This is a genomic window from Alcanivorax sp. DSM 26293, assembly GCF_900107995.1.
In the GTDB taxonomy this organism is placed as follows: Bacteria; Pseudomonadota; Gammaproteobacteria; order Pseudomonadales; family Alcanivoracaceae; genus Alcanivorax.
Genome location: NZ_FNUM01000002.1, coordinates 1 through 57,671, shown reverse-complemented (window position 1 = coordinate 57,671; position 57,671 = coordinate 1). Strand labels below are relative to the sequence as shown.

Sequence of the window (57,671 nt, the reverse complement as noted above, 5' to 3'; positions counted from 1 at the left end):
ATGTGGCTGCATGAAATTCCGGTTGGCGGACTGCTGATCAGCCCCATGGTGCTGTTCGTGCTGCTGGGCATGGTGCTTACCCTGTTGACCTTCCTGCTGCTGCGCAAACTGGGCTGGCATCAGCAACTCTGGAAGAGTGCCTGGGTCTATCTGTCACTGTTTATCTGCTTTGTAGCCCTTTTCCTGAGAGCGCTGAGCTAGGGACAATTCATGCAACAACCGCTACGCATTCTGCTCACCGTAGTGCTGGTGATTCTGGCCCTGCTGGCCGGCAACTGGGTGTGGAATTATTACCTCTATGCCCCCTGGACCCGCGACGGCAAGGTGCGCGCCGAGATCATTACACTCTCTCCGGATGTGTCCGGCTGGGTACGGGAACTGCATATTCGAGACGATCAGACCGTACAACAGGGAGACCCCCTGTTCCGTATCGATGACATCCGCTACCGGGCCACCCTGGCACGGGCGGAAGCCCAGCTGCTTCACGAGCAGGAATCCCTGCGCCTGGCCGAGCACCAGTACGAACGGCGCAAGCAGCTGCACGCCAGCAACAGCATCAGCCCTGAAGAGCTGGATAGTGCGCGTATTGAGGCCCAGTTAGCCGCCGCCAATGTGGCGCTGGCCCAAGCCGAAGTGGCCAGCGCCCGAATCAACCTGGAGCGGACACAGGTGGAAGCTCCCGCAGACGGCACCATCGTCAACCTGACCCTGCAACAGGGTAACTTCGTCAAACAGGGCACCCCGGTGGTTTCCATGGTCAAAGCCGGCAGCTTCTATGTCACCGGCTACTTCGAAGAAACCAAGCTACCCATGGTGGAAGTGGGCCAGCGAGCCACGGTGGTGCTCATGAACGGCGCCCGCAAACTGCGCGGCAAGGTCACCAGCGTGGGACAGGCCATCGCCAACGCCAACACCCAGACCGACGGCCAGTTACTGCCCCAGGTCCAGCAGACCTTCAATTGGGTGCGGCTGGCCCAGCGCATTCCCGTCCATATCGAACTGGACCACATCCCCGACGACATCCTGCTGGCCGCCGGCATGACCGCCACCGTGCGACTCCACGAGCGGGAAAACCAGAGCGACCAATGACACTGGATCCGCGACTGGCCGTCCTGCTCACTCCAGACCGCCAGTCTGTCCTGTTCGCCACCAAGGGTGTCATTGCCATGGCGCTGGCACTCTATCTGTCCATGCTGTTACAGCTGGACCGGCCCTATTGGGCGCTGATTTCCGCCGTCTTCCTGCAAGTTCGTCCGGAGACCGGGCTGGTCATTGAAAAAGGCTTCTGCCAGATCGGCGGGACCCTGGTGGGCGGCGCCGTGGGGCTGCTGATTCTGGCCTGGTTGCTGCCCTACCCGGCCCTCGCCATTGGCGCACTGACCCTGTGGATCGGGCTTAACGCTGGCGCCTCCGCCTGGGTACGCCAGGCCAATTTTATCTACGGATTTGCCATGGCGGGGATCACCGCCACCCTCATTGTGGTGCTGGCGATTGTCGACCCGGCCAACACCTCCAGTCTGGGCATCTTCCACATTGCCAACGCCCGGGTCAGCGAAATCATTCTTGGCGCCCTCTGCGCCACCCTGGTCAGCAGCCTGCTATGGCCGGTGCGGGTCAGCAGCCTGCTCAAGGAGCATGCCCGTACCGCCCTCAACCAGACACTGGCCTATCTGGAACTGGAACTGGACCCGGCGGGCACCCACGCCAAACGGCACCATCAGGTGGATACCCTGCTGCAGGGTATTTTTGCCCTCAGTGATGACAGCAGCGCGGTTCACTACGAAGGCAGCCATGGGCCGGGGCGAGCCCGCGCAGCCACGGTAATCTGCCACAAGACCCTGTCGCTGGTCGCTCGCATTCGCGTGATCGGGCGCCTGATGCGCAACCACGACGATCTGCTGACCCCGGCCCTGCGCGACCTGCTGGATGCCTTGCGGACCGCCTTCCAGCGCATGCGCGAAACCCCTTCCGCCGAACAGGCCATGAAAGAGGCCCAGGCCCTGCGCCAGCAATTGCGAGAGGCCCGGGGAGACCAGGCCGATGATGCGCCGCCATTGCAGCGTCGCTTCTTCCAGGTCGCCCAGAACCTGACCGCTGATCTGATCCTGGCGCTGGAAGCCAACCGGGCCCTGCATATGAGCCACGAGGTACAGCTGCGGCCCCAGGGCCTGAAACCCTATCGGGATCTGCAAATCGCCGCCGCCGTGGGCCTGCGCAGTGCGCTGGTATTTGCCCTTGCAGCGGGCCTCTGGGTCGGTACGGCCAGCCCCATGGCGATCATGCTGATGATCATGCCGGTCATGTTCACGATCCTCTTTGCACGACTGCCCGAACCGGATCAGGTACTGAAGCGGGCCACGTTCAGTTCCGTGCTGGCCACACCGGTGGCACTGTTCTTCACCCTGCCCCTGCTGGCGATCAATAACGGCAACTTTCCCCTGCTCATCCTGATTCTCGGCGCGCCCCTGTTTATCGGCCTGCTGGCGATCAGCAAACGACTGACCCTGCCGTTGGGACTGGGATTCTGCACGCCCTATATCATTCTGGTGCAGCCGGGTAACGCCATGGATTTTGACGTGGCCAGAGTGGCCAGTAACGGGCTGGCGATCAGTACGGGAATTGCCATCGCCTTCCTCATGTTCCGGCTGATTACCCCACCCAATGGCCCCAACCTGCGACGACGTTTGATCCGCCAGACCGCTGCGGATCTGACGCTTCTGGGAGTTCCGTCCCAGGCTTCCGGCGGCAACGCCAACGTTAACGAGGAATGGTTCAATGCGCGCATGGCCGACCGCCTGCGCTGGCTGACCATCTGTGACAAGGCGCTGCCAGAGGCACACCGCCACTTCACTGACCTGGGGCTCACCGGGCTGAACCTGGGCCAGGTCTCCCTGTGGATTCAAAGCCGGCTGCGCAGTAATGCCCCTGCTTCCCTGGCAGACAGCGCCAACCGGTGGCAACTGGCACTGTCGGCCGCCTATCAGGCCTGCTCCCAGGGCAAAGTCGACGAGGGCTTTCGCCAACAGTCGGAAAAGCTCAAACTGGACATGGAAGACGCTGGCAACCTGGCCCAGCGCGACCGGGAGCTGATTGCCGGTGCCCTTGAGCGAATTGCCCTGACTTTCGAGCGCATGGCGTATCGCCTGGCACAAACGCAACAAAACCGGGGCGTCACCGCCTGAAATCGGCCCGAACAGCACTAGCCAGGATGTCTACTCTGTGTTTACCTATGCGCCTTTCCCGGCGCCAGACACTGGCCCCCTCTGAACTGCCCACAGGCCGCCCTGGCGGCCTGTCGTGATGGAGACGTCCTCACATGACCGCGCAAGAAAAACTCGACAGCAAGACCGTACTGGATACCAACCCGGCCACCGGCACCGCCGTGGCGGAGCTGAATGAAACCGATCTGGCCAAACTGCCGGAGATCATGAGCAAAGCCCGAGAAGCCCAGGCCATCTGGGCGGCCAAATCGTTCAAGGAACGGGCTCGCCATATCACCATGATGCGCAGCTACATCGTGGATCGGGCTGACGACCTGGCTCGCACTGTCAGCGAGAGCAACGGCAAGACCCTGACCGACGCCCTGGCCACGGAAGTCCTGCCCTGCGCCCTGGCCTGCAAGTGGTATGCGAACAACGCTGAAAAAACGCTGAAAGAAAAGAGCCGCCCCGGCGGCAGCATCCTGTTCTTCAACAAGAAGACCCACATGCTCCGTGTTCCCCTGGGTGTGGTGGGTATCATCAGCCCCTGGAACTACCCGCTATCCATTCCCTTCGGCGAAATTGTCATGGGCCTGATGGCCGGCAACGCCGTGCTGCTGAAAGTGGCTGCCGCCACGCCGGCCGTGGGCCGTGCTATCGAGCAGATCATCGCTGCCGGTGAGTTACCCGAAGGCCTGTTCCATCATATCGTCGGCTCCGGTTCCAAAGTGGCCACCGGCTTTTTCGAGAATGGCGTGGACAAACTGTTCTTCACCGGCAGCGTCCCCGCCGGCAAGACCCTGATGGCCCAGGCCGCCGAAACCCTCACCCCGGTGTCCCTGGAGCTGGGCGGCAATGATCCCATGCTGGTGCTGGAAGACGCGGATCTGGAACGTGCCACCAACGGCGCCGCCTGGGCCGGCTACCAGAATGCCGGACAAAGCTGTGGCGGCGTGGAACGGGTGTATGTGGTAGATGCGGTCTACGACCAGTTTGTGGATCTGCTTGCCAAAAAGACCCGCCAGCTGCGTCACGGAGTCGGCTGCAAGGATTTCGATGTGGATATCGGCAGTCTGACCACCGCCGGCCAGCTGCGCACCGTGCAGCAACATCTGGAAGATGCCCTGGCCAAGGGCGCCCGGATCGAAGCCCAGTCCCGCCCGGTGGGCGATGTGGAAAACGGCTTCTTCCACCCGGCCACGCTGCTCACCAATGTCACCGACGACATGCTCACCATGTGCGACGAGACCTTCGGGCCCTTGATAGCCGTGCAGCGTGTGGCCAACGAAGAAGAAGCCATTCGCAAGGCCAACGAATCCAAACTGGCACTGACCTCCTCGGTATGGACCAAAGACAACAAGCGCGGCCGCGCCATTGCCGCCCGCCTGCAGTCCGGGGTCACCACCATCAACGACCACCTCTACAGCCACGGCCTGTCCGAAACCCCCTGGGGTGGCTGGAAGGAGTCCGGCATTGGCCGCACCCATGGCCCGGAAGGTCTGGAAGAAATGACCCAGGCCAAAGTGGTCAACTGGGACATCCTGCCCTCCAAGCGCAACATCTTCTGGTACCCCTTCGACGAAGCCACCTACAACGGCATCAAGAATGCTCTGCACTTCGTCTTCCCCAGGGGCATCGGCCAGATGCTCAGTGCCTCACTGAAACTCACACCGTTCCTGGTGAAGAAGATGTTTACCAAATGGAAAACGGACTAAATAAGTTGACAGTTAGCAGTTGAAAGTTGACAGCTGCGCGATCCAGATTGTCTGTTACTGAAACGCAAGAGGCCGCGCCCGGTATACGGGCGCGGCCTCTTGCGTTTCAGGTCAAAACAGTTGTTCCTCGCGACGCTGTCAACTGTCCACTATCAACTGTCAACTGATCTTATCAAGCCACTCCTGATCCGGCGCGTACCACCATGAGCCCATTACCGGGCGGGTATAGTTCAGCAGGCGGTCTTTGACGGTGTCGTCGGCGATGCCATACATCCGGCGTAGCAGATAGTCATAGCGGTCCAGTTCGCAGCAGAACGCCAGGAAATACAGGCCGTGTTCGGTGCTGTCACCGTAGGGGACAGAACGGCGCCACATTTTCTGGGGAACGCCATCCCGATCCACGTCGGTGCGGCCCACATGAGAATCCGGCGGCATACGCTCTTCATCGAACTCCACCGCATCTTCCTTGGTACGGCCAAACACGTTTTCCTGCTCGTTCACCGGCAGCTGATTGAATGATTTCAGATCATGGACCCATTTCTGGCTCAGCACCCAGCTGCCGCCTGCGCCAGGATGGGGCTCAGCAATGAAGGCGGCCTTTTCTGCCTTGTCTCCGGTGGGATTGCCAATGCCATCCACAAACCCGGTCAGATCACGCATGTCGTGATAGACAAAACTGTTTAATTCCAGTTGCGTGGAGAACAACTCCCCCACCGCATCCCGGACCTGCATGCCGGTGTCGAACAGGTCTCCCCGCTCTTTCGCCTGAACCCAGATCCACAGATCGCCCTGGGTGGCCGGCACATGCCCCTCCAGGGAAAACGGCGGGAAGGTGAACCGGCTATCCAGCTGCTCCCAGAGGGCCGGGCCAAACGCCATCAACACCGGCGTCTTCCCGCTTTTGAGCGCATTAAGCTGGCCCAGTGCGGCTTTCACCGCCTGTATGTCCTGGCCACTGCTGAGGCAAAATTCGAAGAACAGATGATGCTGATAACTACGATCAAAAATCCCCGTTTGCGGTGTCGACACCTGTCACTCCTTAGTCCTGGTCATCTCTCACACCCAGTGTAGCAGGGCTCAAAGGCGGGTTCCCGTGAATATCAGGAACATACGTACAAGATTTCGGACGCAATTCTGAAACAAATTGAAATATGCGCTGGTGTTCCCTGCCCGGGCCTTTCGCTACACTTGGTCCACATTGGTTAACTGAATCCGACTATGACACCTTGGCTTGGCCTGGATCGCCTGGGCTTTTTCCTGATCCGCATTTTTCTGCGTTTGTGCACACGTGCTAACGCATTGCCTTCCAACCCCGACGAACTGCAGCTTGCCCCGAATACTCCGGTGGTCTATGTGCTGCGCGATCGCTCTGCCGCCGACGCCGCCGCAGCCGATCAATCCGCTCGACAGCTGGGCCTGGCTTCCGCCCTGCATGGCCTGACGCTGGGCAAGAGCCACCTGAGCCACAGTTACTTCCAGCTTTACCGTCGCAAATTCAGCAATGGCCGGCAGCGCACCCCGGTCTCACCGCCCCGGCTGGAAAAACTGGTCAGCGCACTGCGCGCCAACCCGGAAGCCGATGTGCAGCTGGTCCCGGTCTCCGTGTTCTGGGGTCGTCGTCCGGAAAAGGAAAGCTCCATGTGGCGCATCCTGTTTTCCGACAACTGGTCGCCGGCAGGTTTTATCAAGAAGTTCTTTATTATCGTCACCCAGGGCCGACAGCTGTACGTCCATTTCAGCAAGCCCATGTCCCTGCGCACCCTGGTAGACCAGTGCCCCACGGATGAACAGACCGTCCGCAAGGCTTCCCGTATCCTGCGCGTGCATTTCCGCCGACAGCAGGAGGCCGCCATTGGGCCGGACCTGTCACACCGGCGCACTCTCACCAATACCGTGGTGGAATCCATTCCGGTACAGGAAGCTATCCGTGCCGAGGCTGAGCGTCAGGAAACCAGCGTCGAGAAGGTGGAAGCCAAAGCCCGGCGCTATGCCATGGAAATCGCGGCAGATTACTCCCATACCGTCATCCGGTTCCTTGAGCTGTTCCTGAACTGGGTCTGGAACCGGCTGTATGGCGGGGTCAGGCTGTACAATATGGACAACCTGACCAAGGTCGCCGGGGATCATGAAGTGATCTATGTGCCCTGCCACCGCAGCCACATTGACTACCTTTTGTTATCCTTCGTGGTGTTCCGGAACGGCCTGGTGCCGCCACACATTGCCGCTGGCATCAATCTGAACATGCCCATTGTTGGCACCATTCTCCGCCGTGGCGGCGCCTTTTTCATGCGCCGCAGCTTCCGGGACAACCCCCTTTACGCCACGGTGTTCAGCGAATACCTGCATACCATCACCGTGCGCGGCTACTCCATTGAGTACTTCGTGGAGGGCGGTCGCAGTCGCAGCGGCCGGATGCTCAAACCCCGCACCGGCATGCTGGCCATGACCCTGCGCAGCTTCCTGCGCGATGCACGCAAACCCATTGCCTTTGTTCCCGTCTATGTGGGCTACGAAAAAGTTATCGAGTCCGGCTCCTATATCGGCGAGCTGCATGGCAAGAAAAAGCAGAAGGAATCCGTTGGCGGGCTGATGAAGTCCCTGTCGGTGCTGCGCAGTCATTTCGGCCAGGTGCATGTGAATTTCGGCGAACCCATCAAGCTGGTGGATTTTCTGGATCAACACCATGGTGCCTGGCGTAGCGAGGATCTGGCCGCCAGTGAAAACCCCGCCTGGTTCAAGCATGTGGTCAATGAGCTGGGGCAGGAAGTGGTGGAATCCATCAATGCGGCGGCAGTGGCCAACCCGATCAACCTGCTCAGCCTGGCCCTGCTGGCGTCCCCCAAGCACACCATGGATGTGGCCCAGTTACGCCAGCAGCTGAATCTGTACATCGCCCTGCTGAAGCAGGCGCCCTACAGCGACAGCGCCTCCATCGCCACGGACGATGCCTCTGCCATCATCCAGTATGGTCTCGACAACGAATTCCTGGAGCGCATCGAGCACAAGCTGGGAGACGTGGTCACCACCGATGAAAAAACGGCCCTGCAGATGGCCTATGTGCGCAACAACAGCCTGCACCTGTTCATTCTTCCCGGTCTGATTTGTTCCCTGGTGATGAACGCCCGCTCCATCAGCATGGACACCCTGCAAAGCATGGTCCACCTGCTCTACCCCTTCCTGCGCAATGAATACTATCTCCATTGGCAGGATGGCGATGACCTGTCCCAGGCAGTCAGCAAGACTGTGGATGTGCTGGAAGCCGAGCAATTGATCAGCCGTGAGGATAACTGTCTGCACGGTGCCCCTATCCACACCCACGAATCCGACATGCTGGATCATCTCGGCCAGACGGTAATGCCATCACTGGAGCGTTACTACCTGACCATTCGCCTGCTGGTCCAATACGGGTCAGGCATGCTCACTGCCGAGCAGCTGGGGGAACTGGCGCACCAGACCGCGCAACGACTGTCGCTGCTCTACGAATTCAACTCTCCGGAATTCTTCGACAAGGTAGTGCTGAAAAACTTCATCAGCCAGCTGTACGGCACCGGACTGGTCACCACGGACGGTGCCGGTGCGCTGGTCTTTGATGACAAGCTGGAATCCCTCGACGATGAAGCCCGCCGTATCCTCAGCCCGGATATCAGCGATGCCATTCAACGGGTGACGCGGGTTACCGACATTGAGCACCTGGTGGAGGAAAAACCGGCAAGCGCCTGACGGGGTTGGCTACCGTAGGAGCCAGCCTGCTGGCGGCAATCTTTCGATCAACGCCGTTTCGCTTGCAGGCAAGCTCCTACCTCTCCCCTTTTGACCAGCGCTCTGCTCGTAGGGTGCACTGAGCGTAGCGAACTGCACCCGCTAACCGCTCAATCAAGATGACTCGTCTGACTATCGCACCTTGCGCACCTGTGTTGTCAGGCGAGATTTTACTCATAAACATCAAAACGAATAGCCTTACCGGCAATCTGGTGGTGAGGGCGGCGTTTTGCCAGCGGCTCTGCCTTGCCGGGTCGTTTGACCACGACCCGTTGCGGGTCAAGCCCTAGCGCCCACTCCAATAAAGCCGTTTCTTCCTGCTGATCCGGGTACGCTGCCAACTGCTGCAGCCATTGCAGGTCTTTTTTAACGGCGGCACTTTTGTCCCGGGACGGGAACATGGGATCCAGATAGACCGCATGGAGTGGCGGCAAGGTGTGCGTGTCAGCATCAGCGCAGGGCAACAATTGCATGGCTTCAGCCAGCTCCCCGGGCGCCCGCTGCAAACCGTCCGCCAGCATGGCATGGAGTATCGGCGAGCGCTCAGCCAACAGCACGGGAAAACCCGCCATGGCAATCAGGGCTGCATCCCGACCCAGACCGGCAGTGGCATCCAGCACGGTGAGAGTCTCTTGCCGGGGTTTGCCCAGTGCCTTGATCAACCGTTCGTGTCGAACCCGCTCCGGCGTCAGCCGGTAGCCCTGTTTGCCATCATTGAAACTGACACTCAAGGGAGTTTCCCGGCCTTCCGGTCGCCACAGGCTCAGGCGCTCTTCGTGCCAGCCCAGCACCAGCGACAAACCCAATTCCTCTGCCCTGCCAGCCTCCTCGACCGGGGTACCGGGAAGCCCTTCGGGGCACCCGGGCAACAGGCCCAGCATCGATCCGGGCATGGATCAGGCCAGCCACGCCAGCAGCGCAACGCCAAGGATCAGGCGATACACCACAAACGGCAGCATACCGATACGCTCAAGCAGGCGAATGAAAAACACGATGGTCAGGTAGGCGGTCACCGCACTGACTACCACGCCCAGGGCCATCATTCCCCAGTCCACCGCCAGCTGCTGTTCGATCAGATCCTTTGTCTTCAATAGGCCAGCGCCAAGAATCACCGGAATGGACAGCAGGAAGGAGAAACGGGCGGCATCCTCGCGCCGGTAACCCAGTGCCAGCGCCGCGGTAATGGTAATGCCGCTGCGCGAGGTGCCGGGAATCAGCGCCAAGGCCTGGGCCAGACCGATAAAGATCGCCCCCAAGACGCCCAGGCGCACCAGGCTGAACTGGCGCTTGCCAAACGCATCCGCTGCCCACAGCAAGGCACCGAATACCAGGGTGGTGATGGCGATGACCAGCGCGGAACGCAACTCCTGTTCGATCCAGTCGCCACCAAGAAAACCGAATACCACTGCCGGGATGGTAGCCAGCACCACCAGTAGACCCAGCTTCAGATCCTCATTCATGGTGCGCTGTGTCACAGCCACGCCGGCACCGCCGATCATGGCAAACAGATCCCGGCGATAGTAGGCCATCACCGCCATCAAGGTGCCCAGGTGGACTGCCACATCGAATGCCAGCCCCTGATCGGGCCACCCCAAAACCTGAGACGGCAGAATCAGGTGGGCAGAACTGGAAATGGGAAGAAATTCGGTAAGGCCTTGTATCAGGGCCAGCACCAGGGCCTGGAACCAATCCATGGAATGTCCTTGTTAATGAAACTTCAGTGACGAGTTGCGAGTTGCGAAAATCAAAACCGGTTTGCTTTTCGCGACTGGTACCTCGCTCCTCGTGACTCGTAACGTTTTTCTATTCGCTGGCGGTAATCTGGTAGCCCTGCAGGAATTCCGGGGGCATGCGACGGGGCTTGCCGGAATCCAGTGCCACGCACACCCAACGGGTGCGACCGCGCAGCAAGGTCCGCCCGTCTGATTCGCGAACGATCTGGTAACGACGGGTGATGCTGATACGCTGGTCGTTTTCCACGATCCAGGTGCCGATTTTCAGGTGCTCACCTTCGAAAGCCGGGGCCAGATAATCCACTTCCGTGTGCCGGGCCACCATGCCCCGGTTGAGCTTCTGATACAGGTCCCAGCCCAGCCCCAGGGACGCGGTATGGTCCCAGGCAATTTTTTCCATGAAACGCAGGTATTCGGTGTTGTTCACATGCCCCATCACGTCAATGGCTTCGGCTGGCACGGTTACCGCCAGTTCATGCACATTGGGAAGGTCCCAATTGATCATCGTACTGCTCCCTGAATTACCTGATCGCGAAGATAAACCGGTTGTGCCTGTTCCGCACTCACCCCTTCCCCGCGCTGGAAACCCGATAATGCCAGCTGTGCTACCGCTTTCGCATGGGGATGCACGTCAGCCTCACAGCGACTTGCGCCATAGGCCTTGCGCAGCGCCTCACCATAGACCAGACCGGAACCAACGATCATCCAGTCTTTTTCCGGCAAGGCCGGCAAGGTATCCGGGTGAAACAGGCCGTCATCGGCCAAGGCACGGGCACCCGCTTCCTCACAGGCATAGGCACCCAGATAAATTTCTCCCATACGCGCGTCAAATACTGCAATCACATCCCGATGGGGGGAAATGTCCTGAGCACTGAGGGCACAGGCGGCCAGGGTTGAAATGCCGATCACCGGCAAGTCTGCCGCAAAAGCCAGCCCCTGGGTCACCGCCGCCGCCACCCGCACGCCGGTGAAGGCACCGGGACCATGGCCAAAGGCAATGCCGTCCAGTTGGCGCAGTGTCAGTTGCGATTCCGCCAGTAGCGCCTCCACCATGGGCAGCACTTTTTCGGTCTGACGACGGGGGGCCTGCTCAAAATGCTCGAGCACCTCGTCACCGTCCATGATGGCCACCGAGCAGGTCTCGCCGGCGGTTTCCAGAGCCAGAATTCGTGTCATGATTCCATCTGTTCCGTTGCCTGCCCTTGCTGTTGCCGGGCCAGGTAATCAAAAAACCGTTGTACCACGTCCAGCTTCCGGGTGCGGGTCATGTTTGGCAGGCTGTTAACAAATAATTTTCCGTAGCTGCGCGTCAGCAGTCGGGGATCCGCAACGACCAGCAGACCGGTATCTTTCGGATCACGGATCAGGCGCCCGGCGCCCTGGCGCAAGGCCAGTACCGCCTGGGGCAGCTGATAATCGCGGAAGGCATTACCGCCATTGCGATTGATATGTTCGATACGCGCCGCCGCCACCGGATCCCCCGGGGAACCGAAAGGCAGTTTATCAATAATCACGCAGCTGAGGGCCTCGCCGCGGACATCAATGCCTTCCCAGAAACTGCTGGTGCCCAGCAGCACCGCGTTGCCTTTTTCCCGGAAGCTGTCCAGCAACTCCCGCCGCCCGGACTCCCCCTGCACCAGCAACGGGTAGTCCAGGCGCGGACGCAGTAACTGGGCAGCCTCGCGCAGCGCCCGGTGACTGGTGAAAAGGAAAAAAGTGCGCCCCTTTGCCGCATTGATCACCGGTACCATGGCGTCACAGAGAGCTGCGGTATAACCGGGATCATTCGGCGCCGGCAGCCCCTCCGGGGCGTAAAAGACCGCCTGACGCTTGAAATCAAACGGGCTTTCCAGCCGCAGGGTGGTCGCCGCGTCCATGCCAAGGCGTTTCTGGATGTGTTCAAAACGACCGCCCACGGAGAGCGTTGCCGAGGTCAAAACCCAGCTACATGGCTGGCGCTCACGCTGGGCCCGCAGCTGGGCAGCCACAGACAGGGGCGTACTGTGCAACACCACCGTGCGTTTGAAGGTTTCAAACCAGTACACCCGGTTGGGCTGTTCCCCTTTCAGGTACGCCGCCAGGCAGTCCACCTGCTCACTGGCCCGGCGGGCACAGGCTTCCATGCCACGGCTGGCCTTGGCCAGGGGCCCCAGAAACATTTCCAGATCCCGCAGGGCCGCCAGCAGGGTTTCGCCCCCTTCAATGACCGCGTCCTTTTCCGCCACTTCCGACCAGGGCTCACGACGTTCGCCGTCCCCCAGACTCAGACGCAGATCCAGGCAGCCCTTCTCCACCGCCGCGATCAACTGGTTGAGCCGCGCCAGGTCGGCGGCGGTGTGTCCGGCTTCGGACAGGCTGTCACGACCCAGTTCCTGAACCTGACGGGTACTCAGTGTGTCACCGAAAAAGGCGGCGGCGATTTCCGGCAGTTGATGGGCTTCGTCAAAGATCACCGTATTGGCGCTGGGTAACAGCTCCGAGGCCGAACCATTCCCGCGCAGGGCCGCATCGGCAAAGAACAGGTGATGATTGACCACCACCAGGTCCGCCTCCTGGGCTTCCTTGCGGGCCTTCATCAACGGGCATTCCTGATAATTGGGGCAGTCCGTCCCCAGACAGTTATCGGCGGTGCTGGTGACCCAGGGCCATACCGGGGCGTCTTCAGGAATCTGTTGCAGCTCGGCAATGTCACCGGTTTGGGTGCGCCCGGCCCAATGGGCCACGATTTGCAATTGCTCGGCGGTTTCCCGGGTCAGAAAGCGCGCCTCCTCCTGATGCAGGGTCATCCGATAGGGGCACAGATAATTGGCGCGCCCTTTCAACAGCGCCACCTTGCGCGGCAGGCCCAGGGCTTTCTTGACCAGCGGCACATCCTTGAAGAAAAGCTGATCCTGGAGACTCTTGGTGCCGGTGGAAACCAGCGTTGGCCCCTCCGACAACAGGGCCGGCACCAGGTAGGCCAGGGTTTTACCGGTGCCGGTTTCCGCCTCGACCATCAGGGTTCCACCGGTACCGATGACCGCATCCACGGCGTCCGCCATGGCCAGCTGCGCCTCACGGGGCTGATAGCCCGGCAAAAGCGGCGCAAAGCGCGTCAGATCGGTAAGATGGTTACGGGCGCTGGTCACACGATGTCCTGAGGATGTCGGAAGGGAAGCAAGCGACAGAGCATACCATTCACCTGCGGAACCCCAAAGGAGTTGGGCGTGGAAAACTATACCCTGATCATCCTGGCGGGCGGCCAGGGAAAACGAATGGGCGGCGCCGACAAGGGATTACTGGAACTGGACGGCAAACCGCTGATTGCCCACCTGCTGGATCACCTGACACCCTCCCCCGCCCGCATCGTGATCAGCGCCAATCGCAACCAGACCACCTACCGGCACTGGGCGGATCAGGTGGTCAGCGATGAACGGGACGGATTCCAGGGGCCCATGGCCGGGCTGGAAGCGGCACTGGATGCCAGCCAGGGACTCTGTCTGTGCCTGCCCTGCGACCTGGTACAACCCCCCGGCCCCATGCCCGGCGACCTGCTGAAAAAGGCCGGGCCGGATCACGTCTGTGTGGCCCAGGACCCGATACGCCGCCAGCCCCTTTGCCTGGCGCTGTACGCGGAACCCTGGCGTGCGTCCCTGCATGGCTATCTGGATAACGGGGGTCGTAGCGCCTACGGCTGGCTGGAGCAGGTCCCTGTGCACCCGGTGGCCGTGGCCACGCCGCTACAGAATCTGAATCACAAAGAGATATAAGAACGCGTTACGAGGAGCGAGGAGCGAAAGCACTAACCCAAACAACCCGTCGCGGCTCTGCTTTTCGTCACTCGTGACTCGCTCCTCGTAACTGATTCCCCTAGAAACAACAATGCCCGCACAAGGCGGGCATTGGGGAAAGACTCCGGATAAACGACAGCGTCGTTATATCAGGCAGTCACTTCCTGGATCTGCTTCATCAGGGCAACCTGGTCAGCAGAAGGCTGTGCAGTTTGCAGCGCCATCAGCTTGCTCATGTCCCCTTCGATGCGGATCTGGCCGCTCATGAAGCCTTGCATGCCGGCGGACTGGTCACCTTCGATGAAGATGCGCTTGGCCAGGTCGGCGGGCAGAATCATGGTGGTCGGCGCATCCGCGTGGTGACCTTCTTCAATCATGCCGCCTACCAGCGCCATTTCCTTGTCACCGTTATCACCGGATACGGTGATGTTGATTACCAGGTCTGCCAGGGCAGCCGGAGTTTCCACATCGCCGGCACCGTCACGGATCTCTTTTACCTTCGCAAACCACTCGTCAGACAAAAATTCCAGGCTCATTCTTATATCTCCTTGACCTATCGTTGTGGCTTCGACACCCCGCATAAACCGGCATCGCCATTCAAACGAGCGTTCGAAACTTACCCGTACCTTATAGAAAGCCCCAGGGGGTGGCAATAGCACAATCCACGTCTATCCGGGACAAAAAACCCGGCACTGGGCCGGGCTTTTCGATGACGGTCATAACACAGTAATCAAAGGTCGTAACCGCGCTCTTCATGAAGGGCAATATCCAGCCCCTGGGTTTCTTCGTCGCTTTCCACCCGCAGTTCCGCGAACAGACCAACCAGCTTCAGCAACACCCAGGTCACCACGGCGGTGTAGACAAACGTGGCGACCACACCCAGTGCCTGAACACCGAACTGATCCAGCATGGTGAACTCCGGCTTGGCAAACCCGTAACCGGAGAACAGACCCAGCTCGGTGGAGGCAAAGATACCGGCAAACAGGGTACCGAGAATGCCACCCACCCCGTGCACCGGGAAGACATCCAGGGAGTCGTCGATCTTCAACTTGTGCTTGATGAAAATCACCGCGTAGAAGCAGATCACGCCCGCGGAAAGACCGATCACCAGCGCCGCCGCCGGACCGACAAAACCGGATGCCGGGGTAATGGTACCCAGGCCAGCCACCATACCGGTGGCAATACCCAGCGCCGAGGGCTTGCCGAATTTCTTCCACTCCATGGTGATCCAGGCCAGCGAGCCTGCTGCCGCAGAAATATGCGTCACCAGCATGGCCATGGCCGCATCGCCGCCAGCAGCCAGTGCCGAGCCACCGTTGAAGCCGAACCAGCCTACCCACAGCATGCCGGCACCGGTCACGGTCATGGTCATGTTGTGCGGCAGCATGCCCTGCCCCGGGAAGCCCTTGCGCCCCCCCAGGACCAGTGCCGCCACCAGGGCTGCCACACCGGCCGTGATATGCACCACGGTGCCGCCGGCGAAGTCATACAGGCCCAGATCAGCCAACCAGCCGCCGCCCCATACCCAGTGGCAGACAGGCACGTAGACACCCAGCAGCCAGAGCACGGAGAACGCCAGCATGGGGCCGAAACGCATACGCTCGGCAAAGGCACCCACAATCAACGCCGGGGTAATAATGGCGAAGGTCATCTGGAACAAGCCGTGCAGGCTTTTCGGCAGCGTGCCTTCCAGCGTGTCCTTGCCGATGCCGGCAAAGAAAGCGTGGTCCAGACCGCCAATCCAGGCATTCATGCTGCCGCCATCGGAAAACGCCAGCGAGTAACCGCAGATCAGCCACACCAGCGATACCGCACAGGTAATGGCAAAACATTGCATCAGGACGGACAGCACGTTTTTGCTACGCACCAGACCGCCATAGAACAGGCTCAGACCCGGAATGGTCATGAACAGCACCAGGGCGGTGGCAGTCAGAATCCAGGCGGTGTCACCGGTATCCAGGCCATCGGCCAGGGCCAGTGAGGGCAGCATCAACAGGACAGCAAGTAATGATTTCATCGTGGCCCCCTTAAATGGCTTCGTTGCCGGTTTCACCGGTACGAATGCGGATAACCTGTTCCAGGTCGGAAACGAAGATCTTGCCGTCACCGATCTTGCCGGTTCCCGCTGCCTTCATGATCGCTTCAATGGCCTGGTCCACATCCTCTTCGCGGACCGCCAGCTCCAGCTTTACCTTGGGCACGAAATCGACCACGTACTCCGCTCCCCGGTACAGCTCCGTATGGCCCTTCTGGCGACCGAAACCTTTGACTTCCGTAATGGTCATGCCCTGGACCCCAACCTGGGCCAGTGCATCGCGGACTTCATCCGCTTTGAACGGCTTGATCACCGCAGTCAGCATTTTCATGATTGTCTCCTGATCCTCGTGCACCCCGGCAGGCTGCCAGCAATGCACCAACACAATACGTGCCGAAAAGTTTGCACCGGCATAGCGCATACAAGAATCAGGCCAGCATTATTATGTTTTATTTTCAGTAACTTGGACGCAAAACGCCCCAAAAGTGCACCATAATAGAACTCATGCATCACGGTTACGCACCCATTTAATGCACTACGGCATTCCGAAATGAGGCAGAAAGGGAGATTCAGGAAAGAGAAAGCCCACAGGGCGCACCAGTAAGGCGCGATGGGTGAGAAGAAGACAAGCGGCAAGGGGATTCGCCCCTCTGCCAGCCACGGCAAAGGGGCGCGAAGCGAGGATCAGTAAAGGTAGTTGAACATCTTGCGCCGGTATTCGCTGGCCAGGGGATCGCCCTTGGGCAGGCACTCGAACACTTCCAGCAGCGCGCTGCGGGCAATGCCGTCACGGAAATCCCGGTGATCCCGCAACAACTGTAGCAAGGCCTCCAGCCCTGGCTGGAACTGGCCGGCGGCGGCGGCCTGCAGGCCGAAGGCATGGAGATCCTCCGGTGTGGCCTGATCATTGATTCGCTGGCGCAGTTCGGCCAGGGACACACTCTCCCCTTCCAGCTTTTCCAGCAACGCAAAGCGGGCCCGGAACGGGCGAAGCGGCTCCGCATCTTCCGTCACTTCCGCCAATATCGACTGCGCATCGTCCAGCCGCCCCTCGCCGAGCAGGTATTCCACCAGCATGGCGCGGATGGCGTGCTTGTCCGGGCTCTGCTGCAGGGTCTGTCGCAGGGCGGCTTCCGCTTGCTCACCATGGCCGGCGTCGATGGCCATGCGGATCTGCTCGATAAAGCCCTCTTCCTGCTGCTGTTCAGCAGCCTCGGGATCGACCACCGGTGCCAGCCACTGCCGCAGCGCCCCCTCCGTCTGGGCACCATCCAGCTCACTGACCAATTGCCCTTGATAGACCAGCTTCAAGCTGGGCAGACTGCGCACGCCGAACTGGCTGGCCAGCATCTGTTGCTCATCCGCGTTGACCTTGGCCAGGATCACCTTGCCCTGGTACTCATTGACAAGGCGCTCCAGTATCGGCGCCATCTGCTGACAGGGTTGGCACCAGCTGGCCCAGAAATCCACAATCACCGGCACCTGCCGGGACTGCTCAAGAATTTGCTGAATGTTCTGTTCAGTTGCTTCAATGATGTAGTTGTTCGCTTGCAACGCCTTGCTCCTGAAAGCTTTGAATCTGCACGTAATTGTAAGGGATGGCTGCCATTAAATCCGGTTAAATCCTGTGCAACTGATCACTTTCACGGGTTAGACTCAAGACAGTAAGGTCTGTAAGGCTTCACGCCATGTACATGACCTTTGAGTACGCTGGATTGTATTCAAAACAACCTGGGCCCCTGTTTGCCCGGGTTCACGGCAAAGGAGATCACCATGCTTAGCCTGTTGGCTATTGTAGTGTTAATTGCCACGCTGATGACCCTGTTCTACCAGCGAATCAGTCGCGGCATAGGCAGCACTGTCTTTGTAGTAGTCTGGCTGTTGAGCGCTTTCCTGGCCCCCTGGCTGGTTCACCCGATTTCCCTGATTCTGCTGGCGGCCGGTGTCGCTCTGCTCAATCATGTGGATCTGCGGCAAAAATTCATTACCAAGCCGGTCTACAACGCGCTGGGAAAAGTTATGCCGGCCATTGGCGACACCGAGCGTGAAGCCATTGAAGCGGGCACCACCTGGTTCGAGACCGACCTGTTCTCCGGCCGACCGGATTGGGAAAAATTTGCCCATATCCAGTTTTCTACCCTCACTGACGAAGAGCAGGCGTTTCTGGACAACGAGGTCCAGGAACTGTGCGACATGCTGGATGAGTGGAAAATTTTCCACGAGTTGAAGGATCTGCCCGAAGAAGTCTGGGATTTCCTCAAGCACAAAGGCTTTTTCAGTCTGATCATCCCCAAGGAATACGGTGGTAAAGCGTTCTCTCCCTATGCGCAAAGCCGCATCATGAGCAAGATCGCCACCCGCTCCCTGACCGCTGCAGTCACCGCCATGGTCCCCAATTCCCTGGGACCCGGTGAATTGCTGGCCGAATACGGCACCCAGGAACAGAAGGACCGCTGGCTGCCGGGCCTGGCCAAGGGTGACGAGATCCCCTGCTTCGGCCTGACCGGTCCGGAAGCGGGCTCTGACGCCGGCGCCATTCCGGACACCGGGGTGATCTGTAAAGGCGAGATTGACGGCAAGGAAGTGCTGGGCATGCGCCTGAATTTTGCCAAGCGCTGGATCACTCTGGCCCCGGTGGCCACCGTGGTGGGTCTGGCCTTCAAGCTCTACGACCCGGAAAAACTGCTCGGCGACAAGGAAGAGCTGGGTATTACCTGTGCGCTGATTCCTGCCGACACTCCCGGAGTGGAAATCGGCCGCCGCCATTACCCGGGCTCCCCGTTCATGAACGGCCCCATTAACGGCAAGGACGTGTTCGTTCCGCTGGATGTGATCATTGGCGGGCCGGAGATGGCCGGCCGCGGTTGGCGCATGCTGATCGAATGTCTGGGCGCCGGTCGCGGTGTCTCCCTGCCTGCCCTGGCCACCGCCAGCGGCGAAATCGGCTACCGGATGACCGGTGCCTTCGGCCGGATTCGTCGCCAGTTCAATACCGCTGTGGGGCAATTTGAAGGGGTACAGGAAGCGTCCGCGGAAGTGGCCGCCATCGGCTACACCCTGGAAGCCTACCGCCACCTGGTCACCCGTTCGCTGGAAGACGGTGCACCGTCGGTGGTCACCGCCATGGCCAAATACCATGCCACGGAAATGATGCGTGAGCTGATCAACCACGGCATGGACATCGCCGGCGGTCGCGGTATCCAGTTGGGGCCGCGTAACTTCCTGGCCCTGCCCTACCAGTCCACACCGATCGCCATTACCGTGGAAGGGGCCAACATCCTCACCCGCTCCCTGATGATCTTTGGTCAGGGCGCCATGCGCTGCCACCCGTACCTGTACGATGAATTGCAGGCCATTCAGGCGGAAGACAAGAAACAGGGGCTGCAGGATTTCGATGCCCTGTTCTTCTCCCACGCCGGGCATACCCTGGGCAATATCAGCAGCGGCATTATCCAGGCATTGGCCGGGCCCTATCTGTCCGATGCGCCGGGCAACGCGGACGCCTTCAGCGCGCCCTGGTATCGACTGGTGAACCGCTACAGCGCGGTGCTCTCCAGCACGGCCGACATGGCACTGGCCCTGCTGGGTGGCGACCTCAAGCGCCGCGAGCTGCTCTCGGCTCGACTGGGGGATGTGCACAGCCAGCTGCTGATTGCCTGCTCCATTCTCAAGTACCACGCTACCCTGCCACGGGACGAGGCCAATGACGCCCATGCCAGCTATGCGCTGCGCCGGTCCTTCAGCAAGGCCCACGACGCTCTGGAAGCCTTCTACCGCAACTTCGGCTTCTTTGGTGTCGGCTACCTGCTGAAAGGGTTGTTCTTCCCGTTCGGTCGTCCCTGCAAGGCCCAGGCCCCCAGCGACGACCAGATCCGTACTCTGGGTGACATGATCATGGCGCCCAGCTCGGTACGCGATGCCCTGGCGGAGCCGGCCTATATCTCCCAGGACCCGGAGGATTCCATCGGTCGCGTGGAGGCAACCTTCAACAAACTGCTGGAAGTCGAGCCGGCCTATCTGGCGTTCCTGAAAGCCGATGGCAAGGGCCAACTGGAAGGCAAGACCATGCTGGAGAAGCTGCAGGATGCCGCCAGCAAGGGCATCATCGACGCCGATCAGGTAGAGGCGGTGAACGAGTACGATGCCATGCGCTACGACTGCCTGCTCACCGACGCCTTCGATATGGAGCTGAAGGACGTCAACGTGCACGCAGAGCGGCCGATGATGTGACCCACCAGGCGGAGGTGGCCGCAAAGCCCCTCCGCTTTTTCCTTTCCCCTATACTCCGAAGCCCCCCCCCGTAGGAGCTATGCTTGTCCCCCCAGGGGGATCTGCGACATGCGAACCGAGCGTAGCGAGGCGGCAGAAGTCAACATTTATCCGCCATCGTTTCTGGAGACACCTGTCGAGCTCTGAGATTCCTGATCGCCCTCGGGCGATTTCCGCGCAAGCGCGGTTCGCCATGCAAGCATAGCTCCTACAGCGGCTTCGTCGCAGCAGCCTCCTACTGGAGATTTTTGGCAAGGTCGCCAACTCGTCCACAGTTTCACAAAAAGCCACAAGGCCACGTCGACAGGGAAAGTGCTGCTTTTTCCACCAGTTATTACGCTGTCACCGGGATATCACGCAGATTTAACATTCATATCACCCTTTTGGCGCTTTTACGGCTCGCCGCTTTCGTCTAGGCTTTGCCAAAATTACGCCCCACCGGGCCAGACGTGCTCCGGAGAGCCTCCGCCTGGAGACTGTCCCGCGTCCTTTGCCCCTCGGACAACAGGTCAGGAATGACAGCAGTCGTCGAAGAAAATACCGTTCTCGAATTCAAGGGCCGCATGCTGATGATGACGGTCCTGCAACTGAAAAATCTGGATGCCAACCTGTTGCACCAGGAAGTCAGCCAACGGCTGGAAGATGCCGCCCAGTGGCTGCAGGAAGCCCCGGTTGTCATTGACGTGAGCAAGGACCTGGAGGTGGAGCCGGTGGCCCTGATGGCCGCAGTGGACACCCTGCGCAGCCTGGGCGTGAATCTGGTGGCCCTGGCCCGCACCACCGGCATCGATAGCGATACCGCCGCCATGTTGGGCCTGGGTACCCTGAGCCTGTCTGGCGGCCGCGATGTGCCGCGCCGCAGTGAGCCGGCCCCGCAGGTGGAAGAAGAGAAAGTCCCCACCGCCACCCAGCGCATCGAGACACTGGTGGTGGATCAGCCGGTCCGTTCCGGGCAGCAGGTCTACAGCCGTGGCGATCTGATCGTGCTGGCGCCCGTGAGCACCGGTGCCGAGTTGATGGCGGAAGGCAATATCCATGTCTACAGCAAACTGCGTGGCCGCGCCCTGGCAGGCGTCCGCGGCGACGGCAGTGCCCGTATTTTCTGCCAGCAACTGAATGCCGAGCTGGTGTCCATTGCCGGCCATTACCGGGTAGCCGAAGATCTGCCCGAGGCGCACCGAAACCGGGCGGTGTATCTGTCCCTGGACGGTGACGCCATGCAATTTACCGCGCTGAGCTAGAGTAGCTGGCGCCACGGAAAGACGAAGGTAAGGAGAAGAGCGTGACGAAGATTGTGGTCGTGACATCCGGCAAGGGTGGCGTCGGCAAAACCACCACCAGTGCAGCGCTGGCCACAGGCCTTGCCCTGCGCGGTTTCAAAACCACCGTGATTGATTTTGATGTGGGCCTGCGCAATCTGGACCTGATCATGGGCTGTGAGCGCCGAGTGGTCTATGACCTGGTCAATGTGATCAGTGGCGATGCAAACATCAAGCAAGCGCTGATCAAGGACAAGAAGGTGGACAATCTGTTCATCCTTCCCGCATCCCAGACCCGCGACAAGGACGCCCTGACCACCGAAGGTGTGGAAGGCGTACTCAACGCCCTGCGCGATGACATGAAGATGGACTACATCATCTGCGACAGCCCGGCCGGTATCGAGAAAGGTGCCCTGATGGCCGCGTATTTCGCGGACGAGGCGGTCGTCGTGACCAACCCGGAAGTCTCCAGTGTGCGGGACTCCGATCGCATCATCGGTATTCTGGCCAGCAAGACACGCCGTGCCGAACAGGGTGAAGGGGATATCCCGGCTCGCCTGCTGCTGACCCGCTACTCACCGGAACGGGTGGAGAACGGCCAGATGCTGTCCGTAGAGGATGTGCAGGAAATTCTCGCCATTGAACTGCTCGGCGTGATTCCTGAATCCCAGGCGGTGCTGAACGCCAGTAACGCCGGTAGCCCGGTGATTCTGGATATCGATTCCGATGCCGGTCAGGCTTACAGCGATGCGGTTGCCCGCTTCCTCGGCGACCAACTGCCCCATCGGTTCGTCAATGTGAACAAGAAAGGTCTGTTCGGCCGTCTGTTTGGAGGCTAAGGGATGAGCATCTTCAGTTACCTGCTTCCCAAGAAGCAGAGCTCCGCATCGGTGGCCAAGGAACGCCTGCAGATTATTGTGGCCCGGGAACGTTCCACCCGCGGTGGACCGGATTACTTGCCGCAACTGCAGGAAGAATTGCTGCAGGTGGTTCGCAAGTATGTTCCTGTGGATCAGGATGCGGTCAATATTCAGCTCGACCGGGAATCCGGCTGCGAAATTCTCGAGTTGAACATCACCCTGCCCGAAGAAGCCGCCCAGCAATCCTGAGTCGGCTTCAGGAGCCGCCGCAAGGCGGCTCTTTTGTTTCAAATCCCCGAACGCCCTGTTGTAGGAGTTCCTCTTGAGGGACGAATCCGCGCCTTGGCGAAGAAACAGTCGATGCGGGCGTCACCTGATCACTCTAGAGAGCCGGTTGCTCTGCTGCTGCGGACCGAAGCCCGGGTAGACTCTGCGCCTGATTTCCACGCTGACGCGTGGTTCGTCCCCCAAGCGGAACTCCTACAGCGGCTTCGTGATAAAGGTGCGGCCACGAGCTACGGCAGGCCTCCTATTCCGGCAGCACCTGCCATTCCGGTTCGTCGAATTCCCCGATTACCGTGACCTCACAGACCTTGGCGTGCTTCGCCAGGATCGCTTTCACCTTTTCACTGCGGCTGTCGTCCTTGGCATCCCGGTGGGCCTTGCTGTCCCAATGGGCGATGGCCAGAACCGTATCGGGGTGACCGATCTTGCGATGCAGGTAGGTACCACGGGCCCCGGGGGTTTGCTGAATGATTTCACTGGCTTCCACCCAACCCTGGGCATATTCCTCCACGGTAAAGCCCGGTTTCACGCGCACTTCGAAAACAAATTTCATGGCTGTTCTCCCTGTCGGTAAAACTGCGCCAACAGCCGGTAGAGATCCGGCCAGTCCCGAAGCAACGACGCCGGTGTCTCGAAAAAGGCTTCGCTGCAAACGGCAAAAAACTCCCCCGGCCCGGTCAATGCATAGGGATCGATGGACAGGGGCCGGTGCTGCTCATAATCATCAAACAGGCGATCCCAGGCTGCCGTGAAGGTCTCGTGCCACTGCCGCGGATTCATCCCCGGATGCAGTGGCGGTGCACCATTGGCCCCGTTGCGACGCATATCCAGTTTGTGACTCATCTCGTGAATCACCACATTACTGCCCTGCCCGGCTTCCAGCACCGATTGCCAGGACAGGATCACCGGGCCCTGGTGCCAGGCCTCACCGGCCAGCACCGGGCCACTGGCGTGCACCACACCGTCCTCACTCTGCCAGGGCCGGTTGGGGATAAAGTCCCCTTCATAAAGAATGACCGTGTACCAGCCGTCGTACCAGTCCAGGCCCAATTCCAGAATCGGTACGCAAGCCATGGTGGCAATGCGCAGACACATGGCGTCGGTAATCACGAAACCGGAACCTGGAGCGATACTCTTGCGCGCCAGAAAGCGAAAGCTCAGATCCCGCAGCCGGGCCCGCGCCTCTCCCTGGTAGCGCTGCAACACCGGCCAGTCGGCCACCGCCGCTTCCCATTCCGCCTCGGTGTATCCCATTTTTTTGACCCGGCGCTTGTCGCGCCAGTTTCGCCAGGCTGCAAACATTGTTACCTCAACCCATAAAGCCACACCCTGTCCGGGTGCTACGATATATCACCACCGTTCCCGGACTTGGCAGTCTCCAAGTCGCGAGTCACGAGTCGAAAGGCACGAAAAGATCAGAGCCCGCATTGTTATATGCCTTTCGCTCCTTTCAACTCGTGACTCGTAACTCGCTAATCCGTGTCCACTTTGACCTGATCCATGTCGCCTGAACAGTCGTTACCCGGCTCCGGGCCTGTGCTACCATCGCCAGCTCTTTTTCCATGCGAATCCTGTTCAGTGCCTGTTAGCCAAGCCCACAAAGCCGATCTGCTACTGCTGCTGGTCACCCTGCTCGCCGCCATCAGCTGGATGTTCTCGCGAGAAGCGGTACTGGCCATGCCGCCACTGCTGTTCATGTCGCTGCGTTTCCTGCTGGCGGCAAGCCTGCTGGCCATGATCGCCTATCCGCAATTGCGCCGTCTCAACGGGCGGCAATTGTTTCGCTGTGCCCGGGTAGGTGTGGTTTTTGGCGTTGCCATGAGCTGCTGGGTCATGGGGCTGGCCATGGCCGAACATGTGGGCGAAGGGGCCTTTCTCACCAGTCTTGGTGTGGTGCTGGTACCGGTGATCGCGCGGCTGGTGTTTGCCGAGCCGGTGCCAGGCAGCACCTGGCTGGCGCTGCCGGTAGCCGCCGCCGGACTGGCCCTGTTGTCACTGGAAAAGGGCCTTCATCTTGAAGCCGGGCAGTTATTCTTTGTGGCGGCGGCGACCATTTTCGCCCTCTATTTCAACCTCAATACCCGGGCCGCCAACACCATTTCCACCCTTGATCGGAGTGGCAACCCCATCGAACATCCTCGCATTCCCGCCCTGGCGCTGACCACGGTGGTACTGGCGGTGGTCGGTGTGCTGACGGGTATGCTGTCCGCCATTATCGAGCCCTGGGGCGAGGCCGCCGCGGACGCCACCCTCGAACTGGCGATCTGGGTCATCCTCAGCGCCACCGTCGGCACCGCCCTGCGCTTTCTCGTTCAAACCTATGCACAGAGCCTGTCACTGCAAAGCCACGGCGTTGTGATCATGGTACTCGAACCCATGTGGACGGCCCTAATGGCTGCCGCCTGGTTTACCGAGCAGATGACACTGTGGCAGGTGGCTGGCTGCGCGCTGATTTTCCTGTCACTGCTGGTCAATCGCTGGCGAGCGGTAAGAAGCCTGTTGAAACAGGTTCTGTCACGTGTTTCCACACAGGATTGATACTTTCCTCACCCCCAACGAAAAGGATGTCTTATGGGACCGGATCTTCTCACCCTGATTCCCGCCCTTGCTCCCGGCACCCTGGTAGCAATCACTGCCTTTGTGCTCGCCGGCATATTCATGGAGCGTGCCCGCACGGCCGCCATACTGGTCCTGATCGCCGGTCTCCTCACATTGCTGCAGAACGGCTGGATCATCTTTAACCAGATCGTCTTGATGGAATGGATGTTTGATGACGTGATCAGTGCGGACACCTACTCCATCATCGCCACCGCCGCCTACAACCTGTTCTATCTGGCCATCAGCGCCCTGCTGCTGTTTGCGGCCTTTGCGGGTCGCCAGTCACCCAAGGCTCCCGCCTCCGCGCCCCCTCAGGTCGAATTTCGTCCCAAAGGGTATTTTCCAGTCCATCGAGGCGGGCTGGTACTGACCTTCGGTCTGCTGGGTATCCTGTTGTTTGCGCCGCTGGGGATCGTCGCCTGGATACTGGGCAGCAAGGACCTGAACAGCATGGCCAGAGGTGACATGGATCCGGCCGGGGAAGGCATGACCCGCGCCGGCAAGGTGCTGGGCATCATTGCCACCGTTCTTATGGGCGTGGGCTTGCTGGTAGCCACCGTGGTAATCGGCCTTGTTATCGCCAATATCAGGGCTTTCTGAGTGCCACAGGCGGGGCTTTGCCCTGCCTGCCCCGCCGCTACGGCAACAGGGTCCCCGAGGGGAATGCCACACCGGAATGCATAAATTTGTGTACCGCCCTGTGACCCAGTTCCTTCTCTCCGCCCACAGTTGGCGCACCATTTGCCAGGCAGGTTCTCGCTGAGCTCCTGCCGGTGCAATACGCCCCAGTGGCATTGCCTGAAGCCCGGATAACCAATAACAAAACGATGGGACAATGAGAGCAATCACCCTGGCCATTTGCTGCCTTCTAGGCGCATTGCTGACCCCTGCCCTGCAGGCAGCCCCCGCGGACTGCCAGGCAGAAGGGGCGTTCACTGTGCATCTGTCCTCCCTGGACCAGCAATTGCTGACCATACTGGGCGCAGGCGCCAACAACGGCGACACCCCCGATCTGATCCGCTATAACGAGCGGACCGACAGTATCAACAAACCCATTCTTGGCAACTACGCCCGTCTGCGCCTGGCAGCCATGGCCCTGCGCGATGGCGATACCGAGTTTGCCCGCCAACAACTCAGTCAGGTAGAACAGCGCAGCCCGGCAGCGGTGGATGCCGCCCTGCTACTGGCCGAGAGCTATCGACTGGACGGGGACCGGCAACGGGCCAGGGACTGGTTTGTGCGGATTGCCGCGCGCTTTCCGGGCAATCCACGGGCAATTTCCGGTCTGGTTCTAGCCGGCGATGATTGGCGCAATCAGGGGGCCATGGAGCAGGCCCTGCCGGTCTACAACCTGGCTCTGAACAAGGTGGCGGAAAACATGAAAGCCCTGCAAACCCTGGCCGATGACCCGGACCGTCTCTATCGGTCGCTCACCAACAGTGTTGCCGGTAACAGCACCACGGTCATGGACCAGCTGGTACTGGCCATGGTCCGCGACCATGACAGCGGGGTACTGGATGCCACCCGTAAATTGATCAACGCCAACAACGTGCGCAAGTGCCTTCGGCAACAGGAGAAATCCCTGCATAACGCCATTCACCATGCCACCGCCCGGGACCTTTCCAACAGCGCCTTTCGCACCTCAGCCAAGATGGAAAAGCGCGCCACCCGCCAGGAAATTGCCGACCTGGAACGGGTTCTGCACAACGCCCCGGATGCGCAGGATCTCCAGGCCCGTTTGAACGATGCCCGCGACCGTCTGCAGCGTATCAATGCACGATTGGACAAACTGGGAAGCACCGCCCTGCCTGCGGAACTGGAAAAACGAAAGCGGGAGATGCAGGAAAACCAGCAGCGGGTTGAACAAGAGATGGAGGCGGCCCGGCGACAGGTTCGCCAGGCCCTGCAGGCTCAGCTCCCCGAACTACAACGGTTTTACCGTAACCTGGCCGGGGAAGCGCAGCTGGGCAAGGCCCAACTGCTGCAAGCCAGAGGTTGATCGATTAGCTTTTGTGGCTTTTCAAAAGGCTGTCGACCTTATCAATGTACTTTTGTTTGGCGTCATCCGCGGACATGCCCTTGAGCTTTGCCCAGGCGTCGTACTTGGCACGGCCCACCATGTCCATCATCCCCGGGCGCTTGCCACTGACATCACCGGCACTGCCCTGCTTGAAGTGGGCATAGAGGAACAGCAGATCATCATTGCCGGGTTTGCGGTCCAGGGTTTTCACATCTTTTTGGGCTTGTTCAAAACGTGCGGTATCGGTCATGATGCTTCCTGTTGATTGTGATCATTATTGAATATCGCGAGCGCCATTTGTTCGCGATCAGGCTGACAAAATACTGCGCTGTCACAGCTCGCGAATCAAGGAGACTCTGGATACCACCGCAGTCTTGAGGGAAGAAGCGCCATGCTGCGCGTGGCGACAAAGCACAACAACCACTCCCTTCAGGCCACACGGGATGTGCAAGGCATTATTCAGAGACACCGCAACGGAATAATAATCAGGTAACCCCATGCCCGCAGCATCGGAAGCAGCGATCAGCAAAAGTCAGGAGGCCGTTCTGCGCAACGCGCTGGACAGCCTGCTGGTGACATTCGATGGGGATCTGGAAGCCCGGTATCGGCAACATGCTCACAGCCGCGCCAGGGATCTGATCAGCCATTCCGTCTATCTGCTGGGTTTATTGTATCTGGTGGTGGTCGTGCCCGTGATGCTGCTGGTGGATACGGCCGAGATGGTCGCCTGGCGCAATTACGGCGTATACCCCATTGCAGTGGCGCTGGTGGCTCTGTGGTGCAGCACCCGCCTGTCCTGGCTCAAGCCGCATACCGTCCTAGTCCTTTATCTGGCACTCGGCCTTGCCCTCACCGGCACCCTGCTGGGCGCCATCCGTTTCGACGGACTCTTCCCGGGACAGATTTCCGCCTTTGAGACCATCTATATCCTGATTATCGGTTTCTCCATCCTGCGCCTGCCGCCAAGACAGACGCTGACCAGTTGCCTGTGCGCACTCGCCGCGGCGCTACTTGTCGCCCTGTTACGACAACTGCCCCTGCCGCTTCTTTCCATGCTGCTTTATTTCGCCATTCCGTTGCTGATCTGCACGCTCAATGGCTACATTCTGGATATCAGTGCCCGCCGCAATTTCGCCAACAACCTGCTACTGGAAAGTGAGTCCGCCCAGCTGGCCCGCTGGCGCGAACAGGCCGAAAGGGACACCTTGCGCCAACAGCAGCTCAATCTCTTTCTCGAACGTATCGCCGGCAACCTGACCCCCGCGCAACTGCTGGAACGGGTGCTCAGCTACCTCATTGAACAAATCGACGCAAAAGCCGGGGCCGCGTACACGCTGGAAAATCAGGAGCTGGTTCGCCTGGCGGCCTGGGGCCTTAATGCCGATGCAGAAGCGCGCCGCCGACTTCCCCGGGATGAAACACTGCTGGGGGCGGCCCTCAATCAGAAGCTGCTGATACAGCAACACAGCGTGCCGGAAGGATATCTGGATCTGGAAGTGGGAGAAGGCAAGCGTCAACCTGCCACTCTGCTGATGTGGCCGATTCACCAGGGCGACGTCGCTCTGGGTATTGTAGAGGTAGCCGGGGCCCGACCCTTCTCTGCCCCCGAGGAAGCGCTGCTCAACGAGCTACACCGGCCTCTGGCCTTTGCACTGCAATCCGCCCAACGCCGCCAGCATTTCCTCGACCGCATGGGGGAGCGGGACCGCACTGCTCAGGCTTGAGGGCCCTGCCCATGGTTGCGTAACGGCCCGGAAAGCCGGTCCGGGCGACGCGGCACGATGTCAGCCAACGCCTGAACAATCCGGGCCATATCTTGCTCCAGATCACCGGTGGGCATAAAGCTGCCGACAATACGGACCTGACGCCGCTGATAACAGAAACCAATCACGACGATGGGGATCTGCATCTGCTCGGCAATCCGGTAAAACCCGGTTTTCCAGCGCTCGGCGCCCTCCCGCGTTCCCTCTGGCGCAAGACCCAGCCAGAAAGGCTTCTCGCGCATCACGGCCGTCGTTTGGTCCACCACATCGTCCGCACTGTCACGATTCACCGGTATGCCACCCAGCCAGACCATCAAGCGGCCCAGCCGCCCCTCGAAAAGGGTGTGTTTGGCCATGAACTTCACATGGACACGCAGGCTCTGTATCGCACTGATACCGATCACACCATCCATGTTGGAGGTATGCGGCGCCACCGCCAGGACCGCGCGCTCCACATTGGGCAGCGTGCCGACAATCCGCCATCCCATGGCAGCAAGGATCACCCGGCCCAGACCGGCCAACAGCCAATGCCCACGGCGTGGCACCTTATCTCCCAGGGTTTTCGCCTTGATCGGCGGCAGTTCTTTTTTCATGCAAATACCGTAAATGTCTGACGGCTCAATGCCACCGCCTTGCCTTCCCCGTCCCAGATCGTTGCCTGGCTCTGGCCATAGCCATCGCTGCTCTGATCCGTCTTAACCCGATACTGCCACAGGGTATCCGCAGGGCGCGACCCGGGATCATCCAGCAACTCCATGGTCCAGGTCAGAGAACTGGCCGGCGCCGGTTTCTTCAACATGGGCAATACCGAGGGCGGCCAGGTATCAACCAGCGCGATCAGGGCCGCCGTGCTCATGGCCTGCGGCGGCGTTCGAAAGCCCATGTAACCACTGAAATCCGGCACCGCACTTCCGCTGAAGGGAGGCATGCCGTCCGCATAGCGCATCTGGAAGTGCTGCAGAAAATCCGGTGTCAGACCCGGCATGAAAGGGAGCTCTATACAGCGTTCCGGTGGCGGCATGGCCGGCGCGGCGGCCGGGGGCACAATCACCCCGGATTCCCTGGCAGCCCCCAGGCTGACCAGCATGGCGGCCACGACCTCACCCTCCTGGCGCGCCGACACCATGGCCTGCATCACGGATTTTCCTTCCCGGAACACCTGGCTGTGCAGGCTGATCGGGCCCGGCGCCATCGGGGCAACAAAGGACAGGGAAAAACTGCGCAAGGTCCTGCCCGCGGCCACGGTTTTTTCCAGATGATCAAACAACACGGCCCCCACCAGACCGCCGAACAGGGCACGCCCCTGCCCCCACCCTTCTGGCATCATGCCGTTGCCCTGGCCGTCCACCGTGGCCAGGATCTCGTCAAAATTCATGTCCGTCTCCCGTCAGCGAATGCCTTTAATACCATTGCGTCCCGGCCGGTTAAAGCCATTATCCCGTCATCGCCCAAGCCAGCCGCGACATCCCGCTGAAATTTGTTCAAATAACCGCCAAAAGCGGCGATTTGACCATGCGTCACTGGCCCCTTCCCGGTAGCATAGGCGCCAATTTTTCAGTTTCCCCGGTACGGAGACATCAGCATGACCTGGTTGAAATCACGACGCCTGCACTACCTGCTGGCCATGACGGCATTGTTTTTCAGCCTGATGGTCATTCTGCGGGCGGTTTTCTATTTCGGCTTTTCAGAAATTCCCTCCACCCCGGATGCGGATTCAGGCGCCGTGCTCAGCGCCCTGGGGATCGGGTTGCGCTTCGACCTGCGTCTGGCCCTGTTGATGATGTTGCCGCTTGCCGCGCTGGCCTATCTGCCCCGCTTCAACCTGCTCACCAGCGCAGTGATGCGGGTCCTTGCGCATGCCTACCTGATCGTTGCACTGACCCTGCTCGGCCTCACCTATATTCTCGACTTTGGGCATTATGCCTATCTGGGTGAACGCCTGAACGTTACCGCCCTGCGCTTCCTCCAGGACACCCGGGATTCCACCCTGATGGTCTGGGAAAGCTATCCGGTAATCTGGATTACCCTGGGCCTGATTGGCGGCGTGGCAGGCAGTTACTGGCTGGCCCGGATTGCCGAGCGCAAATTGCTGCAGCGGTCAGCCGCCGGTATCTCCGGGCTCCAGGCCACAGCCGGTTTTCTGGTCTGCTTTGCCCTGTTCTTCTTTGCCATTCTTGGCCGGGTCAGCAATATCAATATTCTTAACCCGATTCCATTGCGCTGGAGCGAAGCCTTTGTCTCCGGTGACCGTGCCATTGGCGCCCTGGGCCTGAATCCAGTCCTCTATTTTCGCGATACCCTGCTGATTCCGGTTTCCCCGTTCGACAAGGAAAAGGTCGCCGAGTATTACCCCCTCATGGCGGAGCACCTCGGCATCCCCGAAGATCAGCGCAAGGACCTGAATTTCGAGCGCATGGTGGAGGTGCAAAGCCACAAGCTCGACTATGAGCGTCCGCCCAATGTGGTCTTCATCATGCTGGAATCCCTCGGGGCGAGCCGGGTGAGCAGCTATGGATTGCCCATTGAGAGCACCCCCAACCTGGACCAACTAAGCCGCGATGGCTGGCGGTTCGAAAACTTCTACGTGCCTGTCACCGGCACCGCCAAAACCATCTGGGCCACCTTCACCGGCATCCCCGACGTGGCCCCCACTGAAAGCGCCAGTCGCAACCCCCTGACCAGCCATCAGCGTACCGTGCTGAATGAATTTCCGGACTACCGGAATTTCTATTTCATTGGCGGTAACGCCGGCTGGGCCAACCTGGACGGGCTGGTGCAACAGACCATTGATGACCTCGAGCTGCATGAGGAAGGCGACTGGCAATCTCCGGACGTGGATGTCTGGGGGATTTCCGATCTGAATCTGTTCCGCGAATCCAACCGGATTCTCGCCGACCTGCCGGATGACCAACCCTTCTTTGCCTTCATCCAGACCGCCGGCAACCACCGCCCCTTCACCATCCCGGAGAATAATGGCGACTTCCAGCCGCGCACGGACCTGTCCGATGAGGAGCTGGCCAAGTTCGGGTTTCGCAGTGCCGCCCAGTTCAATGCCGTACGGCTGCTGGATTACAACGTGGGCGAGTACATGAAATGGGCCCGGGAAAGCGATTACTTTGATAACACCATCTTCGTGTTCTTTGGTGATCACAGTAACCGCATTACCACCCTGCCCCATATGCCGGCCATGGATCAGCTGGGACTGGAAAGTAACCATGTCCCGCACATCATCTATGCCCCTCGCTACCTGAAGCCCAGGGTGATCGAGGAATCCGTGGGCCTTGTGGACGTGCTACCCACCATGGCCGGCATGCTCGGATTTCCCTACCGCAATACCACACTGGGACGGGATTTCCAGATGCCCGCCCCGGAAGGGGAACGCGCCAATTTTGTGGTGCTGCAGGAAGGCCCCAGCCCTATCTATGGCATGGTGACCAAAGATTTCCTGTTGCAAATGAATGCGGATGGCAGCAACGCCAGCCTGCATGACCTGCATAGCGACACCCCGAAACAGGATGTGGCCGCAGCGCACCCGGAGGTCTACGAGCGGCTGTTCAAGCTGGCACGGGGTCAATACGAAACAGCACGATATCTGTTCTACGATAACGTGGATAACAAGGAATAAGACACCGCAGAAAAGAAAAGGGCGTGCCTGGCACGCCCTTTTTTTATCCCCGTTTCTCTCTTACCAATTCATATCCGGCAATTGCGAAAAGGCTTCCCGCAAGCCCTGGGACCAGGCTTCGCCCAGGGCCCGGAAATCCGAATTCTGATCGGTAACATCATGATGATTGTCGGCAGAAAAACCGTCTTTTTGGTAGATCAACAGATCCAGAGGCAGCCCCACCGAGAGGTTGGAGCGAATCGTTGAGTCCAGACTGATGAGAGCACATTTGGCCGCTGCCTGCAGGGGTAACTGGTAATCCACCACACGATCCAGAATGGGTTTACCGTATTTGGTTTCACCAATCTGGAAGTAAGGGGTATCAGGCGTGCATTCGATGAAATTGCCCTCCGGATACACCAGAAACAGGCGGTGGCGTTCACCATGAATTTGCCCACCCACAATGAAACTGCTGCCAAAGTCCACATTGCCCTGGCTTTGCCCGGCATCGCGACGCACCACTTCACGACTGGTGGTCCCTATCACTGTGGCCGCCTCATACAGTGAGCGAACACCAAAAAGATTCGCCTGATCACTGTTCAGACGCATATTCAACAAGCTGATAACGCTCTGGGTGGTGGCCAGATTTCCCGCCGACAGGATGATAATCACCCGTTCATCGTCGACCACAAATTTGTGTAGCTTGCGATAGGTGGCAATCTGGTCCACCCCCGCATTGGTTCGCGAATCGGAAGCAAACACCAAGCCATCCTGCAGAGCCATGGCAACGCAATAGGTCATCTTCGAGACTCCGCACGATCACTGGCAACGGGAAGAAGACGACTGGCGCACCTCTGCCACCGCCTTCAGGGACTCAATCCCACCACCGAAGCGTACGCCACGCACTGGACAGGCGTCCATATAATCCAGACCCACTGCCAGCTTCAGGTGGTGCCGGGGTAACCGGGTCTGATTGGTCACATCAAAGGTATGCCAGCTACCGTCCTGCCAGACTTCCGCCCAGGCATGACTCGCCACATGTTCTGAATCCTGACTGTAGAGGTAACCACTGACATAGCGGGCCGGCAATCCCAGGGCACGACAGCAGGCCAGGAACACATGGGTATGATCCTGACACACCCCATACCCGCCCAGATACGCCTCCGCCGCGTTGCTGGCCACATCCGTTACTCCGGGGGTAAAGGGCATGGCAGAGAGTATCGTCTCGCTGAGGGCTTCAAGCCGCGCATCCACGGGCAGGCCAGCATGACGATGCGCCAGCTCCAATAACGCTTCATCCGGCTGAGTGAGCTCTGTCATGCGCGTGAAAACCAGGGGTGACAGGCGCTGATCCGCGTCTTCACCATCTTCATCCGTGATCTCCACCAGTCCCCTGACCGACAACCGAATCTCCTGATGCGGTTGATCCAGGGTGAGCACGTGGAGGATGTTGTTGTACCCATCAGACGCCCGTTCCGCCGTCTCCGGCAAATCCATTTCCCAGCTGAGAATTTTTTGCCGGGCGGAGGGCCTGGGGGTCAGTCGCAGATACTGCGTGCTGTGCTTTACTCGCTCAGAATAATGGTATTCCGTACTGTGACGGATCGACAATTTCATACCAGCTCCAGATATTCAGATTGAATGGTATCCGCCAATTCATTAATCCGACGCAGAAAATCCGTCAGGTAGTCATGCAGACCGATGTCGGTAACGTGCTCGATATCACCGTATTGCAGCCGCGCCAACTGCACCGCTGCCAGGCGCTTGGACTGTAATCCGGCGTCCCCTTCGATGCTGGGCAGGAACTGGCAAAGCATCTGCAGGCAGGATAACAACGAGCGTGGAATCTCCGGACGGAGAATCAGCAACTCAGCCACACGCTCCGCGTTAATCGGCTCGCTATACATTTCCCGGTAGGCTTCATAGGCTCCCACAGAGCGCAACAATGCATGCCAGCGGTAGTAATCCACGGTGGTATTGGACTCCACATCCCCGTCCTGATGTTTCACATCAAGAATCCGTGCGGTGTTATCCGCTCGCTCGACGAAGGTGCCCAGACGCAGGAAGTTGAAGGTATCACTGCGCATCAAGGTGCCGTAGGTCGCACCACGAAACAGGTGAGAGCGGTTTTTCACCCACTCGAAAAACGCCGTTTCTCCGTAATCCTGCAAGCCGGTTTGATGGATATCCTTCAGCTCGATCCAGGTACTGTTCACGCTCTCCCACATCTCCGCGGTAATCTTGCCGCGCACCGCATGGGCACAGCTTCTGGCCTGCCGCAGGCACTGGTAGATACTGGAAGGGTTATCCTCGTCCAGGGTAAAGAAATACAGCAGGTTGCCGATGGTCACGTTGCCATAGCGGCTTTTGTAGCGTTCTCCGGACCCGGTAATCGCCAGCGGCGCCATCAACTCTGATTCCAGATCCACCGCAAAGCGGATCAGCGACAGGTTCCAGACCACGTCCAGCATCCGCGCGGTATTTTCCGCCCGCTCGAAATAACGGGACAACCAGTACAGGTCAGAAGCAGTACGACTCAGCATGGCTCTCTCTCCTCCAGCACCCAGGTATCCTTGGTGCCGCCGCCCTGGGAGGAATTCACAACCAGGCATCCCTCTTTCATGGCCACACGGGTCAAGCCACCGGGGACAACCCGGGTTTCGTTCCCGCTGAGAACAAAAGGACGCAAGTCGATATGACGGGGAGCGATGCCTTCACTGACAAAAATCGGGCAGGTCGAGAGTGACAGTGTCGGTTGGGCAATATAGTTATCCGGGTTTGCCAGCAACCGGTCCCGGAAGTGAGAGATTTCTTCCCGGGTGGCCGCCGGCCCTACCAGCATTCCATAGCCACCGGCCCCATGGACCTCCTTGACGACCAGCTCCGGGAGATTGGCGAGAACGTGTTTCAGTTCATCCTTGCGGCGGCACTGCCATGTGGGCACGTTGGCCAGGATCGGTTCTTCATCCAGATAGAAGCGAATCATGGCCGGCACATAGGGATAAATGGACTTGTCATCCCCTACCCCGGTACCCACCGCATTGGCCAGAACCACCCTTCCCTCTCGATACACGGACAGCAAGCCGGGCACCCCGAGCATGGAGTCCTGACGAAATGCCAGAGGGTCCAGGTAGGCATCGTCAACCCGGCGATAAATCACATCCACCCGCTGGGAACCCGCGGTCGTCCGCATGAAGACGCAGCCTTCCTTCACGAACAGGTCGGCTCCCTCAACCAGTTCTATCCCCATTTGCTGCGCCAGAAAGGCATGCTCGAAATAGGCGCTGTTGTAACGCCCCGGGGTCAGCAATACCACCGTGGGGTTACTGTGACGGGCGCTCTGCTGCAAGGTTTCCAGCAGTAACGAGGGGTAATGATCAACCGGTGCCACCATCTGTCTGGCAAACAGTTCCGGGAAAAGCCGCATCATCATGCGACGGTTTTCGATCATGTAACTGACCCCGGAAGGGGTACGGAGGTTATCCTCCAGCACGTACCAGGCACCCTCGCCATCGCGGATCAGATCAACACCGCTGATTTGCGAATAAACCTGATTGGGAAGATCCACATCCTGCATGCAGGGCTGGTATTGGGCATTGCCGAATACCTGCTCAGCCGGCAAGTGGCCTTCCTTGATGATGCGTTGATCGTGGTAAATATCGTGCAGAAACAGATTCAGCGCCTGGACCCGTTGTATCACCCCGCGCTCCAGCTTCTGCCATTCGGAGGCCGGAATGACCCGAGGCAAGGTATCAAAGGGGATCAACCGTTCGGTGCCACTATCCTCACCGTACACATTGAATGTAATGCCCACTCGGTGGAACTGAAGCTCCGCTTCCCTGCGCTTTCTTTCCAGGCTTTGGCCGTCCTGTTGCAACAGCCAGTCGTGGTAGTGCGTATAATGCGTCCGAATACCTCGGCCCGGGGCAATCATCTCATCAAAACCGGCAACGGCCGGCAACGTTAATGACCGCATGGCACTTTCCTTCTCTCAAGAAAGGCTTTGCGCCTTCCATGAAAGTTATTGAGCAAGTCCCATGCCAGAAAATCGCTCAACAGACCGGTCAGCGACCCCACTCCAGAGCCGCCCTGCTTCATAATGAAGCACCGGTTTCGACAAGCACGGATCAGTATGTCCAAAATAGCGCACAGGACGGGAACCGGCAGAGAGAGGCTACATGGAGCAGGTTGATACCGTGATCGTCGGTGCCGGCGTCATCGGCCTGGCGATCGCCCGTGAACTGGCCCCTTCAAGGTCGGTGGTACTGCTTGAGCAGGAAAGCCACTTTGGCGAACACCTCTCTTCCCGCAATAGCGAAGTCATCCACGCCGGTCTCTACTACCCGCCGGACTCTCTGAAAGCCCGCCTGTGCCTGCGCGGCAATGCCCTGCTATATCGTTACTGCCAGGAAAAAAACATTCCCTACCGGCAGTGCGGCAAGCTGGTCGTCGCCAATGAAGGGCAACAGGACACACTGGAGCAACTGCACCAGAACGCTCTGAACAGCGGCGCCACCGGCCTGCATCCATGTAGCCAGCAGTGGTTGGGTCGCCAGGAACCCTGGCTCCATGCCAGCGAGGCGCTGCTCAGTGAACATAGCGGGATTGTCGACAGTCACGCCCTGATGCAGTGTCTCGCCGCGCAGGCGCAGGCAAATCATGCCCTGCTCTGCTATCGCCACCGGGTGCGCCGGATTGATTGCCATCAGGCGCATTTCCTGCTGCTGGTAGACAGTGACGAGGGGCCCTTCGAGTTACAGTGCCGGCATCTCATCAATGCCGCCGGCCTGGGTGCCGCACCACTGCTGCAGCACTGCCATGGATTTCCCGCAGACGGCATTCCCGAGCAACGGCTGGCCCGGGGGAACTACTTTTCACTGGCGGGCCGCAGCCCGACACAACGGCTGGTTTATCCTTTGCCGGAAAGCGATGGACTGGGCATTCACCTTACCGTGGACCTGGCAGGCAACGCCCGCTTCGGCCCGGATGTGGAATGGATTGCGCAGCGGGATTATCAAGTCAACGCGTCACGGCAACCGCAGTTCGAAAACGCCATACGTCGTTACTGGCCGTCCTTTGCCCCCCAGAGACTTTCCCCCGCCTATGCCGGTATCCGCCCCAAGTTATTCGTCAACGGAGCGCCCTGGCGGGATTTCCTGATACAGGATGAGAAGGAACACGGCATCAAAGGCATGATCAATCTGCTGGGAATAGAGTCCCCCGGCCTGACAGCAGCGCTGGCCATTGCGGAAGACATCGCCAGTCGGGGTTAAATATAGGCAGGGTGCCACTGAGCCTAGGGAGGACTGCATCATCTGGCGTTTTAGTGGTGCAGTTCGCCTTGGGCTCAGTGCACCCTACGCTCAGCGGAAATTGAGAGCGATATCAGTGATGACGTCCCATTACCCTTCCCGCCAAACGCGTCACCCAGCTAGCAGGTAATACCCGCACCAAAGAGACCATGACTCGATACAAGGCCCCGGGAACCACCACCGCTTTTCCACTGGCCAGCGCCTTCAGTCCGGCCCCTGCCACTACGTCCGCAGGCATCATGGCTTTTTCCAGATCCGGGTCCATCCGCTCACGGGCGATGGACGAAAACTCGGTGCGGGTGCCGCCGGGGCACAGTGCCGTCACCACAATGCCCGCTGACTTGAGCTCTTCGTGGAGAGCACGACTCAGATGCAGCACACAGGCCTTGCTGGCTGCATAGGTGGCCATGCCCGGGATCGGAAACCAGGCAGACACCGAGCTCACATTGAGCACCCAGCCCTGGCCCCGTTGCGCCATGGGCGCGGCAAACCGCTGAGTCAGCACCAGCAGGCTCCGTACATTGACATCGACCATGCCCAGCTGATCCGCCACCGGCAGCGACAACAGCGGTTTCTGGAAACCAAAGCCGGCATTGTTGATGAGAATATCCACCTGCCGCCCGGCGGCCTGCGTCTGTGCAAACACCGCTTCGGCCGCTTGCGGATCAGACAGATCGGCGGTAATGACATCAACGGTGAACGATGCCAGCTCCGCGGCAAGGGAACCGAGTCGCTCAGTGCGCCGCGCTACCAGAATCAGATTGCAGCCCACCGAAGCCAGCTGCCTAGCCATTTCCTCACCAATGCCGCTGGATGCACCGGTAATCAGCGCCGTTTTACCCTTGAAGATCTGCATGGAGTGCCCCCGATATGCCAAATAGGGTCCGTCATGATGGAAACGCATTATCCGTGCTAATAGTGAGACAGTTCACCCCTTTCCTGTTTGCCGGACCCTACACTTAACTGACTCGCCCTGCGCCAATCCCGGCGGCAGGAATAGCACCAACCGAGAGAGGCATTATCACCAACACAAGGGAGTAACAACGATGCGCAATGGACTGCTTGCCGCTTTTCTATTTTCTCTTTTACTGATCTCTGCCTGCGCCGTAAAACTGGATGGACTACCCGGTGACCCGGCGCAACTGAAAGCGGAACCCCATTTATTCTGTCCCGGCGACCCGATCACCGTCAGCTGGGATGCCCGCAATATGCCCCGTGACGAATCGCACTGCAGCGTTTTCGGTGACGCATACAGCACGGCACCAAGCTGTGCCACGGCATCAGAATGCCCCAGTGATGGACGGTGTGTGGACGGCTACTGCTGCCCCTCGGATTTTCCTCCCGGCGTTGCCCAGGTTTGCCCGAATCATGATGGCTGCTATCCCCCCTTTGCGATCACGGTCACCGCTGACACGCTCACCCTGAGCCCACCGGTAAATGGCGAAAACGAGGCCCTGGCGGATTCCCGCACAGTCACTCCCGAAGCCAGTACCCGGTTTACCGCCACGCTGATCACGGATGGCGAGACCTATGACATGTCCGTCGCCACCGAAATGCTGCAACTCTCGCCTCCCAGTACCCGGGATTTCGACTTTCCCTTTGTGTGCAACGGCGCCACACCCGGATGGCAATCCATCGATCTGGATCGGGAGTACGGATGGCGTGAGCGACGCTATGCCAGTGACAGCGTGCAGGTGATAACGGTGACAAATACCTCGGGACATGCGATTCAGCTTCGCACAAGCGATCCTGCCGTCGGGCCGATCACTCTGGGGGCCGGTGAGTCAACCGACGCCTTTAATGGCCGGCCTCGCGGCGAATGGTTCGCCACCCTCTCCCCCACTGATCCCGCCTTTGGGTTGACGCCTCGCTGCGACGCCACCCACATCAGTGACCCCTGGCCGGATCTTCAGGTTAGTGTAAGGCTGGAGTGTACAGAGCCGGAGTCAGACTGATTGAGCGCCATCCCATAACAAAAAACCCGGCACAAGGCCGGGTTTTTGTTGGTGCTGACTGCAGGCTTTTTACAGCTTGCTGTCCAGCTCCGGTACCGCTTCGAACAGGTCAGCGACCAGGCCGTAGTCCGCCACCTGGAAGATGGGGGCTTCTTCGTCCTTGTTGATCGCAACGATGACCTTGGAGTCTTTCATGCCGGCCAGATGCTGGATGGCACCGGAGATGCCCACAGCAACGTACAGGTTCGGCGCAACGATTTTACCGGTCTGACCGACCTGCATGTCGTTGGGTACGAAGCCTGCGTCAACGGCAGCACGGGATGCACCCACGCCAGCGCCCAGCTTGTCAGCCAGCTTGTACAGGATTTCGAAGTTGTCGCCGTTGCCCATGCCACGACCACCGGAGATCACGATCTCGGCAGAGGTCAGCTCGGGACGGTCGGACTTGGCCAGCTCTTCACCCACAAAGGAGGAGATACCGGCGTCCTTGGCAACGTCGATGTTCTCAACGGCAGCAGAACCACCTTCAGCGGCAACGCCGTCGAAAGAGGTACCACGCACGGTGATCACTTTCTTGGCATCGCTGCTTTTCACGGTAGCAATGGCGTTACCGGCGTAGATCGGACGCTTGAAGGTATCCGCATCAATCACGTCGGAGATCTCGGAGATCTGGGCCACGTCCAGCAGCGCTGCAGCGCGCGGCGCGAAGTTTTTGCCGGTGGTGGTAGCGGCAGCCAGGATGTGGCTGTAATCCGCGCCAACTTCAGCAACCAGGTCGCCAACGTTCTCGGCCAGCTGGTGCTCGTAGGCGTCATTGTCAGCGCACAGTACCTTGGAAACGCCATCGATCTTGGCCGCTTCTTCAGCAACAGCGCCACAGCCTTTACCGGCTACCAGCACAGTGATGTCGCCGCCGATTTCTTTGGCAGCAGCAACCACACTCAGGGTGACCTTGTTGAGCGCGGCGTTATCGTGTTCGGCGTAAACTAATACACTCATCAGATCACCTTCGCTTCGTTCTTCAGTTTCTCAACCAGCTCGTCAACGGAGCCAACGATGATGCCAGCCTGACGCTCGGCCGGGGCTTCCACACTGACAGTGGTCACACGGGGAGTCAGGTCAACGCCCAGATCAGCAGCGGTCTTGGTGTCCAGCGGCTTCTTCTTGGCTTTCATGATGTTCGGCAGAGACGCATAACGCGGCTCGTTCAGACGCAGGTCGGTGGTAACCACCGCCGGCAGGTTCAGCTCAACGGTCTGCAGGCCACCGTCGATTTCACGGGTCACCTTCACTTTACCGTCAGCCACGTCCACTTCAGACGCGAACGTGCCCTGCGGCATGCCGGTCAGAGCAGCCAGCATCTGGCCGGTCTGGTTGTTGTCGCCGTCGATCGCCTGTTTGCCGAGAATCACCAGGTCCGGCTTTTCTTCGTCAACGATGGCTTTCAGTGCCTTGGCGATGCCCAGCGGCTGAACGTCTTCATCGGTTTCTACCAGGATGGAGCGATCAGCGCCCAGTGCCATGGCAGTACGCAGCTGCTCCTGAGCGGTCTTGGGACCGATGGAAACGGCAACGATTTCGGTAACCACACCCTTCTCTTTCAGGCGCACCGCTTCTTCTACAGCGATTTCACAGAAGGGGTTCATGGCCATTTTGACATTAGCGAGATCAACACCAGAGTTGTCCGCCTTCACGCGAACCTTGACGTTGTAGTCAATGACTCGCTTGATGGGTACAAGAACCTTCATAGGATCCTCGGAATGTTCCATTGGGTGACATGTAGAAGGAGGCGAATTGACGCCGTTGCCGGGTCCACCCCCGCGAAAGAGCCGCTATCTTGAACGCTCGGCCAAAGCAGGTCAATAGGCCGAAAATCTGTAAGCGAATGATTTTGCTGCAAATAGACTCTGCAAGGTGTCCACTTTTCGTGACTTTACGGTCGGCCATTTCCTTGTAAATCAACCAGCTAGCAAGGGATAATCCGAACACCTGTTTGAAATGGTTGCAGTGGCCGCCCCACCGGATCAACACCCGGTAACAATGCAGCGGGCGTTGCGGCCAACCCAGGCAGTGGTGCGGTTTGGCCTATCTCTATATACTCCGCGCCACCCCAAGGCTGGCCCCAGGTGGCTGCTGAGAAAGGTTTTTCTGTGGCAGAGTGTTTCAGAACCCCTTTCTCAGTGGCTTCAGGGCCGAACACGCAATCGATAGCGAGGAGACAGGCTGTGGAACGCGAATCTATGGAAGTCGATGTAGTCATCGTCGGCGCCGGTCCTTCCGGTCTGGCAACCGCCTGCCGTCTGGGCCAGATCGCCCAGGAAACCGGTCAGGAAATCAGTGTGGTCGTGGTAGAGAAAGGCTCCGAAGTCGGCGCCCATATTCTCTCCGGTGCGGTGCTTGAGCCCCGTGCACTGAACGAGCTGTTCCCCAACTGGCAGGAAATGGGCGCTCCGGTGAACACCAAGGTCACCGGCGACGAGATCTACTACCTCACCGGCCCGGAAAAGGCACAGAAAGTGCCGAACCTGTTCGTACCCAAGACCATGCACAACGAAGGGAACTACATTATTTCCCTGGGTAACCTGTGTCGCTGGCTGGCAGAACAGGCGGAAGGTCTGGGCATCGAGATCTTCCCCGGCTTTGCTGCCAGCGAAGTACTCTATAACGACGATGGTTCCGTAAAAGGTATCGCCACCGGCGATTCCGGCATCGGCCATGACGGCGAGAAGAAGCCCAGCTATACCCCCGGCATGGAACTGCACGCCAAGTACACCATCTTCTCCGAAGGTTGCCGTGGTCACCTGGGCAAACAGCTGCAGGAAAAATTCAACCTGCGCGAAGGCACCGACCCGCAGCACTACGGTATCGGCATCAAGGAACTGTGGGACATCGACCCGGCCAAACACCAGGAAGGCCTGGTGGTGCACACCGCCGGCTGGCCGCTCACCGAGTCCGGCTCCCCGGGTGGTGCCTTCCTGTACCACATCGAGAACAACCAGGTTGCCCTGGGTCTGATCACCGATCTGGCCTACTCCAACCCGCACGTGTCTCCGTTCGACGAGATGCAGCGCTGGAAAACCAACCCGGAAATCAAGAAGCACCTGGAAGGCGGCAAGCGTGTCTCCTACGGCGCCCGTGCCATCTCCAAGGGTGGCCTGCAGTCCCTGCCGAAGATGACCTTCCCCGGTGGTCTGCTGGTGGGCTGTAACGCCGGCACCCTGAACTTCGCCAAGATCAAGGGCACCCACACCGCCATGAAGTCCGGCATGATTGCCGCGGAAATCCTGGCAGAAGCCCTGAAAGGCGGCCGCGGTGGCGACGAGCTGACCGAATACAAGGATGCCTTCGACAAGAGCTGGATCCACGAAGAGCTGCACGCCCAGCGCAACTTCGGCCCGGCCCAGCACAAGTTCGGCAACTTCATCGGTTCTGCCTTTGCCTTCGTGGACATCAACCTGTTCAACGGCAAACTGCCGATCACCATGCGTGACACCACCCCGGATCACGCCACGCTGAAGCCTGCAGACCAGAGCAAGAAGATCGACTACCCGAAACCGGACGGCAAGATCACCTTCGCCAAGCTGGACAGCGTTTTCCTGTCCAACACCAACCACGAAGAAGATCAGCCCTGTCACCTGACGCTGAAAGACCCGAACGTACCGCTTGAGGTGAACCTGCCCAAGTGGAACGAGCCGGCCCAGCGTTACTGCCCGGCGGGTGTGTACGAAGTGGTCGAGGACGAGAACACTGGCGACAAGCGTTTCCAGATCAACGCCCAGAACTGCGTGCACTGCAAGACCTGCGACATCAAGGACCCCACCCAGAACATCAACTGGGTGGCTCCGGAAGGTACCGGCGGCCCCAATTACCCGAACATGTAATTGGCCGCACGGCTTCCGTGTCGCACACAAAAAAGGCGCCTGAAAAGGCGCCTTTTTTGTGTCTGGTCACTCGCCGGAATTCTGAAGCATTCGCTTTGCAAGCAACGCTCCAACGGTGAATTCCGGAAGGGAATCAGTCATTACCCCGTTGGAGCCTTGTTCACAAGGCGAATCAGCCGCCTTGCTATGCTTTCACATCCGTCGCAGACACCATACTCAGACCGGCTTTCTTTGCAGCCGTTGGGCCACCCGGGACCGCTGCTGCGCACGGCTCTTGCGCAGACGATACCAGGCCAGACGGATGCGATAATCCAGGGCATCCATCAGCTCCAGGGGAGGCATGGCCGGCATGTGCAGATCCGGCTTGCGGGAGTGAATCCGCTTGGGGGCTTCCAGTGTTTGAGGGTCGTTGCGCTTCATGGTCTCCTCCCTGTTTGGGAACGTTGTGGAGTGGCTGGGCTGTGATTGGCGTCCATGATGCAATCGGGTTTACTATCAGTAAATCGAAAAGATCTTTACTCATCGTTCAATTTTTCTGAAAGGTGAAACATGCCCCCGGACAGCCCGCTTCAACCCCTCCTGGACACGGAAATCCTGCGCAGCTTCGTGGCTATCGCGGAGACGGAAAGCTTTACCCAGGCCGCCGCCGAAGTGTTCCGCACCCCCTCTGCCCTGAGCATGCAAATCAAGCGGCTGGAGGAACAGGTGGGGCAACGGCTGTTCCTCCGCGAAGCGCGTCGGGTCAGCCTCACCGCCGAGGGCGAGGCCATGCTCGGCTACGCCCGGCGCCTGCTGAAACTTAACCAGGAGGCCATCAGTCACTTCACCGCCCCGGAGCTGGAAGGCACCGTGCGGCTGGGCACCCCGGATGACATCGGCACCCGTATCCTGCCCCAGGTGCTGACCCAGTTTTCCCGCTCTCACCCCGCCGTGCAGGTGAACGTGATCGTCGGGCGCAGCGCCGACATGCTCAAGCAGCTGGATGCGGGCAAGCTGGACCTGATTATGGTCACCACCGGTAAACAGGGTCGCCCGGCACGGGGGGAAGTGGTGCACAGCGAACCGCTGGTGTGGGCCGGCGCCCAGGGGGGGATCGCAGTGAGCCAGACGCCCCTGCCCCTGGCTCTGGCCAGCCAGGGCTGTCCCTGGCGCAAGATGGCCCTGGAGGCCCTGGACCGCAGCGATCACCGCTACCGGGTGGCTTACACCAGCGAACATTGCGCCGGCCAGGAGGCGGCCATGCAGGCGGATCTGGCCATTGGCCCCTTCCCGCTCAGCCTAATCCAGCCTCCCCTGCAGCAACTGGGCGAGGAATATCAGCTGCCTGAACTGGGCGACTATCAGATCGCCATGCTTTACCGGGGCGAAGAAGGCTCGGCCACCCATGTGCTGGCCGGCCATGTGCGGGCGGTGTTCCGGGCATTGCGGCTTTAAGGGCAGAAAACTCCACGATGATACAAATAATTAATTTTGTCTCATTGTTTGATGACGCACTCCTCGTTAGCATGAAAAAAAACGGCGTATGAACCACCGCGCTGACAGCGAGGACAGAAAAACAATGACAGCCCAAGCCAACCTGGAAAGTCGCCAGGCCCGACTGGAACACCAATGGCCCACTCCCCCCACCGCCCGGGAACTGGACGCGCAATTTCCCGGCATCTTCGATGGCGCCATGCTGCTGGCCGGTGGTGCCAACATTATCCTGCAACTGGCCCTGCCAGGGGTCGGCTATGGCGTCGCGGAAAGCCGGGTGGAAAGTGGCTCGATCCTGCATCACCCGATCAAACGCTCGCGCACCACCTTCACCTACCTGGCCGTTGCCATGATGGGCACCAGTGAAGAGAAGCTGGCCTACCGCAGGGCAGTCAATCGTTCCCATGCCCAGGTCCACTCCACCGAACACTCACCGGTGAAGTACAACGCGTTCGATGAGAACCTGCAGATGTGGGTGGCCGCCTGTCTCTACTGGGGCTTTGTGGATACCCATCAGAAACTCCATGGCCCCATGAGCCAGCAGGAAAAGGAAACCTTTTACCAGCTGGCCCACCCGCTGGGCACCACCCTGCAGGTTCGTCAGGACACCTGGCCGAAAGATCTGCAAGCCTTTGACGCCTATTGGCAGGAAGGCCTGCAGCAATTGCACATCGACGACCGTATTCGCCGGTACCTGATGATGATCGCCGACCTGGAATTCCTCAGCCGGCCAACCCGCTTTCTGCTGGGGCGCTTCAACCGGTTTGTGACCACGGGTTTTCTGCCGCCGGAAATCCGTGCGCAAATGCAGCTGGAATGGAATGACAAAAAGCAGCGGCGTTTCGAGCGTACCGTGCGCACGATTGGCCGCATCAGCCTGCTGCTGCCGCGTGTGATCCGGCAGGCCCCTTACAATCTGGTGCTGTGGGATTTCCGCCGGCGCCTGAAGAAAGGCAAGCCACTGGTTTAAGTGCTTCGAGGATCAGAGAGGGAAAGGTCACAAACACCCGCGCCTTCAAGACGTAGGGTGCACTGAGCCTAAGGCGAACTGCACCGATGCCGCGTTTGATGGTGCAGTTCGCCTTAGGCTCAGTGCACCCTACGCAATCTGTGACGGTGTCCTCTCATGAAAAAATGGAGGACACCTCCAACGCCGAAAGCGCCCGCCATTCGCCCGGCTTCAACGTTTCATCCAGCACCAAATTACCAATCGCCAGCCGATGCAGCGTCAGCACCTTGTTATCAAAACGCCCGAACATGCGTTTGATCTGGTGATAGCGGCCCTCGCAAAGCCACACGTCTGCCTCAAACGGGGTACGAATTTTCAGCGCCGCAGGGCGCGTCGTAATGCCTTCGTACTCAAACCACATCCCCTCGGCAAACGCCGTCACATAGTCGTCGGTTAACGGCTTTTCCAGTGTCACCCGATAATGCTTGCGCACCTGATTCTCCGGCTGACTCAACTGCCGGGACCAGTCGCCATCGTTGGTCAGCAACACCAGGCCGGTGGTATTGAAGTCCAGCCGCCCGGCCAGGTGCAGCCCATCACGCTGATCCTCCGGTAGCAGATCCAGCACCGTGGGGTGATGATCATCACGGGTGGCACTGACCACTGCGGCAGGCTTGTTGAGCATCAGATAACGGGGCCGGTTTGCCTGCAGAATCTCGCCGTCGCAAACCACCCTGTCGAACGGACCAATCCGTCGTTGCCGATCCCCTTCAACCTGACCGTTAACCTGGACACGGCCGCCAGCCAGCAATAACCGCAGATTGCTTCGGCTGATCTGCAGGCGAGCGCTGAGGAAACGGTCAAGACGATGGTATCGGGAGGTCATGGAGACATGATAACGGAGCCGGCGGTCTCCGTAATGGGGTCTGACAGAGTGCCAGACCGGGCTCGCGAAATTTGCGGGACGGTGGCAGGTACCACCGGATTGCCCTGACGACCCATAGATGGGGACGCCAGGGCTTTCTCGGGTTCGAGGACTAGATTGAGACCGGGAAATGCTGGTCGATCAGATCCTGCGTCACCGCCGTGGGTATATTGATCAAGCCAATCCCCGTATCGGAATAACTGCCCTCATCCGGGAAGTTGGCCAGGTCGATGACCTCAAAACCGGTCCGGTTCTGGAAGCTGCGATCCAGGCCCCGATTCATGATGTCACTGGCCACCGCCGGGTTGTGGTGTCCGGTGGGAATCAGGAACCCGAGAAGACTGTGCAGCACCTCATGGGCCAGGGTTTCACCGATGAGTCGACCGACAATATCAATTGCCAGTTGCTTGAGGCGAAGATCGGTAAAATCCAGCCCCTGCATCTGCTGCACCACTTGGCGGGTAGCATCATCCACATCCCCGGCCGCGCCGCTGGCGGCCGCATCATCGAACGCCCCCGGCCAGACGGAGATCGTCTCGTCATACACCGTCGCGCCGATGCCACCGGTCCCCGCCTGCGTACGACCAGCAAGACCCGCCGAAGGCGGATTGCCCCGCAATGTGGCGACAGTCAACCGGTTTGCGGCAGCCCCGCCCGCTGCAAACTGGGCCGGCAATGCCTCATTGAATGGCGCCATTTCCCAAACAGTGCGGACATTCGCCGTCATCAACAACAGGTCACAGGTTTCCTTGGCCGCCCGCAGCACCGAGGGTTTCACGTCATCCAGGCTATAACTGGCCAGTACCGCATCAAACGCCGCCGCATCCTCGCGCACGGCGATAAACTGCGGCACGGACAAGGGCACCTTGATGCTCGCCAGTGCGGTGCCGGCCGTGTCTCTCAGGGTGTAGTCCAGCTCCTGCAATCCAGGAATCAGCGGCGTGACGGTGATGTTGTCATCCTCTTGTGATGACAGTGCCATGGCGGCGGGATTGGGTCGGGTCCAGCGACCGGTTGCCCCTTCCGGCTCGCCTTCCACATTCACCGAAAGGCCCAGGGCGCCACTTTTATCCCCCGTGGCCGGACCAAACGCCAGACCATCTCGGGAGGTGGGTGCCGTGAGGATGATCACCGGCGCCGTGCTGTCCGGGATCCCGGCAGCCGTTCCCCCCAACAGGGAGTTGGTGATGGCATTGCCCTGCCCTTCACTGAGCAGGCCACTTTCCACCGCCCGTCTAACGGTTTGCACATGATCGCTGACCTGTGACGGAGAGCTCTGGCGCACCATCTCGCCGGTGAGTGCCTGCAAGGCCCCATTGTCACCCGCACTGCCCGTTGCCGCCCCGCCACTGCCACCGGAGCCTGACGGCGCGGATTGAATTCCGCTGGTGCCGGAACTGGCCGTGGCCGGCTTGCCGCTGGAGCCGATGGGAACACCGGTATAGGCCGACACCAGCCCGCGAACCACATCGCCGGCGATGGCATCCATGGCCGCGCGGTGTTGACGGGTGCTGGTGAACGCTTCTTTCGTGGCGTTATTGATAAACTGAAGCAGTTCCGCTCCCCGGGAAAGGTCACGGAAAATATCCGGCGTGCCCATCACATTCAGGCCTGCCGTCATACCATTCGGGTTGGGTACCGCCGGCGCGTTCTGCAAATTGATCATCGGTGTGGCGAAATCCGAAGGCCGGGTGTCGCTGCCCTGCGCCCGTGAGCCCGGGGAAATACCGGTAATCTCCGGTGCCGACTTCTGGCAGGATTGGTCTGGATCAATAAAGCGCTCCACATCCCGTTTCTCTGTGGCGTTGCAACAGGACAGGAACACTTCCGCAAAGACGCCCCGGGTAGGCAGGCTGACCATACGACTGGAAACCACGTAGTTGGGCGCATCAATCTGAACCAGTTTGTGGCCCTCGAGTAATTCGAATGCCACATAATTGCCGAGCACTCCCACCGGCTTGTTGACGATACTATCCAGCAAGGAATTTCCCTGGAACTGGAAGCGGTCAAACCGCATGGCACGACGATCCGGGTCCTCCATATACCAGATGGCCCGCAGGAAACGCATGGGGCGGGACTGGATATAGGCAATCAGGGACTTGAGCTTGCAGTAGTCTTGATGCTCACGGCCACGATAACCATCAAAGTTGATGGTCGGCGGTGTGATGTCCAGAGAGACATGAGGATTGTCATTACTCAGCGTCACATTCGGCTGCACGACCGTCAGGCGGAAACTCTGCCGCTCCGGCACAAACCGGGAACGGTCCGTCCGTGCCGTGATCTCGATGCGGGTCAGTTTGTGATTGAGGGTCTGCTCGAGCAAATCATTGAGACTCTCTCCCAGCAAACCGAATATGCCGGTGTTGCCGGTAACCCGTGCTGATTCAACCGGATCAAAGCCGATGCGGACGGCCTCGATATCTTCGGCTCTGACAGGATCAGAAATAAACTCCACGGGGGCCTGGTCCGCACTGCCACCCCGGGGTGTCAGCGGAAAGCTCTGCCCGTCATTGGTTTCGATACTGATCGTCAGGCCGGGGCGCCAGGCCTTGTCCAGGCGGATATTCCACCGGGAAAAGGTGGCATAGGGGGTCTCGATATCGTACACATCACGGCAATGCAGCAGTCGTGACAACGATTCAAACGCCCGGCTATAGCTGCGCGGAACCATGCGACGAAGCAGGCGGGAGTGGCGATCAAGAAACCGGGTGATGGGTCGGCTCGGTGCCAGTCTGAATTTATTGAAGCTGGGAATATCATCGAAAATGGCGTCGTCGATATCATACGGCACCAACACCACCGGCTTCTCTTCCACCAGTTCGGTTTTCACCGAATAGTGGGACAGTACCTGAAAGTACTGCACCGTCATGGCGTGATTGCGATTATGGTTGTGCACCGTGCGCGTCTGAATACGCTCGGATTCCCGCTGCGAGGACGTTGTCACCACCGTTGAACGTTGCGAGCGAATGGACGACGCCCGCTGGGTGACTTCATCGGAGATATCCTGGACCGTGGACGCCTGCAGGCTCCGTCGCCCGGTGGTGGTACTGGAGGTCTTACCGCCGCCCCCACCAATGCTGAAAAAGCCCAGATCCAGGCTGGCACCACCACCGCCACTGCCGGATTCACCGGTCTGACGTTCGGTGAGCACCGAATCAACCACCTCTTCAATGGCACGGTCATGGTTCAGTTCATGTTCCATCTGCTCGCGCTGGACCCGTGACTCGACCCGCGTGTCACGCTGTGTTCTGGACCAATCCACAAATGCCAGATTCACATGCTCACAGGGTGCCAATGCCAGGGAATACAGCAATTCGCCCAGCCCTCTGCCCACGGGATACCAGCCCTGACGATACATATTGACCGTACCCAGAAGCAGGTTTCCCCCGGTCAGGCCATAAACCGACGGGGACTCATCGCCAAAGGGAATCGGCGACTGCACATCCTGGCGAGAGATGCCTTTCTCACGGAAGTTCAGCAGCGGTTCATTCAACCGCACAATCTGCCGGAAATGATATTCCCGCGCCGGGAACTCCGTGCGAGGTCGCAGGCAGCAGTTGCCGTCCACGTGCTCTTCATTCAAACCAAAAGAGCGAGGAGAATTCTTGATATCAATGTCATCCGGATCTTCGATGGTCCCGGGGATTTCCGGCCCATCCCGACCCGGGAAGCGCGGCTTCAGTTTGTCCAGCAGCTCCGGACGAATCACCACCTGGTGGGGAACCCCCAGATCACGGTGGGTGGCAATGGACGCATTCAGCACCGGGGTGCGCTGAATATCACCGCCCTCTTCATTGCTGCCGCCTTTGCCAACGACAATGTGCATATCGCTGATACGACTGAGCGGAAAATTGCCCAGATTCACCGAGGCATAGCCGAATTTGTTGGTATGGCCGTTACGCAGAACCAATACCTCGCCGCTGTCGGCATCCTTCGCTTCCAGGCGAAACGGCAGATTCTCCGCAGCCTGGCCCTCTTCGCTGTTCACCAGCATGCGCACCTTGCCAAGGGTCTGGACGGGCTCGGCTACACCATCCTTCACCACCCGCCCCTGGCGTGGCCACTCGCTACTGATGGGAGTGAGGCTCTGGTATTTTGCTTCACTCAGTTCGATGTTCATGGTTTCAAACTTGGCCGCTTTGACCACGGCAGGAATCTCGGCCAGTTCCGCCTGTGGGCGACTTTCCAGGCCTAGCGCGCTGGCGATTTCCGGGGCGCTGGCAGCTTCATTCTGCAGCTCGATCAATTCGTCGCGAAGCACTTTGATTTTGCGATCAAGGCTGGCGGCACCAGCCTCGTCACCGCGTTTTTTCATCGCTTTCGATTCGGCCTCAAGCTTGCTGATACCGGCATCAAAGCGATGAACACGATGGGTCAGTGCATCAATATGTTTTTTGGTGAGAGAAAGAGACGGGGAAGCGTCGTCGCTTCCAGAGCGATCGTCCGTTGCCATTTTGACCTCCGTGTCATGGCTGATATGTGCAGTGCGGCGAGTCTGCCGGCACCGTTGCAGAACAACGAAGCGGTTGCTTCGTCATTTCTGCCCTCGCATTGTGAACCTAACCCGGCCCTAATCTGCTACGTCCATCACGAATCCGGAACAAAATTTGGAGCACTTTCGTTCCAGATAACAGCCCCGCATGGGCCGGCGCATTTCGCCCCTGACACAAAAGTGTTCTCTTTCTGATTAGGTCGCAGGAATGCAGGACGCCGTCTGCGGCAAGCAGCCGCGATCTGGCAAGGGGAGATAAAGCAGTATCAGTCGTGGCGCGGGCCGGATGGATCCGGCTCACTTACTGGTAACGTTTGCCCTGGTGTTTCAACCAGCCACCCACATGGCGGCCTTGTGGATCATGGTGGGTCCAGTGGACCACCCCTCCCCGCTCATTCCACTCGTACTCACCGTAGAAGCTGACGCGGTCGCCCTCACGCAAGTCTGGAATGCGGGGCGCCAGATCAATGTTGTGCGCGACCAGAAAGGTCTGGCCGGAGGCCAGCTCCAGAATGAATTTCTGGTGGCGGCTACCCTTGTTGTCGTCCGGCAGCACCTTGACCACCCGACCGGCCCCTTCTACCTGAACATCGCTTTGCCGGTTTTCATAGGCCGCCTGAATCAGGCTATCACCGGCAGCGGCGGGCAATTCCGTCCGGGGGGCCTGAGCCGGCGCCTGGCTGACGGTGCTGTCCTCTCGCAGGTTATCCAGCCCGTACAGTGCCAGCACTGTCACAGCAGCGATAATCGGGGCTATTTTTCTCATCAACATTCTCTGGCCGGCTTATTTCTCCCCTTTTTTACCACAAGCCATCCGCAATGCCAGAACCACCCGCCACAAAAAAGGGGCAGCCCAGGCTGCCCCTCTCTCTTAACGCAGACTCAAAACCCGTCAGGCTTCCACCGTTGCCTCAGCATTGGCACACACAAACTCATAATCCGTGGAGCGCACGTTGCGGGTTTCCAGCCAGTAGCGCCAGGTGGAACCCGGCCACAGGGCGAAGTTCTTGCCGTCGTCCTGTTGGTACCAGCTGGTGCAACCGGAGGTCCAGGTGGTGCCCTGCAGGCGACGCTGCACGTTGGCGTTAAAGGCTTCCTGGGCTTTCGGTTTCACATCCAGATAATCCGCGCCTTCCTCACGCAGCAGCGCCATGCATTGCAGGATATATTTCACCTGACACTCGATCATGAACACGATGGAGTTATGACCAAGGCCAGTATTAGGCCCCACCAGCATAAACAGGTTCGGGTAGCCGCTGACGGTAACGCCGTAATGCGCTTCCGCAGACTTGGCCCAGTCCTTATGAAGATCATGGCCCGGCAACCCGGTGAGCGGAAAATCTTTCATGTAGATACGCGGATCCACCACAAAGCCGGTGCCAAGAATGATGCAATCCGCTTCATGCTCTACCCCGTCTTCAGTGACCACGCTGTGGGCTTTCACCTCGCGGATACCCGCAGTGACCAGCTCCACATTGTCGCGGTTGAACATGGGATACCACTTGTTGGAAATCAGCACCCGTTTGCAGCCGAAGGTGTAATCCGGGGTCAGCGCCTTCACCAGCGCCTTGTCCTTCACCTGCAAACGAATGAACTGCTTGCACAGGGCACCCAGCAGTTGCGCCGCCTTCGGGCTGGAAGCCGGCGCCACCCGGGATTCATTGCTCCAGTACAGCCGCGCCCGATGCAGTTTACGCAGCGCCGGGAAACGCTTGAACAGCCGCTGTTGAATCCCCCAGTAACCGCGCTCATCCCGGGGAATCACCCAGGCCGCGCTGCGCTGGAACACGGACAGTTTCTTCACCTTGGGGGCGATTTCCGGGCAGTACTGAATGGCGCTGCCACCGGTGCCGATGGACACCACCTTCTTGCCCACCAGATCATAGCCATGATCCCACTCGGCGGAATGCATCACCTTGCCCTTGAAGCGCTTGAGGCCCTTGATGTTGGGCACGTTCGGCACATGCAACGGGCCGGAGGCCAGCACAAAGTGGCGGCAATCAATGGTCATGCCCGCCGCGGTGCGCACGGTCCAGCGGCCGGTGGTTTCATCAAAATGGGCTTCGTTCACTTCCTGGTTGAACTGGATAAAGGGCCGCAGCTGATACTGCTCCACGGTGTCGAGAATGTAGTTCTCGATTTCGTCCCGGGGCGCATAGCGCTTGCTCCAGTCCGCCTTGCCGGCGAACGAGAAGGAATACAGGTGCGACTGCACATCGCAGGCCGCCCCAGGATAGCCATTGAAGTACCAGGCCCCGCCCACTTCTGCCGCCTTTTCCAGGATCACAAAATCCTCGTTGCCCGCCTCACGCAGCTTGATCGCCATGCACAGCCCGCCGAAACCGGCGCCCACGATGGCCACATCCACGGAAATCGTCTTTGCGGAAATCTTCGCTTTACTGGTCATATCCCTGCCCTCCTCAGGCGGCTTGCAGCCGGTTCACATCAAAGGCCGCCACTTCGTCCATCAGTGCCTCGGCCTGGTCCAGGAATTCCCGGTTGTCATGCATCCAGGGATGAAAGCCGGGGCGGAAGAAATCCATCCAGTCCGGCAGCGCCCGGCGCAGTACTCCCGGACGCCCCACCGCCAGGTTGGCCACCTTCCACCACCCCTTCAGGTTCAACAGGCCACCGCCCTTCGCCACCATCAGCGTGTAGAACGGCACGAACAGGCTCCAGAACAACGCATTGGCCAACAGAAAGGCCCCCACACGCAGGCCATAGGCCTGGATGCCCTTGCCCACCACCTGCTCGAACGCATCGAAACACACCGCCTTGTGCTCGGTTTCCTCAATGGCATGCCAGCGCCAGATCGCCGAGTAATGCGGGTCCACCCCTTCCATCAATTCGGTATTGCGCAGCAGCATGTCGCCAAGCACCGCGGTCAGGTGCTCCAGTGCCACCGTGGCCGCCAGCTGAACGGAACGGGGCGCCTTCTTCACCAATTCCAGCAACCGCACCACCACCGCATCCATGGCCTCAATGGGCATACCCGCCGCCACCAGTGCTTCGTTGTATTCCTCGTGCTCACGGGTGTGGAAACCTTCCTGGCCGATAAAGGCGGAAACCTGTTCCTTCAGATGCGCATCGGTGATTTCCTGGCGATAGTTGCGCACGCTCTGGATAAAGAAGCGCTCCCCCGCCGGAAAGAAAATCGACAGGGTGTTATAGAACTGGGAGATATGCAGCCCGCCCGGATTCCAGCTCAATGCCTTGCCGGCGGGCAGCCCGAATTTGAGATTCCGGCGCACCGGATCAACCTGAATTGTCATTGTCATGCCCCTTGAACAGATCGGATTGATCGGATGCTAGGGCCAGCACGATGACAGGCTCAATAGTTACATTGAGCAATGTTATGGTTTGTTGATATGGGTCAAATTGGGCGGGACAGAAGATACAGGGAAGGAATGGATGTTTACTTTTCGCAGACTCTCCTACCGGTCCAATGCCCAGACAGAAACCGCTGTTTGAACGGGTCCCCCCTTCTGACTAGGACTTCTTTTGCACCACCAGATAAGCATGCAACTCCGGAAACTGATCGAACTCCAGATGCCTGATACGACAGCCCAGGCCGGATAGCAGACTCACAAACCCGTTTACCCCCAGCGAGGAGTAATACATTTCCGGCCCCATGAAATCATCCCGGTGATCTCCCGGTTCATCGGTACCGCCAAACGAGAAGATCAACACCCCGCCCTCTTCCAGGCTGTTCACCAGCCGGGTGATAACATTCTCCTGTTCCGAGAGAGGCACATGCCAGATGCTGTCCCACGCCGTGATAAAAGTGTAATCAGCAGGGCTTTCCCACTGGCAAATATCCTGATGATGGAAGGCCACATCCCTGTGGCGATCGCGGGCCAGGCTCAGCATCTTTGCCGAGATATCCACGCCTTCCGGCGTAAACCCTTGCTCCTGTAGCAAATCGATAAACCGACCCGTACACCCACACCCTACATCCAGCGCCCGGCCCTTGCGGCGGACAAACTGCAGCGCCCGCTTGTGGGCCTCAACGCCATTCTGCCGATTGAACTTCTCGCTTTCCCAAAGATGAGTAATGGTGTCGTATTTCTTGCCGGTTTCCGTGGGATTCATAAGCTATCAGCCCTTGGACCGTTGCGACAGAAACACGCAGCCAAAGAACAACATAAAGACCAGATCGTTGAGCCCGTAGATACTGTAGAACACCCCGGCAAACAGATCCTGCTCATACACCGCGCCAAGGCTATGGTTCGACATCCACAGCCCCCACACCAGCACGTACACCAACTTCTCGATGGCAAAGGCTGCCGCAAGCCAGCGGAGATTGCCCTGGATAAACGCCGCCCCCAGATAGGCCAGCCCCCACACCACAATCATCAGCAGCCCGAAGTTGGACATGACCACCGGATCGGCCTGGTTGATGACGTCATTAGTGAAGGCACGGGAGAAAAGGAGGACGCCGCCGATGTTCATCAAGGCGGCGGCGATAAAACCGTTTCTGATTAGGTTGCCGCTCATTGTTTCTCCTAAAGGTTTCAGGAACATTTTGATTACATTCGGCCTACCAGGGAACGACGAGATCACCATTTCTGCGCTGGCCCGGAAGCCTACTGTAGGAACGTAGCGTAGCGCAGTAACGCACGTAGTGCGTGCCCGGAGGGTGAGCCAAGCGAATACGCCGCTTGAGGCGCGAACAGCTTAGCCATCAACGCTCTCCGGGTTCGGTGAAATCCACGGGGGAACACCTGCCTCCAAACAACCGGATAATTAGAGCGAGGAACGAGCGAAATTTGAACCACCCACCGCTGCTTGTTATGAGTTTGCGTCACGCATAGCCGCTTTTTGGTGAATTCTGTCCACTTCAATCCTCACCATTTCTTCAGTAACCCCAAAACGTTTCCAAATTGGAAGGCATATCTCTTCAATCAGATTATCTGCTTCTACAAATTTCGCGATAATCCCTTGCAGCTCCCTTTGCATTTCATTCTTTCCGTAAACTGAAACTAAGTCCTCATATCGCTCGCTGAAGTAGCGATGAATTAGCATATTTCTTAAATCAAGAGCATCGTTGAGAATTATTTCCTGATCAGGAGATAGGGAAATGACATCTTTAGCAGCCTTCAAAAGCTGACCGAAGGTGCGCCGACTTAGAGACTCGAACAACTCGTCAAATAACTCTTCGGAAACCAGGCTGACTTGAGGCAACCTCAAAACAGCCGCAAGATTCAACGCCCCATGCTCCATGACCTGAGCCGAATATACGGCAAGACCAAAAAAAGCAAAGATCTCCTTTTCGCAACAATTGTCTATTTCAGGAATTGGCGCATCCATTAGCGCAACCTCTAAAACACATAACGCCTTGCTTTGCGCGCGAGGGAACCGAATCCGCAAGAGCAATTGGTTATGTGACAGCAGCGACTTCGGCCTGGAACTCTCATGCTGTACGCTTTCTTGATGCGTACTTTGTAAGTATCGATAAACGATCTTTTTTAGGGAACCTCTGTAGTGGTCAACTAATACCGGACAGTGATTTAGGTTTTTCTTCGGCCACCGCAGGGGCGATCCCGCCGTTGTAGCTGTGAGGCCTGTGGTAATTGTAGTAACCCATCAGATAGTCACCGATATCTTTCTTTGCTTCGGGCAAGTTGCGGTAGCCCATCGTAGGCACCCACTCTGATTTGAGGCTGCGGAACAGCCTTTCCATTGGCGCATTGTCCCAACAGTTGCCCCGCCGGCTCATGCTTTGCTGCATTCGATAGCGCCATAACCGCTGCCGGAACACTCGGCTGGCATATTGGCTGCCCTGATCCGAGTGGAACATGAGTTTCTCAGGTT

Annotated in this window: 52 protein-coding genes; 20 read left to right on the top strand and 32 right to left on the bottom strand. The window is 59.1% G+C overall.

The window, feature by feature from the left end:
- The 4 genes from C4S63_RS03810 (at nt 1) to C4S63_RS03795 (ending at nt 4,915) form a co-directional block, all read left to right on the top strand.
- The gene (locus tag C4S63_RS03810; RefSeq protein ID WP_062817757.1) at nt 1-201 is read left to right on the top strand and encodes a DUF1656 domain-containing protein; all 201 of its coding nucleotides are present in this window, start codon (nt 1-3) and stop codon (nt 199-201) included.
- 9 nt (nt 202-210) lie between these two features.
- Complete coding sequence (locus tag C4S63_RS03805) at nt 211-1,089, top strand: HlyD family secretion protein (protein WP_062817756.1); 879 nt, start codon at nt 211-213, stop codon at nt 1,087-1,089.
- Nucleotides 1,086-3,182: an FUSC family protein gene (locus C4S63_RS03800; protein ID WP_103916760.1), complete on the top strand. Its 2,097-nt coding sequence runs from the start codon at nt 1,086-1,088 to the stop codon at nt 3,180-3,182. The genes C4S63_RS03805 and C4S63_RS03800 overlap by 4 nt, the downstream gene beginning before the upstream one ends.
- Nucleotides 3,183-3,316: 134 nt before the next feature.
- The gene (locus C4S63_RS03795; RefSeq protein WP_103916759.1) at nt 3,317-4,915 is read left to right on the top strand and encodes an aldehyde dehydrogenase family protein; all 1,599 of its coding nucleotides are present in this window, start codon (nt 3,317-3,319) and stop codon (nt 4,913-4,915) included.
- 159 nt (nt 4,916-5,074) lie between these two features.
- On the opposite strand, the gene C4S63_RS03790 is transcribed toward C4S63_RS03795, so the two are convergent.
- Nucleotides 5,075-5,944, bottom strand: coding sequence for a Dyp-type peroxidase (locus C4S63_RS03790; RefSeq protein WP_200819503.1), 870 nt, complete (start codon nt 5,942-5,944; stop codon nt 5,075-5,077).
- Nucleotides 5,945-6,133: 189 nt separating this feature from the next.
- Between C4S63_RS03790 and plsB the strand changes: the two genes are divergently transcribed.
- Nucleotides 6,134-8,635, top strand: a complete 2,502-nt coding sequence (plsB, locus tag C4S63_RS03785; protein WP_103916758.1) for a glycerol-3-phosphate 1-O-acyltransferase PlsB — start codon at nt 6,134-6,136, stop codon at nt 8,633-8,635.
- 209 nt (nt 8,636-8,844) lie between these two features.
- Here the strand turns inward: plsB and C4S63_RS03780 are convergent, their stop codons facing one another.
- The 5 genes from C4S63_RS03780 to C4S63_RS03760 all read right to left on the bottom strand — a co-directional run bounded on the left by C4S63_RS03780 (nt 8,845) and on the right by C4S63_RS03760 (nt 13,535).
- On the bottom strand, nt 8,845-9,567 hold the full coding sequence (locus tag C4S63_RS03780; RefSeq protein ID WP_103916757.1) for a class I SAM-dependent methyltransferase: 723 nt from the start codon (nt 9,565-9,567) through the stop codon (nt 8,845-8,847).
- 3 nt (nt 9,568-9,570) lie between these two features.
- Nucleotides 9,571-10,368, bottom strand: coding sequence for an undecaprenyl-diphosphate phosphatase (locus C4S63_RS03775; RefSeq protein ID WP_062817750.1), 798 nt, complete (start codon nt 10,366-10,368; stop codon nt 9,571-9,573).
- 109 nt (nt 10,369-10,477) lie between these two features.
- Nucleotides 10,478-10,912 (bottom strand): thioesterase family protein, encoded by a 435-nt coding sequence (locus tag C4S63_RS03770; protein WP_062817749.1) that lies wholly within the window; start codon nt 10,910-10,912, stop codon nt 10,478-10,480.
- On the bottom strand, nt 10,909-11,583 hold the full coding sequence (tsaB, locus tag C4S63_RS03765) for a tRNA (adenosine(37)-N6)-threonylcarbamoyltransferase complex dimerization subunit type 1 TsaB (protein ID WP_103916756.1): 675 nt from the start codon (nt 11,581-11,583) through the stop codon (nt 10,909-10,911). Before tsaB ends, C4S63_RS03770 begins: the two co-directional genes overlap by 4 nt.
- Nucleotides 11,580-13,535 (bottom strand): ATP-dependent DNA helicase, encoded by a 1,956-nt coding sequence (locus C4S63_RS03760; protein WP_062817747.1) that lies wholly within the window; start codon nt 13,533-13,535, stop codon nt 11,580-11,582. The genes tsaB and C4S63_RS03760 overlap by 4 nt, the downstream gene beginning before the upstream one ends.
- Before the next feature lie 78 nt (nt 13,536-13,613).
- On the opposite strand from C4S63_RS03760, the gene C4S63_RS03755 reads away from it, so the two are divergent.
- Nucleotides 13,614-14,156: a molybdenum cofactor guanylyltransferase gene (locus C4S63_RS03755; protein WP_063507998.1), complete on the top strand. Its 543-nt coding sequence runs from the start codon at nt 13,614-13,616 to the stop codon at nt 14,154-14,156.
- A gap of 170 nt (nt 14,157-14,326) precedes the next feature.
- Here the strand turns inward: C4S63_RS03755 and C4S63_RS03750 are convergent, their stop codons facing one another.
- From C4S63_RS03750 to C4S63_RS03735, 4 genes are all read right to left on the bottom strand, one after another.
- A complete protein-coding gene (locus C4S63_RS03750; RefSeq protein WP_063507999.1) occupies nt 14,327-14,713 on the bottom strand; it encodes an SCP2 sterol-binding domain-containing protein in 387 nt (128 codons plus the stop codon).
- 194 nt (nt 14,714-14,907) lie between these two features.
- Nucleotides 14,908-16,194: an ammonium transporter gene (locus tag C4S63_RS03745; RefSeq protein ID WP_063508000.1), complete on the bottom strand. Its 1,287-nt coding sequence runs from the start codon at nt 16,192-16,194 to the stop codon at nt 14,908-14,910.
- Between the two features lie 10 nt (nt 16,195-16,204).
- Complete coding sequence (locus tag C4S63_RS03740) at nt 16,205-16,543, bottom strand: P-II family nitrogen regulator (RefSeq protein ID WP_062817780.1); 339 nt, start codon at nt 16,541-16,543, stop codon at nt 16,205-16,207.
- A 353-nt stretch (nt 16,544-16,896) separates the two neighbouring features.
- A complete protein-coding gene (locus C4S63_RS03735) occupies nt 16,897-17,766 on the bottom strand; it encodes a tetratricopeptide repeat protein (protein WP_103916755.1) in 870 nt (289 codons plus the stop codon).
- Nucleotides 17,767-17,985: 219 nt separating this feature from the next.
- Here C4S63_RS03735 and C4S63_RS03730 point away from each other — a divergent pair, with 219 nt between their 5' ends.
- The 4 genes from C4S63_RS03730 to minE all read left to right on the top strand — a co-directional run bounded on the left by C4S63_RS03730 (nt 17,986) and on the right by minE (nt 22,849).
- Complete coding sequence (locus C4S63_RS03730) at nt 17,986-20,442, top strand: acyl-CoA dehydrogenase (protein WP_200819502.1); 2,457 nt, start codon at nt 17,986-17,988, stop codon at nt 20,440-20,442.
- A 554-nt stretch (nt 20,443-20,996) separates the two neighbouring features.
- A complete protein-coding gene (gene minC, locus C4S63_RS03725) occupies nt 20,997-21,722 on the top strand; it encodes a septum site-determining protein MinC (protein WP_062817742.1) in 726 nt (241 codons plus the stop codon).
- Nucleotides 21,723-21,763: 41 nt separating this feature from the next.
- Nucleotides 21,764-22,579, top strand: a complete 816-nt coding sequence (gene minD, locus C4S63_RS03720) for a septum site-determining protein MinD (protein ID WP_062817741.1) — start codon at nt 21,764-21,766, stop codon at nt 22,577-22,579.
- A gap of 3 nt (nt 22,580-22,582) precedes the next feature.
- Nucleotides 22,583-22,849 carry a cell division topological specificity factor MinE gene (minE, locus tag C4S63_RS03715; protein WP_062817740.1) on the top strand — a complete coding sequence of 89 codons (267 nt, stop codon included), beginning with the start codon at nt 22,583-22,585 and terminating at the stop codon, nt 22,847-22,849.
- Nucleotides 22,850-23,129: 280 nt separating this feature from the next.
- Here the strand turns inward: minE and C4S63_RS03710 are convergent, their stop codons facing one another.
- Together C4S63_RS03710 and C4S63_RS03705 are read right to left on the bottom strand one after the other, a co-directional pair.
- A complete protein-coding gene (locus C4S63_RS03710; protein WP_062817739.1) occupies nt 23,130-23,438 on the bottom strand; it encodes an antibiotic biosynthesis monooxygenase in 309 nt (102 codons plus the stop codon).
- Complete coding sequence (locus C4S63_RS03705) at nt 23,435-24,187, bottom strand: zinc-dependent peptidase (protein ID WP_103916754.1); 753 nt, start codon at nt 24,185-24,187, stop codon at nt 23,435-23,437. The genes C4S63_RS03710 and C4S63_RS03705 overlap by 4 nt, the downstream gene beginning before the upstream one ends.
- A gap of 276 nt (nt 24,188-24,463) precedes the next feature.
- Here C4S63_RS03705 and C4S63_RS03700 point away from each other — a divergent pair, with 276 nt between their 5' ends.
- The 3 genes from C4S63_RS03700 (at nt 24,464) to C4S63_RS03690 (ending at nt 27,482) form a co-directional block, all read left to right on the top strand.
- On the top strand, nt 24,464-25,423 hold the full coding sequence (locus C4S63_RS03700; RefSeq protein ID WP_200819501.1) for a DMT family transporter: 960 nt from the start codon (nt 24,464-24,466) through the stop codon (nt 25,421-25,423).
- A gap of 33 nt (nt 25,424-25,456) precedes the next feature.
- Nucleotides 25,457-26,083, top strand: coding sequence for a hypothetical protein (locus C4S63_RS03695; protein WP_103916752.1), 627 nt, complete (start codon nt 25,457-25,459; stop codon nt 26,081-26,083).
- Between the two features lie 235 nt (nt 26,084-26,318).
- Nucleotides 26,319-27,482, top strand: a complete 1,164-nt coding sequence (locus C4S63_RS03690) for an OmpH family outer membrane protein (RefSeq protein ID WP_200819500.1) — start codon at nt 26,319-26,321, stop codon at nt 27,480-27,482.
- A 4-nt stretch (nt 27,483-27,486) separates the two neighbouring features.
- Here C4S63_RS03690 and C4S63_RS03685 read toward each other — a convergent pair whose 3' ends face one another.
- Nucleotides 27,487-27,753, bottom strand: a complete 267-nt coding sequence (locus C4S63_RS03685; RefSeq protein ID WP_062817734.1) for an acyl-CoA-binding protein — start codon at nt 27,751-27,753, stop codon at nt 27,487-27,489.
- A 247-nt stretch (nt 27,754-28,000) separates the two neighbouring features.
- Between C4S63_RS03685 and C4S63_RS03680 the strand changes: the two genes are divergently transcribed.
- The gene (locus tag C4S63_RS03680; protein ID WP_063508006.1) at nt 28,001-29,227 is read left to right on the top strand and encodes a GAF domain-containing protein; all 1,227 of its coding nucleotides are present in this window, start codon (nt 28,001-28,003) and stop codon (nt 29,225-29,227) included.
- Here C4S63_RS03680 and C4S63_RS03675 read toward each other — a convergent pair.
- Both C4S63_RS03675 and C4S63_RS03670 read right to left on the bottom strand, forming a co-directional pair.
- On the bottom strand, nt 29,218-29,859 hold the full coding sequence (locus tag C4S63_RS03675; protein WP_062817732.1) for a 1-acyl-sn-glycerol-3-phosphate acyltransferase: 642 nt from the start codon (nt 29,857-29,859) through the stop codon (nt 29,218-29,220). The genes C4S63_RS03680 and C4S63_RS03675 overlap by 10 nt on opposite strands.
- Complete coding sequence (locus C4S63_RS03670) at nt 29,856-30,641, bottom strand: thioesterase family protein (protein WP_103916751.1); 786 nt, start codon at nt 30,639-30,641, stop codon at nt 29,856-29,858. The genes C4S63_RS03675 and C4S63_RS03670 overlap by 4 nt, the downstream gene beginning before the upstream one ends.
- Before the next feature lie 207 nt (nt 30,642-30,848).
- On the opposite strand from C4S63_RS03670, the gene C4S63_RS03665 reads away from it, so the two are divergent.
- Nucleotides 30,849-32,891: an LTA synthase family protein gene (locus tag C4S63_RS03665; protein WP_103916750.1), complete on the top strand. Its 2,043-nt coding sequence runs from the start codon at nt 30,849-30,851 to the stop codon at nt 32,889-32,891.
- 60 nt (nt 32,892-32,951) lie between these two features.
- On the opposite strand, the gene C4S63_RS03660 is transcribed toward C4S63_RS03665, so the two are convergent.
- From C4S63_RS03660 to C4S63_RS03645, 4 genes are read right to left on the bottom strand one after another with little or no spacing between them, the layout of a single operon-like run.
- Nucleotides 32,952-33,671 carry a proteasome-type protease gene (locus C4S63_RS03660; protein WP_103916749.1) on the bottom strand — a complete coding sequence of 240 codons (720 nt, stop codon included), beginning with the start codon at nt 33,669-33,671 and terminating at the stop codon, nt 32,952-32,954.
- Between the two features lie 18 nt (nt 33,672-33,689).
- Nucleotides 33,690-34,487, bottom strand: coding sequence for a transglutaminase family protein (locus C4S63_RS03655; RefSeq protein WP_103916748.1), 798 nt, complete (start codon nt 34,485-34,487; stop codon nt 33,690-33,692).
- Nucleotides 34,484-35,413, bottom strand: a complete 930-nt coding sequence (locus C4S63_RS03650) for an alpha-E domain-containing protein (protein WP_063525746.1) — start codon at nt 35,411-35,413, stop codon at nt 34,484-34,486. Before C4S63_RS03650 ends, C4S63_RS03655 begins: the two co-directional genes overlap by 4 nt.
- Complete coding sequence (locus C4S63_RS03645) at nt 35,407-36,846, bottom strand: circularly permuted type 2 ATP-grasp protein (protein WP_103916747.1); 1,440 nt, start codon at nt 36,844-36,846, stop codon at nt 35,407-35,409. Before C4S63_RS03645 ends, C4S63_RS03650 begins: the two co-directional genes overlap by 7 nt.
- Nucleotides 36,847-37,048: 202 nt before the next feature.
- Here C4S63_RS03645 and C4S63_RS03640 point away from each other — a divergent pair, with 202 nt between their 5' ends.
- Nucleotides 37,049-38,143, top strand: coding sequence for an NAD(P)/FAD-dependent oxidoreductase (locus tag C4S63_RS03640; protein WP_103916746.1), 1,095 nt, complete (start codon nt 37,049-37,051; stop codon nt 38,141-38,143).
- Between the two features lie 112 nt (nt 38,144-38,255).
- Here C4S63_RS03640 and C4S63_RS03635 read toward each other — a convergent pair whose 3' ends face one another.
- Entirely contained in the window at nt 38,256-39,038 is a 783-nt protein-coding gene (locus C4S63_RS03635; RefSeq protein ID WP_103917041.1) for an SDR family oxidoreductase, read from the bottom strand.
- A 190-nt stretch (nt 39,039-39,228) separates the two neighbouring features.
- Between C4S63_RS03635 and C4S63_RS03630 the strand changes: the two genes are divergently transcribed.
- The gene (locus C4S63_RS03630) at nt 39,229-40,137 is read left to right on the top strand and encodes a hypothetical protein (RefSeq protein WP_103916745.1); all 909 of its coding nucleotides are present in this window, start codon (nt 39,229-39,231) and stop codon (nt 40,135-40,137) included.
- 69 nt (nt 40,138-40,206) lie between these two features.
- Here C4S63_RS03630 and C4S63_RS03625 read toward each other — a convergent pair whose 3' ends face one another.
- Both C4S63_RS03625 and C4S63_RS03620 read right to left on the bottom strand, forming a co-directional pair.
- A complete protein-coding gene (locus C4S63_RS03625) occupies nt 40,207-41,136 on the bottom strand; it encodes an electron transfer flavoprotein subunit alpha/FixB family protein (RefSeq protein WP_062817977.1) in 930 nt (309 codons plus the stop codon).
- Nucleotides 41,136-41,885 (bottom strand): electron transfer flavoprotein subunit beta/FixA family protein, encoded by a 750-nt coding sequence (locus tag C4S63_RS03620; protein WP_062817978.1) that lies wholly within the window; start codon nt 41,883-41,885, stop codon nt 41,136-41,138. The genes C4S63_RS03625 and C4S63_RS03620 overlap by 1 nt, the downstream gene beginning before the upstream one ends.
- Nucleotides 41,886-42,362: 477 nt before the next feature.
- On the opposite strand from C4S63_RS03620, the gene C4S63_RS03615 reads away from it, so the two are divergent.
- Nucleotides 42,363-44,018: an electron transfer flavoprotein-ubiquinone oxidoreductase gene (locus C4S63_RS03615; protein WP_062817979.1), complete on the top strand. Its 1,656-nt coding sequence runs from the start codon at nt 42,363-42,365 to the stop codon at nt 44,016-44,018.
- 216 nt (nt 44,019-44,234) lie between these two features.
- Here the strand turns inward: C4S63_RS03615 and C4S63_RS03610 are convergent, their stop codons facing one another.
- Nucleotides 44,235-44,438, bottom strand: a complete 204-nt coding sequence (locus C4S63_RS03610; RefSeq protein WP_103916744.1) for a hypothetical protein — start codon at nt 44,436-44,438, stop codon at nt 44,235-44,237.
- A 129-nt stretch (nt 44,439-44,567) separates the two neighbouring features.
- On the opposite strand from C4S63_RS03610, the gene C4S63_RS03605 reads away from it, so the two are divergent.
- Together C4S63_RS03605 and C4S63_RS03600 are read left to right on the top strand one after the other, a co-directional pair.
- Nucleotides 44,568-45,452, top strand: coding sequence for a LysR substrate-binding domain-containing protein (locus C4S63_RS03605; protein WP_062817981.1), 885 nt, complete (start codon nt 44,568-44,570; stop codon nt 45,450-45,452).
- 124 nt (nt 45,453-45,576) lie between these two features.
- Nucleotides 45,577-46,461 carry an oxygenase MpaB family protein gene (locus C4S63_RS03600; RefSeq protein WP_103916743.1) on the top strand — a complete coding sequence of 295 codons (885 nt, stop codon included), beginning with the start codon at nt 45,577-45,579 and terminating at the stop codon, nt 46,459-46,461.
- A 154-nt stretch (nt 46,462-46,615) separates the two neighbouring features.
- Here C4S63_RS03600 and C4S63_RS03595 read toward each other — a convergent pair whose 3' ends face one another.
- The 9 genes from C4S63_RS03595 to C4S63_RS03555 all read right to left on the bottom strand — a co-directional run.
- Nucleotides 46,616-47,326, bottom strand: a complete 711-nt coding sequence (locus tag C4S63_RS03595) for a pseudouridine synthase (protein WP_103916742.1) — start codon at nt 47,324-47,326, stop codon at nt 46,616-46,618.
- Nucleotides 47,327-47,477: 151 nt separating this feature from the next.
- Nucleotides 47,478-51,818 carry a hypothetical protein gene (locus tag C4S63_RS03590; protein ID WP_103916741.1) on the bottom strand — a complete coding sequence of 1,447 codons (4,341 nt, stop codon included), beginning with the start codon at nt 51,816-51,818 and terminating at the stop codon, nt 47,478-47,480.
- A gap of 340 nt (nt 51,819-52,158) precedes the next feature.
- On the bottom strand, nt 52,159-52,623 hold the full coding sequence (locus C4S63_RS03585) for a DUF3465 domain-containing protein (RefSeq protein WP_103917040.1): 465 nt from the start codon (nt 52,621-52,623) through the stop codon (nt 52,159-52,161).
- A 126-nt stretch (nt 52,624-52,749) separates the two neighbouring features.
- Nucleotides 52,750-54,264, bottom strand: a complete 1,515-nt coding sequence (locus C4S63_RS03580; protein ID WP_103916740.1) for an NAD(P)/FAD-dependent oxidoreductase — start codon at nt 54,262-54,264, stop codon at nt 52,750-52,752.
- A gap of 13 nt (nt 54,265-54,277) precedes the next feature.
- Nucleotides 54,278-55,129: a metal-dependent hydrolase gene (locus C4S63_RS03575; protein ID WP_103916739.1), complete on the bottom strand. Its 852-nt coding sequence runs from the start codon at nt 55,127-55,129 to the stop codon at nt 54,278-54,280.
- A gap of 217 nt (nt 55,130-55,346) precedes the next feature.
- Entirely contained in the window at nt 55,347-55,949 is a 603-nt protein-coding gene (locus C4S63_RS03570; RefSeq protein WP_103916738.1) for a class I SAM-dependent methyltransferase, read from the bottom strand.
- A gap of 6 nt (nt 55,950-55,955) precedes the next feature.
- Nucleotides 55,956-56,354 carry a hypothetical protein gene (locus C4S63_RS03565; protein ID WP_103916737.1) on the bottom strand — a complete coding sequence of 133 codons (399 nt, stop codon included), beginning with the start codon at nt 56,352-56,354 and terminating at the stop codon, nt 55,956-55,958.
- Between the two features lie 294 nt (nt 56,355-56,648).
- On the bottom strand, nt 56,649-57,167 hold the full coding sequence (locus C4S63_RS03560; protein ID WP_103916736.1) for a hypothetical protein: 519 nt from the start codon (nt 57,165-57,167) through the stop codon (nt 56,649-56,651).
- A 178-nt stretch (nt 57,168-57,345) separates the two neighbouring features.
- Nucleotides 57,346-57,671: integrase core domain-containing protein (locus C4S63_RS03555; RefSeq protein WP_146063349.1), on the bottom strand; the 326-nt coding region annotated here is incomplete at its 5' end.

Excerpts from the sequence above, each read along its gene's own strand:
- C4S63_RS03810 (WP_062817757.1), top strand. The coding sequence starts at position 1 with ATGTGGCTGCATGAAATTCCGGTTGGCGGACTGCTGATCAGCCCCATG.
- C4S63_RS03805 (WP_062817756.1), top strand. The coding sequence starts at position 211 with ATGCAACAACCGCTACGCATTCTGCTCACCGTAGTGCTGGTGATTCTG.
- C4S63_RS03800 (WP_103916760.1), top strand. The coding sequence starts at position 1,086 with ATGACACTGGATCCGCGACTGGCCGTCCTGCTCACTCCAGACCGCCAG.
- C4S63_RS03795 (WP_103916759.1), top strand. The coding sequence starts at position 3,317 with ATGACCGCGCAAGAAAAACTCGACAGCAAGACCGTACTGGATACCAAC.
- plsB (WP_103916758.1), top strand. The coding sequence starts at position 6,134 with ATGACACCTTGGCTTGGCCTGGATCGCCTGGGCTTTTTCCTGATCCGC.
- C4S63_RS03780 (WP_103916757.1), bottom strand. The coding sequence starts at position 9,567 with ATGCCCGGATCGATGCTGGGCCTGTTGCCCGGGTGCCCCGAAGGGCTT.
- C4S63_RS03775 (WP_062817750.1), bottom strand. The coding sequence starts at position 10,368 with ATGGATTGGTTCCAGGCCCTGGTGCTGGCCCTGATACAAGGCCTTACC.
- C4S63_RS03770 (WP_062817749.1), bottom strand. The coding sequence starts at position 10,912 with ATGATCAATTGGGACCTTCCCAATGTGCATGAACTGGCGGTAACCGTG.
- tsaB (WP_103916756.1), bottom strand. The coding sequence starts at position 11,583 with ATGACACGAATTCTGGCTCTGGAAACCGCCGGCGAGACCTGCTCGGTG.
- C4S63_RS03750 (WP_063507999.1), bottom strand. The coding sequence starts at position 14,713 with ATGAGCCTGGAATTTTTGTCTGACGAGTGGTTTGCGAAGGTAAAAGAG.
- C4S63_RS03745 (WP_063508000.1), bottom strand. The coding sequence starts at position 16,194 with ATGAAATCATTACTTGCTGTCCTGTTGATGCTGCCCTCACTGGCCCTG.
- C4S63_RS03740 (WP_062817780.1), bottom strand. The coding sequence starts at position 16,543 with ATGAAAATGCTGACTGCGGTGATCAAGCCGTTCAAAGCGGATGAAGTC.
- C4S63_RS03730 (WP_200819502.1), top strand. The coding sequence starts at position 17,986 with ATGCTTAGCCTGTTGGCTATTGTAGTGTTAATTGCCACGCTGATGACC.
- minC (WP_062817742.1), top strand. The coding sequence starts at position 20,997 with ATGACAGCAGTCGTCGAAGAAAATACCGTTCTCGAATTCAAGGGCCGC.
- minE (WP_062817740.1), top strand. The coding sequence starts at position 22,583 with ATGAGCATCTTCAGTTACCTGCTTCCCAAGAAGCAGAGCTCCGCATCG.
- C4S63_RS03710 (WP_062817739.1), bottom strand. The coding sequence starts at position 23,438 with ATGAAATTTGTTTTCGAAGTGCGCGTGAAACCGGGCTTTACCGTGGAG.
- C4S63_RS03705 (WP_103916754.1), bottom strand. The coding sequence starts at position 24,187 with ATGTTTGCAGCCTGGCGAAACTGGCGCGACAAGCGCCGGGTCAAAAAA.
- C4S63_RS03695 (WP_103916752.1), top strand. The coding sequence starts at position 25,457 with ATGGGACCGGATCTTCTCACCCTGATTCCCGCCCTTGCTCCCGGCACC.
- C4S63_RS03690 (WP_200819500.1), top strand. The coding sequence starts at position 26,319 with ATGAGAGCAATCACCCTGGCCATTTGCTGCCTTCTAGGCGCATTGCTG.
- C4S63_RS03685 (WP_062817734.1), bottom strand. The coding sequence starts at position 27,753 with ATGACCGATACCGCACGTTTTGAACAAGCCCAAAAAGATGTGAAAACC.
- C4S63_RS03680 (WP_063508006.1), top strand. The coding sequence starts at position 28,001 with ATGCCCGCAGCATCGGAAGCAGCGATCAGCAAAAGTCAGGAGGCCGTT.
- C4S63_RS03675 (WP_062817732.1), bottom strand. The coding sequence starts at position 29,859 with ATGAAAAAAGAACTGCCGCCGATCAAGGCGAAAACCCTGGGAGATAAG.
- C4S63_RS03670 (WP_103916751.1), bottom strand. The coding sequence starts at position 30,641 with ATGAATTTTGACGAGATCCTGGCCACGGTGGACGGCCAGGGCAACGGC.
- C4S63_RS03665 (WP_103916750.1), top strand. The coding sequence starts at position 30,849 with ATGACCTGGTTGAAATCACGACGCCTGCACTACCTGCTGGCCATGACG.
- C4S63_RS03660 (WP_103916749.1), bottom strand. The coding sequence starts at position 33,671 with ATGACCTATTGCGTTGCCATGGCTCTGCAGGATGGCTTGGTGTTTGCT.
- C4S63_RS03655 (WP_103916748.1), bottom strand. The coding sequence starts at position 34,487 with ATGAAATTGTCGATCCGTCACAGTACGGAATACCATTATTCTGAGCGA.
- C4S63_RS03650 (WP_063525746.1), bottom strand. The coding sequence starts at position 35,413 with ATGCTGAGTCGTACTGCTTCTGACCTGTACTGGTTGTCCCGTTATTTC.
- C4S63_RS03645 (WP_103916747.1), bottom strand. The coding sequence starts at position 36,846 with ATGCGGTCATTAACGTTGCCGGCCGTTGCCGGTTTTGATGAGATGATT.
- C4S63_RS03640 (WP_103916746.1), top strand. The coding sequence starts at position 37,049 with ATGGAGCAGGTTGATACCGTGATCGTCGGTGCCGGCGTCATCGGCCTG.
- C4S63_RS03635 (WP_103917041.1), bottom strand. The coding sequence starts at position 39,038 with ATGCAGATCTTCAAGGGTAAAACGGCGCTGATTACCGGTGCATCCAGC.
- C4S63_RS03630 (WP_103916745.1), top strand. The coding sequence starts at position 39,229 with ATGCGCAATGGACTGCTTGCCGCTTTTCTATTTTCTCTTTTACTGATC.
- C4S63_RS03625 (WP_062817977.1), bottom strand. The coding sequence starts at position 41,136 with ATGAGTGTATTAGTTTACGCCGAACACGATAACGCCGCGCTCAACAAG.
- C4S63_RS03620 (WP_062817978.1), bottom strand. The coding sequence starts at position 41,885 with ATGAAGGTTCTTGTACCCATCAAGCGAGTCATTGACTACAACGTCAAG.
- C4S63_RS03610 (WP_103916744.1), bottom strand. The coding sequence starts at position 44,438 with ATGAAGCGCAACGACCCTCAAACACTGGAAGCCCCCAAGCGGATTCAC.
- C4S63_RS03605 (WP_062817981.1), top strand. The coding sequence starts at position 44,568 with ATGCCCCCGGACAGCCCGCTTCAACCCCTCCTGGACACGGAAATCCTG.
- C4S63_RS03600 (WP_103916743.1), top strand. The coding sequence starts at position 45,577 with ATGACAGCCCAAGCCAACCTGGAAAGTCGCCAGGCCCGACTGGAACAC.
- C4S63_RS03595 (WP_103916742.1), bottom strand. The coding sequence starts at position 47,326 with ATGACCTCCCGATACCATCGTCTTGACCGTTTCCTCAGCGCTCGCCTG.
- C4S63_RS03590 (WP_103916741.1), bottom strand. The coding sequence starts at position 51,818 with ATGGCAACGGACGATCGCTCTGGAAGCGACGACGCTTCCCCGTCTCTT.
- C4S63_RS03585 (WP_103917040.1), bottom strand. The coding sequence starts at position 52,623 with ATGAGAAAAATAGCCCCGATTATCGCTGCTGTGACAGTGCTGGCACTG.
- C4S63_RS03580 (WP_103916740.1), bottom strand. The coding sequence starts at position 54,264 with ATGACCAGTAAAGCGAAGATTTCCGCAAAGACGATTTCCGTGGATGTG.
- C4S63_RS03575 (WP_103916739.1), bottom strand. The coding sequence starts at position 55,129 with ATGACAATTCAGGTTGATCCGGTGCGCCGGAATCTCAAATTCGGGCTG.
- C4S63_RS03570 (WP_103916738.1), bottom strand. The coding sequence starts at position 55,949 with ATGAATCCCACGGAAACCGGCAAGAAATACGACACCATTACTCATCTT.
- C4S63_RS03565 (WP_103916737.1), bottom strand. The coding sequence starts at position 56,354 with ATGAGCGGCAACCTAATCAGAAACGGTTTTATCGCCGCCGCCTTGATG.
- C4S63_RS03560 (WP_103916736.1), bottom strand. The coding sequence starts at position 57,167 with ATGGATGCGCCAATTCCTGAAATAGACAATTGTTGCGAAAAGGAGATC.